Source organism: Enterobacter cloacae complex sp. P16RS2, from assembly GCF_014982155.1.
GTDB lineage: Bacteria > Pseudomonadota > Gammaproteobacteria > Enterobacterales > Enterobacteriaceae > Enterobacter > Enterobacter cloacae_M.
This window is the reverse complement of the sequence record NZ_JADCKW010000046.1, coordinates 1-43,000: the sequence shown is the minus strand read 5'-3', so window position 1 is coordinate 43,000 and position 43,000 is coordinate 1. Positions and strand designations below refer to the sequence as shown.

Annotated in this window: 44 protein-coding genes and 1 pseudogene; 4 read left to right on the top strand and 41 right to left on the bottom strand. The window is 54.5% G+C overall.

The window, feature by feature from the left end; all coding sequences use genetic code 11:
• The first annotated feature begins 286 nt into the window (after positions 1-286).
• Together INF68_RS21785 and INF68_RS21780 are read left to right on the top strand one after the other, a co-directional pair.
• The gene (locus tag INF68_RS21785) at positions 287-562 is read left to right on the top strand and encodes a hypothetical protein (protein ID WP_131678090.1); all 276 of its coding nucleotides are present in this window, start codon (positions 287-289) and stop codon (positions 560-562) included.
• A 305-nt stretch (positions 563-867) separates the two neighbouring features.
• The gene (locus tag INF68_RS21780; protein WP_045261201.1) at positions 868-1,635 is read left to right on the top strand and encodes a TraX family protein; all 768 of its coding nucleotides are present in this window, start codon (positions 868-870) and stop codon (positions 1,633-1,635) included.
• A gap of 20 nt (positions 1,636-1,655) precedes the next feature.
• Here the strand turns inward: INF68_RS21780 and INF68_RS23540 are convergent, their stop codons facing one another.
• From INF68_RS23540 to INF68_RS21590, 38 genes and pseudogenes are all read right to left on the bottom strand, one after another.
• On the bottom strand, positions 1,656-2,045 hold the full coding sequence (locus INF68_RS23540) for a DUF2767 family protein (RefSeq protein ID WP_230354443.1): 390 nt from the start codon (positions 2,043-2,045) through the stop codon (positions 1,656-1,658).
• 671 nt (positions 2,046-2,716) lie between these two features.
• On the bottom strand, positions 2,717-3,730 hold the full coding sequence (repA, locus tag INF68_RS21770) for a plasmid replication initiator RepA (RefSeq protein ID WP_045261202.1): 1,014 nt from the start codon (positions 3,728-3,730) through the stop codon (positions 2,717-2,719).
• A 580-nt stretch (positions 3,731-4,310) separates the two neighbouring features.
• Entirely contained in the window at positions 4,311-5,099 is a 789-nt protein-coding gene (locus INF68_RS21765; RefSeq protein WP_045261203.1) for a DsbA family protein, read from the bottom strand.
• A gap of 28 nt (positions 5,100-5,127) precedes the next feature.
• Complete coding sequence (traI, locus tag INF68_RS21760) at positions 5,128-10,629, bottom strand: conjugative transfer relaxase/helicase TraI (protein WP_063854594.1); 5,502 nt, start codon at positions 10,627-10,629, stop codon at positions 5,128-5,130.
• A complete protein-coding gene (gene traD / locus INF68_RS21755; RefSeq protein WP_045261205.1) occupies positions 10,626-13,226 on the bottom strand; it encodes a type IV conjugative transfer system coupling protein TraD in 2,601 nt (866 codons plus the stop codon). The genes traI and traD overlap by 4 nt, the downstream gene beginning before the upstream one ends.
• Positions 13,227-13,341: 115 nt before the next feature.
• Entirely contained in the window at positions 13,342-13,653 is a 312-nt protein-coding gene (locus INF68_RS21750) for a hypothetical protein (RefSeq protein ID WP_045261206.1), read from the bottom strand.
• A 248-nt stretch (positions 13,654-13,901) separates the two neighbouring features.
• On the bottom strand, positions 13,902-14,234 hold the full coding sequence (locus tag INF68_RS21745; protein WP_045325096.1) for a hypothetical protein: 333 nt from the start codon (positions 14,232-14,234) through the stop codon (positions 13,902-13,904).
• A gap of 48 nt (positions 14,235-14,282) precedes the next feature.
• Entirely contained in the window at positions 14,283-15,014 is a 732-nt protein-coding gene (gene traT, locus INF68_RS21740; protein WP_032641144.1) for a conjugal transfer complement resistance protein TraT, read from the bottom strand.
• Between the two features lie 147 nt (positions 15,015-15,161).
• The gene (locus INF68_RS21735) at positions 15,162-15,851 is read right to left on the bottom strand and encodes a hypothetical protein (RefSeq protein ID WP_052683022.1); all 690 of its coding nucleotides are present in this window, start codon (positions 15,849-15,851) and stop codon (positions 15,162-15,164) included.
• A 1-nt stretch (position 15,852) separates the two neighbouring features.
• Positions 15,853-19,143: a conjugal transfer mating-pair stabilization protein TraG gene (gene traG, locus INF68_RS21730; protein WP_045261207.1), complete on the bottom strand. Its 3,291-nt coding sequence runs from the start codon at positions 19,141-19,143 to the stop codon at positions 15,853-15,855.
• Positions 19,143-20,507: a conjugal transfer pilus assembly protein TraH gene (gene traH / locus INF68_RS21725; protein ID WP_047650730.1), complete on the bottom strand. Its 1,365-nt coding sequence runs from the start codon at positions 20,505-20,507 to the stop codon at positions 19,143-19,145. The genes traG and traH overlap by 1 nt, the downstream gene beginning before the upstream one ends.
• On the bottom strand, positions 20,500-20,904 hold the full coding sequence (locus INF68_RS21720; protein ID WP_193525446.1) for a hypothetical protein: 405 nt from the start codon (positions 20,902-20,904) through the stop codon (positions 20,500-20,502). Before INF68_RS21720 ends, traH begins: the two co-directional genes overlap by 8 nt.
• Positions 20,901-21,164, bottom strand: coding sequence for a hypothetical protein (locus INF68_RS21715; RefSeq protein WP_029403816.1), 264 nt, complete (start codon positions 21,162-21,164; stop codon positions 20,901-20,903). Before INF68_RS21715 ends, INF68_RS21720 begins: the two co-directional genes overlap by 4 nt.
• A 17-nt stretch (positions 21,165-21,181) precedes the next feature.
• The gene (gene trbB, locus INF68_RS21710; protein WP_063854596.1) at positions 21,182-21,793 is read right to left on the bottom strand and encodes an F-type conjugal transfer protein TrbB; all 612 of its coding nucleotides are present in this window, start codon (positions 21,791-21,793) and stop codon (positions 21,182-21,184) included.
• Entirely contained in the window at positions 21,783-22,001 is a 219-nt protein-coding gene (locus INF68_RS21705; RefSeq protein WP_063154486.1) for a hypothetical protein, read from the bottom strand. Before INF68_RS21705 ends, trbB begins: the two co-directional genes overlap by 11 nt.
• On the bottom strand, positions 21,998-22,465 hold the full coding sequence (locus INF68_RS21700; RefSeq protein WP_063154488.1) for a hypothetical protein: 468 nt from the start codon (positions 22,463-22,465) through the stop codon (positions 21,998-22,000). Before INF68_RS21700 ends, INF68_RS21705 begins: the two co-directional genes overlap by 4 nt.
• Before the next feature lie 9 nt (positions 22,466-22,474).
• A complete protein-coding gene (traF, locus tag INF68_RS21695) occupies positions 22,475-23,257 on the bottom strand; it encodes a type-F conjugative transfer system pilin assembly protein TraF (RefSeq protein WP_029403812.1) in 783 nt (260 codons plus the stop codon).
• Positions 23,254-25,113: a type-F conjugative transfer system mating-pair stabilization protein TraN gene (gene traN / locus INF68_RS21690; RefSeq protein WP_193525445.1), complete on the bottom strand. Its 1,860-nt coding sequence runs from the start codon at positions 25,111-25,113 to the stop codon at positions 23,254-23,256. Before traN ends, traF begins: the two co-directional genes overlap by 4 nt.
• Complete coding sequence (trbC, locus tag INF68_RS21685) at positions 25,110-25,733, bottom strand: type-F conjugative transfer system pilin assembly protein TrbC (RefSeq protein ID WP_063854598.1); 624 nt, start codon at positions 25,731-25,733, stop codon at positions 25,110-25,112. Before trbC ends, traN begins: the two co-directional genes overlap by 4 nt.
• Before the next feature lie 10 nt (positions 25,734-25,743).
• Positions 25,744-26,742 (bottom strand): conjugal transfer pilus assembly protein TraU, encoded by a 999-nt coding sequence (gene traU, locus INF68_RS21680; RefSeq protein WP_032656090.1) that lies wholly within the window; start codon positions 26,740-26,742, stop codon positions 25,744-25,746.
• Positions 26,739-27,062 (bottom strand): hypothetical protein, encoded by a 324-nt coding sequence (locus INF68_RS21675; RefSeq protein ID WP_063854599.1) that lies wholly within the window; start codon positions 27,060-27,062, stop codon positions 26,739-26,741. The genes traU and INF68_RS21675 overlap by 4 nt, the downstream gene beginning before the upstream one ends.
• 55 nt (positions 27,063-27,117) lie before the next feature.
• The gene (locus INF68_RS21670) at positions 27,118-27,333 is read right to left on the bottom strand and encodes a hypothetical protein (protein WP_039265180.1); all 216 of its coding nucleotides are present in this window, start codon (positions 27,331-27,333) and stop codon (positions 27,118-27,120) included.
• Positions 27,334-27,436: 103 nt separating this feature from the next.
• Positions 27,437-28,447, bottom strand: a complete 1,011-nt coding sequence (locus tag INF68_RS21665; protein WP_063854600.1) for a hypothetical protein — start codon at positions 28,445-28,447, stop codon at positions 27,437-27,439.
• Complete coding sequence (locus tag INF68_RS21660) at positions 28,438-28,716, bottom strand: hypothetical protein (protein ID WP_063854601.1); 279 nt, start codon at positions 28,714-28,716, stop codon at positions 28,438-28,440. The genes INF68_RS21665 and INF68_RS21660 overlap by 10 nt, the downstream gene beginning before the upstream one ends.
• Positions 28,707-29,099: a hypothetical protein gene (locus tag INF68_RS21655; RefSeq protein WP_063854602.1), complete on the bottom strand. Its 393-nt coding sequence runs from the start codon at positions 29,097-29,099 to the stop codon at positions 28,707-28,709. The genes INF68_RS21660 and INF68_RS21655 overlap by 10 nt, the downstream gene beginning before the upstream one ends.
• Positions 29,096-29,731, bottom strand: coding sequence for a type-F conjugative transfer system protein TraW (gene traW / locus INF68_RS21650; RefSeq protein ID WP_063854603.1), 636 nt, complete (start codon positions 29,729-29,731; stop codon positions 29,096-29,098). The genes INF68_RS21655 and traW overlap by 4 nt, the downstream gene beginning before the upstream one ends.
• Positions 29,728-30,141: a type-F conjugative transfer system protein TrbI gene (gene trbI, locus INF68_RS21645; protein ID WP_063854604.1), complete on the bottom strand. Its 414-nt coding sequence runs from the start codon at positions 30,139-30,141 to the stop codon at positions 29,728-29,730. The genes traW and trbI overlap by 4 nt, the downstream gene beginning before the upstream one ends.
• A complete protein-coding gene (gene traC, locus INF68_RS21640) occupies positions 30,138-32,747 on the bottom strand; it encodes a type IV secretion system protein TraC (protein WP_063854605.1) in 2,610 nt (869 codons plus the stop codon). The genes trbI and traC overlap by 4 nt, the downstream gene beginning before the upstream one ends.
• Positions 32,744-32,998: a hypothetical protein gene (locus INF68_RS21635; RefSeq protein WP_045895664.1), complete on the bottom strand. Its 255-nt coding sequence runs from the start codon at positions 32,996-32,998 to the stop codon at positions 32,744-32,746. Before INF68_RS21635 ends, traC begins: the two co-directional genes overlap by 4 nt.
• The gene (traV, locus tag INF68_RS21630) at positions 32,995-33,549 is read right to left on the bottom strand and encodes a type IV conjugative transfer system lipoprotein TraV (protein WP_063854606.1); all 555 of its coding nucleotides are present in this window, start codon (positions 33,547-33,549) and stop codon (positions 32,995-32,997) included. Before traV ends, INF68_RS21635 begins: the two co-directional genes overlap by 4 nt.
• Positions 33,550-33,607: 58 nt before the next feature.
• The gene (locus INF68_RS21625; RefSeq protein WP_063854607.1) at positions 33,608-34,003 is read right to left on the bottom strand and encodes a hypothetical protein; all 396 of its coding nucleotides are present in this window, start codon (positions 34,001-34,003) and stop codon (positions 33,608-33,610) included.
• 61 nt (positions 34,004-34,064) lie between these two features.
• Positions 34,065-34,869: pseudogene (locus INF68_RS21620) on the bottom strand (prohibitin family protein).
• A gap of 130 nt (positions 34,870-34,999) precedes the next feature.
• Positions 35,000-35,464 (bottom strand): hypothetical protein, encoded by a 465-nt coding sequence (locus INF68_RS21615; protein WP_063854608.1) that lies wholly within the window; start codon positions 35,462-35,464, stop codon positions 35,000-35,002.
• Positions 35,465-35,559: 95 nt separating this feature from the next.
• A complete protein-coding gene (traB, locus tag INF68_RS21610; protein ID WP_063854613.1) occupies positions 35,560-36,963 on the bottom strand; it encodes an F-type conjugal transfer pilus assembly protein TraB in 1,404 nt (467 codons plus the stop codon).
• A 2-nt stretch (positions 36,964-36,965) separates the two neighbouring features.
• Entirely contained in the window at positions 36,966-37,706 is a 741-nt protein-coding gene (gene traK, locus INF68_RS21605) for a type-F conjugative transfer system secretin TraK (RefSeq protein ID WP_063854609.1), read from the bottom strand.
• Positions 37,707-37,717: 11 nt separating this feature from the next.
• Positions 37,718-38,299: a TraE/TraK family type IV conjugative transfer system protein gene (locus tag INF68_RS21600; protein WP_045895669.1), complete on the bottom strand. Its 582-nt coding sequence runs from the start codon at positions 38,297-38,299 to the stop codon at positions 37,718-37,720.
• A gap of 6 nt (positions 38,300-38,305) precedes the next feature.
• Positions 38,306-38,608, bottom strand: a complete 303-nt coding sequence (gene traL / locus INF68_RS21595; protein WP_023338040.1) for a type IV conjugative transfer system protein TraL — start codon at positions 38,606-38,608, stop codon at positions 38,306-38,308.
• Positions 38,609-38,611: 3 nt separating this feature from the next.
• Positions 38,612-38,965 (bottom strand): type IV conjugative transfer system pilin TraA, encoded by a 354-nt coding sequence (locus INF68_RS21590; protein WP_032645467.1) that lies wholly within the window; start codon positions 38,963-38,965, stop codon positions 38,612-38,614.
• Positions 38,966-39,161: 196 nt separating this feature from the next.
• Between INF68_RS21590 and INF68_RS21585 the strand changes: the two genes are divergently transcribed.
• Positions 39,162-39,803, top strand: coding sequence for an Arc family DNA-binding protein (locus tag INF68_RS21585; RefSeq protein WP_063854610.1), 642 nt, complete (start codon positions 39,162-39,164; stop codon positions 39,801-39,803).
• A gap of 38 nt (positions 39,804-39,841) precedes the next feature.
• On the opposite strand, the gene INF68_RS21580 is transcribed toward INF68_RS21585, so the two are convergent.
• On the bottom strand, positions 39,842-40,228 hold the full coding sequence (locus INF68_RS21580; RefSeq protein ID WP_032663732.1) for a relaxosome protein TraM: 387 nt from the start codon (positions 40,226-40,228) through the stop codon (positions 39,842-39,844).
• A gap of 644 nt (positions 40,229-40,872) precedes the next feature.
• Between INF68_RS21580 and INF68_RS21575 the strand changes: the two genes are divergently transcribed.
• Positions 40,873-41,412, top strand: a complete 540-nt coding sequence (locus INF68_RS21575; RefSeq protein WP_063922946.1) for a lytic transglycosylase domain-containing protein — start codon at positions 40,873-40,875, stop codon at positions 41,410-41,412.
• A gap of 27 nt (positions 41,413-41,439) precedes the next feature.
• On the opposite strand, the gene INF68_RS21570 is transcribed toward INF68_RS21575, so the two are convergent.
• Together INF68_RS21570 and INF68_RS21565 are read right to left on the bottom strand one after the other, a co-directional pair.
• A complete protein-coding gene (locus tag INF68_RS21570) occupies positions 41,440-42,261 on the bottom strand; it encodes a DUF932 domain-containing protein (RefSeq protein WP_063922948.1) in 822 nt (273 codons plus the stop codon).
• Positions 42,262-42,277: 16 nt separating this feature from the next.
• Positions 42,278-42,571, bottom strand: coding sequence for a hypothetical protein (locus INF68_RS21565; protein ID WP_032663725.1), 294 nt, complete (start codon positions 42,569-42,571; stop codon positions 42,278-42,280).
• Positions 42,572-43,000 lie beyond the last annotated feature (429 nt).

Here is a 43,000-nt window from a genome sequence, read left to right as displayed (position 1 = left end):
CCGTTTTCTGAGACGACCCCATATAGCGTTGCATATCATTAAGTCGGTTAATTACACCCGGCCGCGTAAGCACACCTTTTTATATCCTTCGGTAATATCTATTTTTGGAAGTTCACTGAGATAAAAACGCATGGCAGACTTAAATGTCATTATGAAAATTCAATCAGGTGATATTAATTTAATCAGCGTGGTGTTTATTTTGATATACTGCTGGTATGTTTTTATGGTTAATCAATAACTCATACACTTTCCATAACTAATGTCATTTTTGAACGAGATGATAAATATGAAAAACACCTCACACAAAATCAAAATCGCCTATGGCGATCTGATGAATATCACAGCAATGAGTATAGAAACCATCACGGGTATTCAGGGCAGGGTTCTGCTCAGCGAAAGTGAACTGGGCATACTCAGGGGCATGATCCTCCACTGGAGAGCGATGGCGTCCCAGTTCGGTTTATCAGATGAAGTCATGGACAGGGATATGGACTGGTTGTGTGAACTGGCGGGAATACCGGTTAACTGGCCGGCAGGGAGGTCATGGTCAGATAACATATAATGATTTATGTTATGACATAAAATTTAACAAAGAACAGCGCGGCCTGGTCTGAATATATTACACCTTCTGCCGATAATAATATTATTGTGATGAGGGTGGCATGAACGATTTTTATATTTTAAGTCTTTGTATTCAGAATAAGGATGTGGCAGGTGCCATGCGCGTGCTGCGTGATAAATCAGAATTTGCCACGCGCAAAATTCTGGAAAAATTAAAGGTTCGCGTAACGTCACAGACGGGCAGGGCATTCTGGCATCATGTCCAGGGCTGGCTGTTGACGGCGTGCCGTCAGGAGAGTACACGTAATGAATCAAGTAGTTTCCGACCTTCTTCACCCCCTTCAGACACCAGGGAAAATCAGTCCTGCCGCACTGGATATGGTCAAAGTGCTGGCGCTGGGTGCCATGCTCATCGACCACGTCAATACCCTGCTGCTGACGACACCGGAACCCCTGATGTATGCGCTTGGCCGGATGGCCTTCCCCCTGTTCACGCTTATCTGGGCGATGAACGTGCAGTGCACACCAGAACGGCTTCAGAAGAGGGCAAACCGGCTGTGGATATGGGCAGCGTTCACCCAGCCGGTCTTCAGCCTGGCTTTTGCCGGACATCAGCCCTGGTGGGCACTGAACATCCTGTTCGTGTTCGCGGGCGTCACGCAGCTGCTTGCCCTTCAGTACCGGTACGGGAAAAAAGGACTGATGGCAGGTATTCTGCTACTGGGCATCCTGGTCTGGCCGCTGAGTCCGGCCAGCTACGGGCTGTCAGGCCTGATGCTGGCCGGCGGTCTGGTGATGGTTACAGGCGGGAAGACACCTGGCGTGCAGCACACGGGAGTGATCGTGTCCGGGCTGTCGCTGTGCAGCCTGAACGGGTTGTCACATCTGCTGAGTCTGCCGGCAGAAACGCTGTTATTCGCCATGCTTCCCACACTGGTTCTCCCCCTGATGGCCGTTTCACTGAGTATTCAGCTGTGTCCGGATGGCTGTCCACGTTTTATGCCCCGGCATTTTTTCTACATCGCTTATGCCGGTCACCTGCTGATACTGCTCATCCTGATGCATGTCTGGTGAGAGGTGCACAGCCCCGGGGGTTATCGTTTCCCCGGGATGATGCGTCCCTGCTCAAGCAAGTCAATGGCCAGCTGGAGATACAGGACCTGGTCTGGCTCCCATTTACCGCTTTCAGCCAGCCCGTTGCGCAGTACGGTGATGATGTTTTCGCTTGTGGAGTCATGTCCGGCTTCAACCAGTGAAAAAACGATACTGCCCACCACCTGACACATCTCCTCATGCTGGCGCATAAAGGTGTCTGAATAGTCCATACGTTCCCCTCCGCAGTGTGTATTTTCGACATTATAGCTCCGGGCATTATGCCGCTTAGCGGCATGGAGACGCCAGCAGGTGCTGAACTGATTGCTGCCGGTAAGGGGCGTCGTGACCGGCGTCAGCCGTTTCGGATTGATAGTTTCTGCCTTGCCCACCCCCTTTCCTGCTAAGCCATAACCGCTTACAGCTGCACATGACTTGATTTGCGCGGTCGGAGTGAGGCCGCTTGCGGCCTGTATCTCCGCGTTAGCGCCGTCAGGCGCTTACGAGCGTGTACGCAGTTCTCACCGTCACTTTTCCCGCAGCCACGCTGAATTCTAGTTACAACATCCCTCTTAAAGCGAGGGGGTTCCGGCCTTTCGGGCCGGGGCGGCGTCGTTTTAGCAGGGGTCGGCCAGGAGACGGTGTCAGGTTCTGGCCAGAACGGTGCCCGTCGCCCGCGACGGGAGGTACTTTTGATTTTCATCTGAGCGCGCGGCCGTGAGGCCGCTGCATGCGAAGGCCTTTTTAATTATCCACAGAGTGGCGGAAGACAAAGATCTACTCTGGAATGAAATGAACAGAGCGATAAAAAAAGGGGGTTAGATTAAATTGCGGGTTCTGTTTTTTTCCTTTCCGGAAAAGGTGACTTATTCGTTTGCGGATTTCTGTGGAAAAAAGAATTCATCGGTATTCCAGGCCATCAGGGTAATGCGTCTGCGTCAGAAAATGCCGCCCGACCGGGTGGCGGGAACAAAAAACGCTCAATTTTTCCGGGAAAAACCAGCACCAGAAGCCCCGGCGAGGGGCATGTGAACAGAGGGAGATGATGTGCCGTATGTCGCGGCTAGTCCGGCGGTGACAGCGCCAGGTCCAGCTGGTAAAGATGCTGAATCGCCAGCTGTGTCAGTCGTTCCGGCGTACACCAGTACGCCTCATCATGAGGAAGGGTTTTGAAAACCCATTTTTCCATGGCATGAAGACGTTCATCCACCGGCAGCTTTATCAGGTTATTAGCACGTTTACGCTCAGCGCCTTTTTTACGACGGTAAATCAGTGCTTCACGGCGCTTACGGGCAGACCAGCATTTACGCGCGGAGTGGGGCTGAACATCATCATGTTCGTTAATCACCCCGTCCCGGATCAGCTGCTCGCGCTCGGCGCTCTGACGGAGCTTCTTATCCTGCTCCTTAAACAGCTTGTCCATATTGACGCCCAGCATCTGGAATCCCAGGTGGGTGATATAGACATAGGTCGGCAGCCAGGAGCGGGATTCACGATCCCAGGTGCGCTCTTCCGCCAGCCCAAGCACACCAAAGCGTACCTGCTCTTCAATCAGGCGGGATAAGCGTGACACTGTCACCTCCGTTTCCGGGATGACATTTCCTTTACCGTCCTTCGGGCTTAACTCTCTGGCCAGCCTGGAGATACACATGCCGACGGTATGCTTGCCGCCATCACAGGAACTGATGAGCAGGGGCCAGAGGGAGTCGATCAGGCTCCGGCGTTCCGGCCGGAAACCATATTTGCGTCCTGCCTTACGGCGACCCGTGACAAAAAGGGGGTGACGGGAAACGTGAACACGCAGTCTGGGGCGGCCGGTCCGCTTGTCGAACATCACGAGACGGTTGTAGGCATGCCCCAGTTCCCCGGAGAGCTTTTTATAATGCTCAGGACGGAACCAGGACGGGTTTTCACATTTGGCTTTTGTGGAGTGTTCACCGCGCTTACGGCGGGTCCGCTTTTTGACCGGCTCAGTAAGAAAATTATCCTGTGTGCCGGCATCGACGTCCTGCCAGAAACGGATTAACTCTTCGGCCGGAAGCTCAGACCAGTGAACAGAAATCTGCTTGTCATTCACGGCGGCCTGTTCTTATGGCGGCCGGGTGTTGTTTTCTATGGTGCATGCGTTATAATCCTTCACAGGCAACGCGCCTGCTTTTGGACCCCCTGATATCTGACGTTCCGCCAAGTTCGTAGCAGATATCGGGGGGTTTGTGCATTCAGGCTCCGGGAAATCCCGTCACCTGCTCCTGAACGTTTTACTGGACACGTCCTGTCCCTGTTTGTTTCCGGAAGTCCGCATTTCTTCCGTAAAACCATCTTCTGCCACCCACCTGCCTCACCACAAAGCAGTCAAACCGTCAGTTTGAGTTAGGTCACAAAAGTAATCTGAATCAACAATCTGTCCCACCACAAGACGATCGCTGACGATCCGAATACTACCTTCTCGCTGGCAATATTTCCAGATGTCAGGCCAGATTAGCGTTCATTGTTTGCGTGCTAATTGTCCTGAAGGGACGTTTAACCGGCAGCGCTCGCCGCAGTATCAGGCCGGCAGGCCTGATCGAGGAAGCGCAGGAGAACGGAACGGGAAGATGGCATTTACGCGCGGAATCTGAAGATCAGCCTCTGGCGGGAGACGATCTACAGGACCGGGGTCACTGTGCGCGTGAGGCTTTCCGGATTGCTGCCTGGAGTCTTTCAGCGGTAACGGCTTCCGGGAAAACCGTGATGGTGTCAGGAGTCGCTCCGCTAACGGGCATGACGATAATCCCCGGCGTTCCGGTGAGTCCCATCGCCTCAGCCAAGTTACTGTTTTTCTCAAGGGATGCGGTATGGTCGCCAGGAGCTGGGGTGGTCAGTCCCGCCTTTGACGCTGCTCCGTGAATATCCTCCGCCGTCAGCTTGCCTTCATTATGGCCGGTGGCGTAGATGGCATTGTGATAGGTGACATAGGCCTGCGGCCCTTTCTTTTGCCAGACCGTCAGCCCCTGCTGCGCTGCCTGCAGTGAAGCTTCCCAGCGACCACCAAATATTGGCCACTCCTTAAAGAGGTAGCGGACGTCCGGCTGCGCTTTCATAACCTTCTCCAGCTCCGGCGCGAAGCGACTGCAGAACACGCACTGGTAATCAAAGAATTCAATCACCGCGACCTTTGCGTTATCAGGCCCGTAAGCCGGTGTGTCCGGATCATGCAGAAGGTTCGCCTGATTCTCCATTACGCTGAGTGCAAACATCTTCTGCTTACGTGCCTCCTGCTGTTCCTGCAGTTTATGACTGACCGTCACCAGAATCTCCGGGTGAGAAACCAGATAGTCGGCAGCGATTTCGCCGATACGTGCCTCCTGCTCCGGGCTGAATAATGGCTGAGGGGCTGAAGCGTGTGCCGTTGAAATAAAGCCAATGTATGTTGTAACTATAAATGCTGCTAATTTGTTTGCTTTCATTGTCTGATTCTCGTGGTTAAAAGTGAGATTAACGTTCTTTCTGAATGGTTCGGGTGAGTGTCTGTTCTTCGCGCTCCGGCATCCTTCCACGCTCACTACTGTCTGGCTGACGGACGATATCGCTCTCACTGTTGACCAGCTGTCTGCCCATACGTGACGCCATATGTTGCTCACGGTCAGAAAGGGATTTGTCCGCTACATTATCGCGACCGTCCACTCTTCCCACGTCCTTCGCCATGCTACTGTCCCTGTCCGCTATCTGTTTCACCTTCCAGTGTTCGGGTTTATGTGGTTCTGTGCTCTGATTGTCAGCGATCATGTCAGGCCTGATGCGCACCGTATCCTCAACCGGAATCGAGTATTTTTCCTGCTCATCTTTGGGCGCATTCTCCTGTATCAATGCCTTACTGATACCTGGTTCATCTTGCTGTCGTCTTTCTTCTTCCTGTGCCAGCGCTGCCTTAAGATCAGCAGTTTCCGCCAGGGCTTCGTGCAGCACGGTTTTTGCCGGAAGTACAATTTCGCTTTCTTTGCCGATAACGTGCTGAGCGAGTCCCTCTTCCTCTGCCCTGATAATTCCGCCACTGACTTTTAACAGATGTGTCGAGAGTGACTCATTTCCCGTCTGCCAGACCACGCCGTCCTTTGGATTATTTCGTACTGCATCGAGTGCAGCCGTCAGGTCGCTGGTCACAATCGTGTTTCCGGACTGACTCCGCTGCAGCACGGCGCCACGGGCACGTTCTGTCATGACCATCCGGGTCTCCCCCTGCGTCATCCGTCCTTCCGGGCTGGCAACCAGGGAAACCAGGGCCAGGCCCGCACTCCTGCCATTGTTGTCATACACCGGCAGCGCCAGCGCCGGTTCAGGAAAACGCCGGGTGGCCGGGATGATTTTTGCCGTCAGTGACGCATCCTGCATGCCCTGATGGCGCACCCAGACGCGACCGATGGCCGTTTTCTTCACCGGCTGCCCCATTGCCCAGATGGCTTTCGCCTGTTTACGCTGCGTTTCAGGCGCCAGCGCATCGTGCGCCGTTTTGATATCACGCTCCGGCGTTTTTATCGCCTTAACCCAGTCCGCTTTATTGTCGGTGTAAATCTGGACGTGCTCCTTGACGCGGGAAGTTGAGATGTAGAAGGCCCGACGGGAAGCCAGCGCCTTACGCCCGTCTTTCGTGCCCTCAAGCGCAATGACATAATCGCTACTTGCCCCCTGTGCGCCGTAGCCGGTAACGGCCCATCCGTAGTCGAGATGCTGCTGCGCCCGGACCTTCTCCGGATTGATGGTGACGCGACCGTTCTCCCCCTTCAGACGGATATTCCCCTCCTCGCTGACCGACTCCACCGTATAGCGCTGGTTGGCCATCTGCCCCTGTTCGCGATCGGTCGCAGTGAACTTAAGCAGATCGCCGGAACGGACTTCCATCTCGCTGCGGCGAAACAGCTGCACGTCACCGGTGATCAGCTCCTTCGGTGAAACCAGACCAATCTTCCCTTCCTCATCACGTACCGTCACCGTGCTGCCGTTACGGTCAACGGCCAGCACATCCTGGTAGCGATCGCCGCGTTTAACCACCATCCCGGCTTCCCAGGCCTCTGTTTTGTTGAACTCATGGCGGGTATGGGTGATTTTATCGAGCACGGGCACCTTAATGGCCTTCTCTCCAAGTTCCCCCCGCGCAGCAAGCACGGCATGAATGCCGGCATTTATCGCCTTACGGTCGGCGTTCAGCTGCGCAATGATGAGCGTGCGGGACCGGGCCTCCGGCGTCCGGTCCGTCCAGTCCTCCACGATATCGTTAACGGGCGCCTCCGTTTCCTGAATGGCACTCTCCGGGAGCGCGGCTGAAGCGCTACGCGCAACGCGGTCAGCCGTCTGGGTTTCAATACGCTGCAGGGCCGCATCGATCCGGTTATCAATGATGTCGTGAACGGCACCGCGCAGCTGCAAGTCTTTCTGACGGACGATTTGCTTCATGATGGCCACATCCATCGGGCTTCGCTCCTGCATCAGCTTAAACGGCGCGCCCACGTCGACCGCTTCAAACTGGTCGATATCCCCCATCGAGACTGCGCGACCGCCGCCGCTGGCAATGGCCTGGAACAGTGCCGCCGTATCCTGGTTGCCTGCCATTGAGGACTCATCGATAAGAAACACCTGGCCTTTATAGTCAGGCTTCCCGCCTGCGGCCGTCGCCTGGTCATGCTCAACGACAAAGGATTTGATTGTCTGCGCCCGTACACCGACGTCGCTCATCTCTTTCACTGCCTGGTGCGTAGGAGCAAGCCCCGTCATCACCGGGCGAACGTCCGCCGGTAAGGTCTCCAGTGCAGATATCACCGCCTTCAGCTGCGTGGTTTTCCCCACGCCGGCATAGCCCTGAATCCCGATAAACTGGTCCGTGGTACCCAGCACCAGGGTGGTCGCCTTTTTCTGGCCATCCGTCAGGCCGTTCAGCACGGCCTCCGGTACCTGTTCCAGCAACGGCTGCTGCGTGCCCTTTCCTTCCTCCACCACGCGCAGAATGGCTTTCTCCATCTCCCAGGTGGACCGGGAAACCAGTACCGGCTCTCCCCCTGCAGATACGGATAACAGCTCGCCGTTTTTGATCATCGCGCCAATTTCATTCCCGATGGCCTCAAGGTCGGGATGATATTTCTGCGCTTCCGTCGCGAGCTTCAGCTCGCTGATAACCACGGTGCGCTGGTCGTTAATGGCACGCCAGACGGCAAGTCCCGCGTCCGTCCGGACGCTGTCATGCAGTGAATCCACCGCCTGACTGACGTCCTGGTGTCCGCTCAGGTTTCTGACCAGCTGCACGGGAGAGGCATTTGTCTTCATGCGCTGCAACCGGGCTTCAGCCCGATCCTGCACTTCGGCGGTGAACACTTCCGCCCGGTGGCCACTCTGTGCCAGCGAGTTCATGGTCTGGGTCGATATGTCGCGGCTGTTCAGCGCGGCCAGCACCACGCCGGTGTCGTTATCCCGTCCGCCCGGCGCGGTCACGTAAGCATGTGACAGATAGAGCGGCTGGTCTTTTGGCAGCGTCAGGGTGTCTTCCCCCCGTTTAACCTCAATCCCCTTTTCACTTATCCCGGTCACCTCAAGACGATCTTTGGCCTTCAGGCTGTGCTCGCGGTCGCCCGCCACGGACAGCAGTTTTTCGCCGGTGGCCACGCTGAGGGTTTCACGGCTGAAAAGACGCCAGTCAGCGCTGATATCACCGATTTTCATCCGGGTCAGCACGCCGTCCCCGTCGATGAGCGAGAGGACTCGCGTATCCTCATGCACCCGATCAATCACATAGGACTTACGCTCTTTTGCGTCCGTGCGATCTTCAAGCACCATGCCGGGACGGTATGAACCGGGCATGCGGCGCGTTTTGCTGTCGAGCCAGACCGGCTGCCGGGCCTCTATCTCCACGCCATCGCGGCCCAGCTGCCCTGCGTTCTGCAGCGCCTCACGTACCAGGCCCGTCAGCTGTGCCTGTTCACGCCGGCCGATCACGACGGCGGTGACGTTTTCAGTTCCTCCGCTCAGCTCTGCAAACCGGTTGGCCAGCGCCTCGTAACGGTCGCGTTTGTTCGGAATACTGACCACTTCGGCCTCCAGCCCGGGTGCCGGCTCAGTGCGGCGGGAGCGGACAACCCCCGCGGACTCCAGTACGGACATGGCATTACCGTTCGCCTGCCGCCCTGCACTGTCGAGAAAGACCAGCTGTGCGTCCTGCGCGCGCGCTTCGCCCAGCAGAACCAGCGTCTCCTTTAATCCCAGACGCTCTGCTCCTTCGATAATCAGCGTGCTCTGGGGTTTCAGGTGAAAATCACCGCTCAGAACATGCTGACGGCTGATGATCCGTTCCCGCAAATCGTCGGATTTCGCCAGTGAAATGGCGCGCTCGGCAGAGCTGGCCAGCACCTGCACATCTCGACCGTTCGCGCCGGCAATACCGGCCAGCTGCGCGGTCAGGTCACGGATGCCCGCCACGCCTGACGGGGCATTCATCAGAACCAGGGCGTCCTTCTCTACCACTTCCAGCGCAGCCGGCGCGTACTGCGCCGGGCGGGTAAAACTGACGACTTTTGTGGATTTGAGATGCTCCTGACTCAGCGCCTGGATCGAGAGTTCATCGAGCAGGTGAATACGGGAGGTGAAAACCCCTTTCTCACTGTCCAGCGGCACAATCATGCCGTCCTTCAGCGCCGCATCGATGGCCACACGAATATCCTTAATCTCCGGCAGCCGTTCACTCAGCTCAGCGGTAGTCATCATCAGCTCACCAAATGTGAAGCGCGTTTTACTGTCGCTGAGCTGCGAGATGGCCAGCCGGACAGCCTCAGCCAGTTCCGGGCGGGGGATTTCAGTGTCCAGCTGCGCTGCAGGAAAGCTCCTGGTCGCCGGCGTCTTTTCGGGAACGGTCTGTGCCGGCTGACTCAGCGTGTCAGTCTGTTGTGGTACTGGCTGACGGGACAGGCTCTCCCGTTCTGTGGGTTGAGCAGGTGTGTCGACGCTCTTTTCTGCCCTGGGCGACGTCTGCGGAGAAGCCTGTTCAGGCCCGGCAGGAACAGGCTTAGCCTGGTGTTCTCGCGAAGGCTGAGGCTCGGTCTCACGAAGACCTGCATCACGCGGCACCACGCTTTCCTGATACGCCTTCAGGTCAAATCCCTTCTCCTTCATTTGTCCCAGCCAGCGCTCCATCAGGCGCATCCGCGAAGGGTCAACTTTCGCTCTGCGGGTGTCTTTGGCCGCCACATCCCGGCTGCGCAGCGTGGCTTCAGCCCCCACGGCCCCCTGTATTTCCCGGCCCCGTGAGGAATATTCGTCCCGGACTTCTTCCGGAACGCCCTTGATTTCCCACATGCCATGCTTGCCTACTTCTTCCACTTCATGGCCGAGCGCTTCAACCCGCTCACGCAGCGCGCTGCGATAAATTTTCCCGAGCGTGACCTGATGCTTCATGACGGTTTCGATAAAGCCTGCGTTATGGATATAGTCCGTGGCCAGGGCTTTCCATTTACCCGCATACTCCGTCATATTGGCAATCAGCAGATGGGTGTGCAGCTGCGGGTCGAGATTGCGCGAGGTATCATGCGTATAGGCGGCCGCCACCATCTTGCCGGTGTGTACGATGGACGTAACGCCGTCTTTCGTGTCGCGGGCCGAGATGAGCTTCTCCACATAGCCGGCCGCCACGCGGACGGCGTGGTTATGCGCCTCGACCATTTCTTTATCGTTGCCGATGAGCGCCAGAATGGACACGCTCTTGGGTGCGGAAAAGGTCAGGTCATGACCGGGGCGGTGGACGTGCTGTCCGTTAACCTCCTTGCCAAGCCGTGAGCCGTCCGGAAGACGCCCCTCGAGCACGGCCGTCAGGTCATCGCCACGAACGTTGCCCTCAAGGCCCAGCTCTTTTGCCCCCTCCCCCATCCAGAGGCTCTGCAGGCTGCCCAGAAAATAGTAGTTATCGGAATTGCTGTAGTAGCCTGCAGCCTCGCCGGCTGACGCTACTGGGGCGACTGACATCATGGTTCAGGCTCTCTCTCGTAATAGTGATGGTCGTTTTCGTCGTAACCCGGGTCGTCCGCGTGACGGTGAAGTAAAATGTTCTCTTCTTCCTGCGCCAGCTGCCGGTGGGTGCTGTGGGCTTCATCCGGGGATTGCGGTGTCACTGACTTCCCTGCCGTCGTCAGACTTAGGCCGCCGTCAGGCAGTGCCGTCACCTTCATATCCAGGTTCATCGATTCGCCACCGCTTTCTTCGGTCTGCTGATCGCCTTCTGAAGTGGCAGGACGCTGACGCGCCCTGTGCAGCATGCTCAGGGGTGATGCGACGGGCGGTTCAGATATGTGCTGACGATTTCGCAGGGCTTTGAGAGCATCCGGCATCGGTTGTACGGAGCCAGCAGGAGATTTGCTGCCAGATACATCGGCTACGACCGGTGCTTTGCCCGGTGCTTCAGCGGTACGTTTAGCCAGCCCGACAATACGAAGAGAAACAACGTTGTCTTTTTTGTCTTCGGTGACAGGGTCTGTCACCGTGCTGTGTTTTTCAGTCACTACTTCCGGGACCACTGGCGCTGTTCGGGATGTCACGGACTCCCTGGCTGGTACCGGCTTCCGTTCAGGTGCAGCGCTGCGTGATGGATTCGGCTCCTCCATTCGGGCACGAGCCACTTTTTCGACGGGCGATGCCGCCGGCGAGCCGGATGCGCCTGCTGATGAAACCGGTGCAGGATCGTCAGCAGCAGATGATGTCTCGCTTCCCTTCTCCAGCACTTCGTCTCCGGTCGGGAATGTCAGACCTGCAGCCGCCGCTGCGCGCTCGTTCTCCTGAATAACCCTCTCAAGCTCCGGACTGAGCGCATCACGGATGTTGCGCTCGATCAGGCCTGCCTGCTGTTTCTTCGGGGCGCGATATTTCAGCTTCAGACGGACGACCGGATACTCACCCGGGAGGCGCACGTAGAAGTTGAGGTTTGGCAGACGCATGATCTGCTCGTAGTCGACAATGGGGTTATTGACCTCGTCCTTACCGAGGGACACACCGTCACGCACCTGGTCCAGACCGTAGCTGTTCTGCTCGCGGATTTTGCGCTTACGCTGGTTGCCCAGCTCCTCTTCCACCACTTTGGCCATCTCGGCACTCGGCGAACGTCCGTACATACGGGTGTTCATCAGGTCAAAGATGCTTTTGGCCAGCTCGCGGCCATAGACGTGAACCAGCTGGGCCATGTTCTGCATCCCCAGCACGAAACAGCCGCCGAACTTACGCGCCTCAGCAAGCGTCTCGGCAAGCTCGGGGATGCGCTGCAGGCTGGGGGCTTCATCGATAATGAACCATACGCGGCGGTCGCTGTTCTCCCCCATGCTCTGCAGCATCAGCGTGGCCAGAGATACCCACAGTGAGATCAGCGGGCGTACACTCTTGCGGTGACGAGCCTGGGTTGAAATAAACAGCCAGCTGCTGTCATAGCGTTCCTGCGTCATCCACTCTCTGATGGTGAACGGTGGCTTTGTTCCGTCATCCAGCCCCTGCAGGTAGCGAAGGGCTTTGGCGTAGTTGGTTACCACTGAGCGAATGGAAATGGCCGTTTTCTCGATCTTCTCCTCAACCAGGTTGGCTGAGGGCGTGTTGGCCAGATAGTCACGCAGATTTTTCATGCTGAGAGACAGCAGGGTTTTGAGGAACTTCTCAATACTGCGTTCCGGGTCCGTAGACATACGAATGGCCAGGTCGGCATAGATGGTTCGCGAGCTGGATACCCAGAACGGATCTGAGTCGCCTTCCACCGGAATAAGGCTGGCGGCCAGGTTGTCATAATCAACGGCGTCGACACACTCGCCCCACATCTGCCAGTTGGCACAGCGTTCGTCGTGAGCATTAAGTATGAAATCGGTGGACGGGTTGTAATGGGTTTCTGTGAAGGTACAGCCGGAGTCGTAGATGATGGCCCGATCACCACGTTTGCGGATGTAGTCGAGTAACCAGCGTATTAGCGTCGACTTCCCCACCCCGATAGTGCCATGCATCAGGAAATTGAGTACCTCCGCCATCCTGACCATATGCAGATCACCCACGCGCAAGTCAGAGAACTCACCGTTTTTACGCAGCAGCTTATTAACTTCAGCAGGCTTGTCAGTCAGCTGCATCCCGGAAATGTATTCGTCTTCACTTTCCTTACGACCGATATTGGCGATAAACCATGTCACGGCGATAAACACCACCATACTGAACAGCCCGCTGGCACCGGCCGCCCACTGCAGCTCAGTCAGGCACTGGTCACCCATAGCCTGCATGTACGGGTCCACATAGATCTGCGGCAGAGTCATTTTGAGCACCATCATCGTCGCCGTTGGCGCATACCAGTAGTGGACGTCGTAAATTTTTGGCGTCCCCGTTGCCGGCATCAGTTCGATAAAACTGCTGTTGATGCTGGCGAACCACCACAGGGAGCCGTTATCAAGGGCTTCCTGTGGAATTCGCCAGAGAAAAATGGCGGTAGTCAGCACGGCGAACAGGATGAAGATCCAGAATCCTATCCAGTTGTTCACCTGAATGAACATGCGCCAGCGGTAGGCGGTCATCTGCCCGCCCTGGGTGAGGTTTTTTCCTGCGAAGCTCATAGAGTGTTGTCCGGCCGTTATCGCATCACCTGCGCGGTGATGTGTGTTATCAGAGAAGAAACGTTGAAAAGGGTGATGAAATACGTGGTACCGCGAGTGGAAAAACGTCAGGTTATTACATCAGACTCAGTTCATATCTGGCCTGCTGACATCCGTCCTCCCAGTCCTGTGCATTAATGTATGCAGCCATAGAACGGACTGAGGAGGCCACATCCTTATAAACCGGTGAATGCCACTCCTGGGGTTCCAGACCATATAGAGTGAATTCATAGCCAGCCCAGCCAGCAATGATGGTCATTCCGTGCCCCTCAGGAAGTGAACCAAAGACATTCAGATAAGCCCTCGCTACCATCAGCTCACTTTCCAGATGGATAAGCGACCAGAATTCAGCTGAGTAATCTGCACGTTCATTTATCTGATGCATCATGATGGACGAACTCCTTTGAAATTAAGGACGCAACGCTCGCCGCAGACAGGGCTGCGCCTGGCGCAGTCATGCGAGGAAGCGTAATTACTGGTAACTGACAGAAAGCACTGACGCACCCTGCTTGAAGTGAACTCGGTCTGGTGTCAGTTGGAAAGGAGAGGTAATAATTACCGCACTGAGATGTGGGATATCTTTTCAGTGCGGTTTTAATGATAACGAGCTATTAGCTCACTATTGTTGCAGGCGGCTCAACCACCAACAGTAAACCCTTTCGCCTGCATGCAGTTGCGCCACGTTGAACCCGGCTTACCGTTATCAAGAGACGTGGACTCAACGTAAGGGAATCCCTTGATAAGATGGGTTTCCTGAGAAGAATCACCAACCCGAACAATGGTGGCTTCATCTTTCATGATTGACGTTAACTTCGTTGTACCCGCTTTATTTTTTGAAGCGGTGAGCACCTGATCAGAGCACTGGCGTGCAGCTGTCATTTCTGGTTCTTCCGGGGTAGATTTTGGGGAGGAACATCCTGTGAGTACAGCCACGACCAGTGATAAACACACAATTCCTGCTTTTTTCATGCTAATTCCTTATTTTGGTAAATGGGCGGTCTTTGACCGCCAATGCTGTTACATAATGCCGGCGATGGATTTGGCCAGCTGTGCTTCGAGAACAGGTTTTGCCTCTTCAAACTTGAGGTTCACCTTGTTGGCGTTGGATACCACGCGGGTCTGATATTTAGCACGGTTGCCCTGCTCCGTGCTGGTCTGCAGCTTAATGCCGGACGTTCCCTGCTTCAGGGCGGCAATATTGTCGGTCGTGACGGCCGCTTTGCTGCGCTCGGAGATTTGCAGATCGGTCACCATCGTGTAGTTGACGTCTTCAACCATTGCATCTGCAGCCATACCGATCAGCCCGGTGGCCAGACCGACACCCAGCGTTGCGCCAGCAGACGATGAGTTATACGCCGTAATACCCGCGCCCAGTGCCGCACCCATTGCCGCACCTTCATAGCCGGTCTTGAGGAAGCCCTGGGCATCGCGCAGATCCATTTTTTCAGCTTTCAGTACGTTTGCCTGAATCCAGTAATAGGCCGTGTCCGGAGAGCTGGAGACGCGGTAGCCTTTCGCGGCCAGTTCATTTGTAATTTGTGCCTGCAGACCAGACATGTCCTTGTCAGAAGTATTACGGATCTGCAAATAAACAGTCTTCTCTGATGATGGTTCCAGCCAGATGGTTTCACTCATCTGGGTTTTGACATCGAGATTACGTTTCTTCACCGCTGTGGACATGGCACCACAACCAGACAGAGCGAGAGTAGATGCGATCAGACCTACAACGGCTAATTGTTTTAATTTCATGAATTCATCCTGTGCATAGAAAAACGTCCCCGTTAGCGAGATATAGCTAACAGAGACGTTATCGGCTGATTTGAAAGGGAATTTAGGTTAAATAGATGATTGACTTAGATTACTACAAAAATTAAGGGGGCCATTGCCCCCTTACTCTCAGTATCCCCGGTTAGGGTCATACGTATTTGAAGGTTCGTTGAAGTTTGTTCCCCAACTGTTTCCGTGTATATCCAGGCCAGAGATGCCACCAACCATTGGCATTCCTGACGCAGGGTTCACAGTTATTCCGTTACTGAACGAATCGTTGAAGGAAGTATTCAGAGGAATATTGGTTATTCCACCATCCTGGAAACTCATATGACTGCCTGAAAAGCTGATAATTTTGTTGTCACTAGTGCTGAGGAGTTGAGCCTCATTATCTGGCAACATATGAGCTATCCCATTTCGGATAACATATATCCGGCCATTATCTTCATCCTTAAGAAGGGTATTATCCTTGAAAGTAATAGGCCGCAATACTGTTCCCACAAAGATGAAAGCTATCAGCGAGTGAACGGCTATGCCTGCTATGAGAGCACTTTCGGTATCATTGCCAACAAATGCCACCAAGAAAGTTAGCAAGACTGCAAGCATCGTGTTACACAGGAGCGTCGCTTTTAAGCTCATCCCTCTTTTGCTGTTTCGTAACTTCCAAATGCAGAACATATATATGGCGCTGGGTATGACTGATAAGAGCATGCTCTTAGCCATAAATGGCACGTCAAAAAGTAATTGCAGGCTTACAGAATAAGCTGCATAAATGCCGATTGGAATTAAACAACAATAAGCACTTACCTTTTTGGTCATTTTACCCTCCAGTTTTCTTCCTTAATTCTGCCACTCTCTGTTGCAGCTCATCTGGTTGGAGATCATTAAACGGATTGAGCTTACTTGATTGATCCAGTTCAGCTTCGGCACGACCAAGCTTGAATCGCCCTTGACCGATTAAGTTTTCTCCTTTCAGGATATCACTGGATGCCTGAACAGTGGATTGTTTTTTATTAATTTCTCCAGCAGATTCGTTGATTTTATGCTCATTTTCAGATCTTTGTTCCGCCACTCGGCGCTGTAACTCATTCTGGGGACCAAACCCCTGCGTGGAATGTTCATGCAGCTTAGCCTGATTTTCTTTGTATGACTCCTGCATGGCATCACCACGTACTTTTTCGCCGCCAGCATTAATGCCTGAACGGCTATGAGCAACTTCACTCCCCTGGCCATGCGTGGTTCCTTGCTCCCTGACGGTACCTGAATGTTGGAACTCAGGATGCGATTCTGCAGTGTGGCCGGTCCTTTCATCTGCAGTGGTGCGTCCACCGGCATCAACGATCCCTGCCGACGAGGTGATATTACCCGAGCTACTTCTCTGTCCGGCAGCCTGTCCTTGATGGACTGTTGGATGCTCAATACCCGGTGAAACAGAATCGTCTGTTCTGGAAGAATAATTCCCACCCTGTTGGCCTCCATATTCAGCGCCCTGAGTCGTTCCGTTAGTCTGGGCATTGCCAATACCTCCCGAGCTATGAGCACCGCCATCCTGAGAGCTGTAGCTGACTCCAGCATCATGGCCAGATGAACCTGATACCTGTTGACTGCCTCGCGCTGGTTGTACGATATGCTCCCCACTGAATGCTGCATGCTCCTGGCCGCTGGTAAGATCTGAACGGCCCTGCTGATAATCCCCCATGATTTCAGGTTTGAGACGTTCATTTACGAATTCCATCGCTGCTTCTCGCGCCGACGGCGCACTTGTCAGCATGGACTGAGCCTTATCACCGTATTTATTAGCCGCCCAGTCCACAAACTCCTGCGTATAGTTCGTATCGAGGCTTGCGCTCTGGTTCTGCGCAACGGTGGCCATACGGCTGAACTCGTTACTCTGCGTCGAACTCGTGGTGTACTGATGGTACTGGCTTTCAGCATCATTGAGCGTTGCGGCCAGCTGCTGAACATTGCTGCTTGCAGCATTCTCAGAATGATTTGCACCATCGGTGATACGGCTACTTTTAACCATATCCATACCCTGGCGGAAGTCATTAACTGCCTGGCCATTCTGATCATGTCGCATATCCTGCGAATGGGAATCAGAATCCTGAATTCCTCTGGAGCTGCCCGTAGAATGCCGCAAATCGCCTGAAATACTTCCTTCGGCACCAAACTTAACAACGCCCAGATTAAGTCCCCCTCCGGCCGTCCCTTTAATGCCTGCCGACACAGACCCCTGATTACTGATATCCATCAGTTTGTTATAGGCTTCCTGCGTCGAGATATTGTTTGCTTTCGCATAACTTTCAGCGGCAGACAACATCATGCCAGCACCGCGTGTTGCATTAGTGGCCTGGCTGTTTTCACTGCCTTTGATCAGGCTGTCGCTGGTACCGGTCTGGTTAGAAAGCTGAGAGAGCTGTGACCAGCCGCTGGTAACGCTGTGGTTGTAGCCATCGAGAGCTGTCTGCGCCTGAACCTGCGACTGACGGGCAGACTCCTGGAATCCACTGCTGGCCAGCTGGCTGAGCTTCATGTTCACCGGCAGATTCGACATTGCACCCGAGCCGTCGATAACCGTATGGCCGCCGGCTGTCTGAGTCTGCGTGGAGCCGTTATCCGCCTGCCACGTCTGCTGACCCTGACGCTGCATCAGGTTGGTGTCCATCTTGTTCTGGCTGACATTGTCCATCGACATGTTGTTAAACGACCAGTTTCCGTCCGCTGTGGTTGCTGCCACACCTGCTGACGTGAAGGCACCCGAGCTGAGTACACTCCCTGCCACCTGAGAGCCCATCGCCGCCGCACCTTTGGTCAGATAGAACGACAGCACCGGAATGGAAAGGGACAGATAACCTGCCAGATTCGCCACGTCCGAATGCTGCAGTGCCACCACATCCTTGTTGGCAAGCACCAGAGGCGTGCCCCCGGACTGACTTTGCAGCCAGTAGTTGGCGGCATAGTTTAGAATGGCGAACATAACCGGCCACATCTGGAAGTAGATAAACCCGGAAACGTATATTTTCAGTGTGTTCAGACCAAAAAGCGTGTGGTTTGACGCAGCCAGCGCAATCATCAGCGGGAACAGGCACACCAGGATAAGCATCAGCAGGGACTGTGCAAACGGCAGCGTGCGGGTCGCCAGTTCGTTACCTGCAGCCCAGGCGAGACGCTGTTTGGTGGCAGCGTTCTCGGTGGCCAGATTAAGCAGGTTAGCCGTGTCGGAAGAGCGAGCGGCAAAACCCTTGATCCCCTGCCGTACTGCACTGTTCGTGATGTTATTCTTCATGATCTGCGCAGCAGTCATACCACCGGCATAGAAGTACCCGTAACTTTCCCCCATAGCGTTGGCCAGAAGCATCGCGCCATTCAGCTTGTTGCCGAAGACCTTTCTCGTCAGCCAGGTAAACGTCGCACTGCCCGGGTTGACGTCGGTATTGGCCAGCTTCTGTATCTCCGTTGCGGCCTGCTGACAGGTCAGGAACTGGCGTGAAGTGGAGGTCATCTTAAAGATGCCCCGCAGCGGGCTTGGGTTACTGGTTATCAGCGTCAGCGGGTCAGTGGAATTGAGCAACTGATTGATGGTGTATTTTCCATTCAGAAGAATGTCGCCGATCACACAGTTTTCCACATAATCCGGCAGCATCTGAGCCAGCTCCGGATTTTGCGTAGCGAAATCGCTTGTTTCCGCCACAATCTGCGAGCCAAACAGCATCCCGGTTTTGCTGTAGGTCACCGAGTCGGGTCTGGCCATCAGCATGTCGTAAACCGACGCCATCTTGTACCCTATACTGGTCGTCAGCGACGCGATAGCCGCCAGGCCAACCGGTACGTTATCGGTGACCCAGACCGCCCCCGGATCAGAGAGGTCGATGACCTGCACTGAGCGTTTCGGTACCAGCAGGATGGATGTCAGGATCATGAAGACCGCCAGCCACTGGACGAAAACCATCGGGTTACGTTGTTTGATGAAAGTGAGCAGTACGGCCAGCACCCCGAAGGTGCCGGCAATACGCATTAATGTGTGGAAAGTATTCTGACCGACAAGGGTTACTACGGCGTCCAGCGCCGTTTTCCACATTCCCCCGCCATAAATGGTGTATATCTCAAGCATCAGCGATCACCCCAGTGATAGTTGCTTTGATAGGAGCCTGAAACAATGGTGGATACCTGCTGCTGCAGGTACTGCATGTTGCGGTCGATACCGTCCAGCGCGTTCTGATCAGCTGCAGACTGCAGCTTCATGTCTGCGAGGAGTCCCTGCGCATGAATAATGTTGTCACGTAGTTTGGCGGCAGCTTCTTCAGGGAAGTTCTTGCCAGCCAGAGACAGGCTTGCCTGTTTCACCAGCTCCTGGAGGTACTGAATCATCAGGTCCTGGGCAATGAAGTCGGAAACCTGCAGAAGGTACGTGGCGCTCATCCCCATACTCTGGGCGTTAGTCAGATACTTCAGCACCGGTACAGAGGTGGTGTTCACAAAGCCTTTTTCCTGATCGGTCAGCGCAGTATCGTCGACCAGCTTGTTCTGCATTGAGAGCATCAGGTTTTTAACCAGAGTGACCAGAGCGTTGGATTCAGAAATCGTCAGGTTGGTGACGACAGGTCCCAGGCAGAGGTCGGATTCGTCACATCCGTAGACCTTCGCCGTTCCCCCGCGCATCAGGACCTTAATCAGGTCGCGGTTATCAACCAGTGGCGTCAGAATTGTCACATCGCCATTCTTGTTGAAAATGATGGAGCCGACGGTACTCATGACCAGCTCCTTCAGCGCGCGGTCATTGCCGAGAAGTCCATTCTTACTGAGGGTGTCCCAGATAAGGTTTTTGTTCTTCAGCACCTGATCCTTCTCAGCATCACCGGCTTTAGCCGTGACTTTGTCGCCCTGTCCTCCGACGGTACAGCCCTGACGGGAAGCCGCCCAGTCGGAGAACATGTTGGTTTCGCCGGCAATGTCCTGGCAGATTTTCTGCTGGGAGACCTGCGTCACTGGCCACAACCCGCCGATGATGCCCTGAGCAGCCTGGCATGAACTCATGTTCATGGAGTTAACATCACTGGCCAGTTTCTGCAGGAAGTCTTTAGCCTGCTTCAGCTCCGGTACCATCGTCTGCAGGGCCAGGTCGAAAGCATAGCCTGCGGCGTTGCTCATGATTTGCTTCACGAATCGCTGGATTTCCTCGCCGCTGATCATACTGAACGACCCGAGATAGGCGTCGATACCGCCGCAGCCGGCGTTAAGGGAAGGCAGCTGCATCGAGATCAGCTGGACGTTTTTTACAGGGTTCCGGAGGTATACCGAGCCGCCGGAGAAGTACCCTGCCGCCTGCCCCTGCCAGGCCTGCGCCTGAGTCACGTTGCCGCTGTAGCCCAGATTATTGAAGAAACCGTTCAGATCGCCGTTGACGTCCGCCTGAGCAGGCAGAGCTGCCAGCCCTGAGAAGAACACGACTCCAGCCGTAATAAGCGCCTTAATCATGTGGCACCTCCACAGCTTGCATATTCTTGCCTGCCAGGCTGTCAGCACGGTTAATTTTGCGGCAAAGATATCTGGCCAGACAGAGCCAGCTGCAGACGAGTAAATTCAACGCAATGAGCGCGATAATCGCGGCCAAAACGCCCCACAACAGGTACTGCGGATAGTGGATGAGAAGCGAGAGCGTAAACTGTTCGGCGCGGTCAACGGACAGCTCACTGAGCGTTGTGATGGCGCACGTCACGTATACCCTTTCGACTACGGCGGTAAAAATTAAGGCATAAAACAGTTTCAGGGTTAACAAATCCGTCCATTTTCGGGTTTCAGTATCCGCACTACAGTCTTTCACTATCGCGAAAGCCTGGTTCCGGATAAGCGTCTTCAGTCTGATAAGCCTCATGCAATCTCCTCCCGGGGTTTCCTGGCCAGGGTCTGCCGGCAGACGTACAGCCCGGTGACGGTGAAAAAAAATCCGATGCTCAACGAGATGAGCAGAAGCACCGGTAAGTCCTGCAGACAGGTTGTCAGTTCAGGGCGATCCATGACGCTGACCACCCGGTGGGCCAGCACTCCATAGAACGCTGCGGACACAAGCAGCGTCACGCTGAATAACAGCCACACGCGCTCGGTACGCGATAACGCATACGTATTTGTCGTCATTTTGTAGTCCGTTTGTATTACTGAGGGGTGACCTGCGCGCTTGCCGGCATAGGCGGCAGCATTTTTGGATCGACGTTATCCATGTCAGCCTGAATCAGGCTGGCCATACGGCTCTCAAGTGCCGGGATGTCCATCACGCCCTGGGTGAGTGGATAAGCTTTCAGGGTGTTGACGTTGACCATAAAGGCCGTCGGTGTCGCTATTGGTAACCCGTTTCCGAAGAAGGTGACAATCTCGTCTGCGATGGGAGATTTAAGGTCCGTCTTACGTGGGATCATCGGGGTCGGGTAAGAGACGTCCCCGCCGCCGTCAAGGGTGTACGGATACACCCTGATATCATGCTCATCGGCCCAGCCCTTCAGCAGCGGGTCAAACTTAGCGCTGTACTGGCAGTGCGCCTGCATAAAGAGCACCACAGCATAATCTTTCATGTTAGCCCGACGTCCGTCCGGCAGCGCCATCAGGCTGGCTTGCGCGGGTACAGGAATGGTGGAAGCGGTGATGGCTGCAGCGTCTGCAGATGAGGCCGTTTTTGTTGCTTCAAGCGCCATTAACTCCTCTCGCGCACCGGCATTCGCCAGCAGGGGCAGGGATAACAGTAGCGCAGTGAGTCCGGTTTTAATGTTCATGATCGGCTTCCTTATGCGCCTGCCCTCTTTCGTAACGGAACCAGCGATATACGGCATAAACCACCATGCCAGCCGCACCAGCCCACATTCCATTGCACAGCCATAAGAGCCCCTGCTGTGTATGCTCCACGGACCAGGTCATCAGCTCGCTCAGTACGCGCGCCATCGTGCCCCAGAAAATCAGTCCTGCGAGAATAGCGGGTTTCATTCGTGTGTCTCCTTTTGCCATACCCCCGGCATCTGCCGTGAGGTGGTGGAACGATGAATATAAAGATGAGCCAGAAAAGCCACAGCCGCGCCGAACAGCGCGCCCATCAGCCAGAGGTTGAGGAGCGTTGCATTCATCGGCTTTATCCACAGCTCGCTGTTAACCGGTTCACGATGGCAAAACTGTACCGGCGGGAACTCATAAGGAGGGGGACTTGCGTCCTCGCCGGGCTCAGGTAGCCGGGGTTGTGGTGCCGCTTCATGATGCGTAACGCACTGCATCACCTTTCCGGCGGGCGCGCCTTCGGTTAGCGTTTGCGCCTCTTTCACAAACTGTCCCGCCAGCGAGCCTTCCAGCGAGATGGCTATCACAATACCGTACAGCAACAGCGCGGGGCCGAAGACAAAGGTGTACAGGGCGAAACGCCCTGCATCACGGATGAGGGGTAAAAGCATCTTTGTCATAAGAGACTCTCAGGAATTGGGTTTAAAGCCGGTGGCCACGTTCAGGAAGCGCTTAGACAGGTCATCCTGCGTCATGAAGCCGTATGACAGCGCGCGGTAATTCTTGCTCCGGGGGTCAACAAGGTAGAGCGCCGGGAAGTGCGTAATATTCATCGACCGGGACTGGCCCGTATCCGGACGGCTCTGCGGCAGGGAGGCTGCCACCTGGCCATCAACCGATACCGGGATAAGCGAAATACCGTTGGTTTTCGCAAAGTCCGCCACCACGCCCGCCATCTGCACGTCAATCGGGTCACTGCCCCGGTAGAAGTAGAACAAACCGTACTGCTGCGCCAGCTGCTCCACGGCGCTCTGCCGCGTCTGCTGGTCGCGGGTCTGCATAAACGGCGCCATGCTGTTGTAGTGCGGATACTCCAGGTTGTAGTCGAGGTCCGGGTGGCTCAGCTGCGCCGCCGCAAAGGACTGACTGAACATCGATGCCCGATCTGTCCAGAACTTCTGCCAGCGCAGGAACGTCGCCGTGTTTTCCCTCGACGGGAACAGAATCGCGCGGTTAAGCGCCTCCTGGGTGTATCCTTTCAGTACCCGGGCCTGCTCCATCGGGGACATTTTGCTGAGATCCGGAATGGCCTGCGGTGCAGGCTGTTGTGGCTTTCTGGACTGCTCCGGCGGCTTTTTCGGCTCGTTGTACCAGGACCAGCCGGTGAACGGCTCTGCCGGCGTCACAATCTCCTCGGCCAGCACCGTATGGCTCGCCAGCACCATGAGCAGGCCACAGAGGACACGGTTCATTTGCCACCTCCCTGCTGATTCACCTGCGCGGCGATGCGCTCCTTAATCTGCTGGACCTGCGTGCTGGTATCGGGGATTTTCTGGTTCTTCATCAAATCCTCGTAGAAGTCAGAGAAGTTGATTTTGTCGAAGTCGATACGCTGCAGCTCCGGGACCGTGATCCCCCGGCAGTTTGGACTATCACCGCTGCCGAACTTCACGCCCAGCTGGTCGCGACGTCCCTGCTCCTGAATGATGCGGGCAAGCTTGCCGTCAAAGACGCAGTAAACCTGACTTTTCTGGATGCAGGCACCCAGCACCTGGCGATCGCACCGCTCGCCCACGCTGACGGTGATTTTTTTGGCTTTAGCCTTGCCGATTGCTTTTTCTTCGTCATCACATGCGGCCAGTCCAGCGCTTTGTCCCCAGCCAGAGTCTTTGCAGCAGTTAGAGAAACCAGCAAAGGCTTTACGGCAGCGCATGGCTTTCCCCGTGAAGGCTTTGACCTCAATGGTACTGCTGGCGTCTTTTGCGTCTTCAGCCGCCGAGGCAAGTCCTGCCAGTTTGGCCACGGCCGTATCAAAACCGCTGCTTCCGGCACCATTGGTGTCGTCACACTCGCCTGACTTACAGATGTAGTCGCCGCCGCAGACCAGGCCGTCCGACTGATGCGTGGTCTGACACTGGTAGGTGTAGCTCATATGGGTACACTGCCCGTCGGTCGATTCAGTGCAGGTGTTGCCTGCCGCCGTACAGGAGGGGTTCGTCATCAGCGTTCCGCAGGTTCCGGTGGAGTCTGACGGCACGACATAGTTATCGGTGTACTGCCAGCAGTCGCTGTAAACGTTATAGCTCTGACCGTTGTTAACAATGGTTTTATTTCCTCCCGGAGAGGTGCAGGTTGACGTGTTTTTTTTCGCCTTCGACATATCCAGGCCACAGGATGAGGACCAGTTCACTTCCGGGACAAAAGTAGTCTCGACTGCATTCATAACGAGCACGAGCGTGAAGCCTGACGCGCCTGACTGAAAGTCAGCTATCTGCTCCCGGATATGTTTTCTACAAACATCCTGCTTTCCGCTAACACATCCGGTGCTTTGATAGGAACCGGCAGGTAACGAGCCTCCCTGCGACAACGGTGTCCCCGGAGCGCCCGGCATTTCCCAGTTAAAGGCTTTTCCGACAATCGTCTGACTGACGCCCCACCAGGAGATTTTCCCGGCATTGACATCGCGATCCGCCCAGTAAAAATGCGCGCTGATCACCGGTCCTGATGCCGGCGCTTTAAAACTAAAACTTAAGGAAGTACCGTTATTCGTAAAAACAACATCGCCATTGGCCGCCGTCAGTGTGAAAGTTTTCTGCACTGTCGTGGTGGAAGTATGTCCGCCAGGTGTTGCCGTTCTTGAACAGGCTTCCACTGAGGCCACATCCTTATCGCAGGTGTAATTTTCAAAGGTGGTTTTCGATACCGTCACCTCCTTACACTGGTTCGCGGTCCCGTTTAGCACACCGTCAGCGCCAGCTTCCGCATTTTTACCGATAGTGATGAAAGGTGCGTTCGGGTCTATGACGGGCGTCGGGTTCGTTTTTCCGGCGTTGATAACCGACTGCGCTGCGTCATTGCCCTGCAGAGCGGCCTGCCCTTTGTTGGCGAGCCCACCGTCACCACCATCCACGCCGCCGTAATACCCTTTCTCCGGTGGGTTAGCGGTATAGCCTGGTATTGCCCCCGTGACGGTATCCGGATTTTTCAGGGCTCCCGTCCCGGCGGAAGCATTGCCCTTGCCAAAGCTCGCTCCCGCCTCAAAGGCAGGATCAGCTGCGCCAGCCAGAAGCGGAAACAACATCAGCACCGTTGAAAGTAGTTTTTTCATTTTCCGGCCTCCAGAAGATGGCGTGCCGTTGCCGCACAATCACCACTTTCAGCTACTTTTTCGAGAGCCTGCTGCAGGGGCAGACTTCCCCTGATTACGTCATAGCGGCCTGGGCAGGTCACCACCAGGGCGGGTACCGTGGTGATGTTGTACTGAGTGAACAACGTTGGATCGATTTGCACGCCGGCGTCCTTGTCCTCCTTACTCAGCTCAAACATTGCCGCCGCGGTCTGTCGCATGTCGTTATTAACCAGGCCGCGCAGCGTTGGCGGAATGTTGTAACGGCGGGCATCCTTCAGCATGGGCAGCAGACCTTCACGTGGAATACCGAGGCTCACAAAGTAAATAGCCGGGAACGTGTCTTTTTCCCCCATCTTGTTGGTCTGGGCTGCGATATCGCCCTGCAGGCGGTTAATCAGGTCCAGTTGCTGCTGCGGTAAGACGGGTGCGGCCGCCGGATGCCCCTGCAGGTCTTCCTTCATCGCTGCCAGCGCATCCTGCTGACCTTTGATCCAGTTATGGTCGGAGACGGAGATATCCGTCTGGGCGCTCGCCAGGGCCAGCGGCGCGAAAGCAATCATGACGCTGATCGTCAGCGCCCGGAGATAAGCGTTTTTCATTGTCATGTCCTTAAAGGAATACGCAGTTACGTTTGCGCCAGAAGAGGTAGCCGAAGTTCTTTTTGGAGGATGGAGAGTTATGCGTTGTGCCCCAGAGCTGCGTGCTGGCCCCGAAGGGATGGCAGTTGCCCGGTTCGGGGTACATGTTCACCATCTGGTATCGCCATCGCTCTTTCGGGATGATCGGGGATGGATACTGGTTACATACGGCGACGTCCGCGCCCACAGAGTTCCATACCAGCCCCTCACGATGCATCTTGAAGGCCATTCGCTCTCCGACCAGCAGAGAGGCCTCGAGCGGAGAAAACTCACCGCTGGTAAAGCCTGTTAGCGGGTAGATAGAACCCTGACTACCTGCGCACCAGAACAGCGGCGACAGAGGAAGGCCAGCTGATGATGCAGCTGCGTCAGCAGCACAGGCCCCCTGAGCGATCAGGTTGCCGAACAGCGCTGCCTCGGGGTTAATTAGCATCGATAGGGTGCTGTCATTCCAGAGAGGATCAACTTCGGAGAGATAGGCAATATCCATGTCGCCGGTCTGCAGACACCCCAGGCTGGTGATGATGTTCAGCCAGAAAATCAGTGGGTATTTGTACCAGTGAACATGGTAGAACGTGCCAGCAGCGGGCCGGTCACTCTGCCCTGCGGTTCCCGTTCCCGTTCGTCCGAGATCGATTTTAAAGCCGCCCATGTTGACCATGACCCCAGGCTCACGGGTTACGTCCACCATCGCCATTGGCTCCCAGAACCCGATGGCCAGACCGATACGATAAAACACACCATATGGACAAATCTGGATCGGCGAAGCCGGGTTGTTGGTATCCTTTTGTGGACCGGCTGCCAGCTGAATATTGCCGAGCGTCATCGGAAACAGACACTTCCAGCAGACATCGCTTATCGGGTTAACCCAGCGGCCATCACCCGCGTTGCTGGCTGCGGCCGTTGCCTGAGCTGGCATCCAGGACAGCAGGACCAGCATCACGCCGGCAAGCCATGAGAAACGCTTCATTTCACCTCCCGCAGCCATACACAGATCGGGCCGTCCTCAGTGTCATGAATGGAGCCAATGAACCAGCCCTCCCCCTCTGGCGCGGAAGGAAGCCAGTCACTGATGTTTTGTTTTCCCTTTTCCCAGTCAGCGATCACCTGGGGAGGCGCGTCGTTTTCCATCCAGCGGGTGGCACAGATCAGATTGTGCTGGCGCATCCAGTCGCCGAATTCAGTCTGTGTGGCCTCATCACTGGCAGGTACAAAATAATGAGGGTGCGTCCAGAAGCCATTGCGGTCACGGGTAACCGTCACCGGCCTGACAGATTCAGGGTGAGTCATGGGGTATCTCCGGGAGTGCCGCAGCCACCGGACGGCGGGAGGGCTTAAAACAGGATTAATGGTTTTTGGTTTTGTCGGCCGCCTTCATGATGAATGCCAGCCGCTGGTCTTTGGACATATCCTCAAGAGCCAGTAAGCCAGCTCTTAACACTATTGAGGGATAATAAAGGGGATTTTCTGCAAGAATGGCCTTAAGCCGTAAAGCCGATTTTTCATCATGACGAACGGCTGTAACATTCTGGCCCTTTTCAGTATCAGGGTCTTTTTTCATGGCGTTACCTGGTCGGGGTTAATCGGAAACCGGGATGACATTCAGGCTGAGGCGGAGCGCAACGCAGTGAGCACCGAACATCCTGAAGGGCAGCGCGGTTGTATCAGGGCGTGTTTTTTGCAGGCGTCACGGCGAAAGCGTAGCCGCTGTCATCTTTGTAGCTTGCTCCGCTGGATTCCCCCTGTTCTATCCTGCGACCAGCTTCATCAATATAGAAGGCAAGTGCAGCCGGGGTATAAAACCTTCCTGCCTGCGCCCGGACAATGAAATGCCGGTATTCTGACATCCCCGCCGGAGGGAATTGGCCTTCAGCGATATCGTCAGGAACATCATTTCCAGACGGTGAACTAAACCAGCCTGGCGCCACCTTTACCTGTCTCTGATCGGCCCCATAACACAGTTCACTGTTAATTACCTTTCCTGCAATACGTTCCGGTGTTTCAGGAAATGAACGCTGTTTTTTCACTTTTTCAGCCACATCGTTGATGATTCTGACGACATCCCGCGTAAGGACAGACTGTTTTGCACTGACAGTTATGGTGACCTGTTTTAACGGAAAGTTCGTCGGGACAAATTCAGGCACCGGTTTTGTGATGTACCACCCTGCACTTTCACTTCCGCGAATCAACACACTAAGCCACATGCCGGCATAGCCATCGTTCACCGCCGCGTCTTCACTGTCTTTTACCTGCTGCTCAGTCACTCTCGGCGTCATCTCCAGCAGACGCGCCCGGAAAACCCGGCGGCTGAGCTTATGCCGGTCTGCCTCTGGCAATATCCAGCGCTGTGATTTATCACGCGTCAGTAGGTAACCGGCTTCAGTCAGACCTTTCTCCAGCTCAGCCAGCATCACCTGATAGCATTCCCGGTTAGCAAAGGCGTGAACCGCTTCGGCATGTCGGGCACCGCCAAATTGCGCCAGAGGGACGGGTATTCCCGGTCTGCTCTCCCGCGCACGGCGTTCTCGGCGTGCATCTGCAAGATGCTGAACAACAATCCAGCCAGCGAGTAGCGCAACGACGACCAGAATACCGGTCATGCCCTCAGTATCACGCAAACAGGTGAGCATCCCCTGCAGCCCCTGAGGGCTGGTGAAGCAGCTGATTAACGCCATGCGTTCATCTCCTCCATTCGGTTCCGGATTAGCCTGACGAGGTACAGTGGAAACGCCTCATCACGTTCGTCCGGCGCTATCGGCTGAAGCTGGTTCTCAGCGCACCACTTGTGCCAGGCACCGGCGATCAGCGCCGGTTGCCATGAAGCGATTTCAGGGTACAGCTGACAGAGTTGATTCACGGTTTCGTCGCAGCCCCTGGTATCAGCATTGTGGCCTGTCATGTGCTGAGACGCAGGTGACACAGAGTTATTGTGTATCAGTGACATTCGGCGTTCTCCTGCCCTTCGCCTGCAAACAACCTGTCGAGACGCTCGGAAAGTGACAGCGTCGGGCCTTTTTTACGTTTCGCGCTGTCCTCGGCCCGCATGTTCTCCAGTAAGAGGTGAATGATGTAGTCGGGAAAACGTTCATCACGTTTCGATGGCTCCCTGCTGTCCTGCTGGTTCTGCTCACACCAGTGGAGCCAGGCTTTGGTCACCAGGACCGGATGCCAGGAGTCAATTTCGGGGTACAGCGTCTTCAGCCGTTCTGCTGTTCCCTGGCGCGGAGCTGTCTCAGCGGGTTTACGCGGTTTTCTGGCGTAACGCCGATGGGACGGGACCGCCTGACGCATTTCGGGAAACAGGTCCCCTAACGTTGTTGCACTCATTTTTTCGCTCCTGATACCGGAATTTCTTCCACTTTCATCACGTGGCCGTCGCGCGATATCCGCGCGGGGATGTGTTCAAAACCGAATTTACGGGTCAGTACGCCAGACTGGTCGAAGTAGATACGTTCATTCAGCGCATCACTGGTTTCTTTGATGTTGCCGTTCACCAGGATGACCTTCACGCTGGTCTGGCCGGCGAGCTGCTGTCGGATCCAGTTCACCTGCTCCTTATCATCGCCGTCGATAAAAAAGAGCACCTGGCTGAAAGGCACCTTATCCAGAGGATTGACCGTATCGCCCTTGCGGGCGATCACGTTGCCCTGCATGTCAGTGATCGTTTCCTTCACGGTAAATGTCGGGTCCCAGGCAAAGCTGCGGTATTCCTTCGCTTTCGTGAGCCCTTCCACCGGCGTCGGACGTACCGCATGCTCCTTCACTCTTTCCGTTGCCTCTTTGCGAAGGCGGTCCAGCTCGCCCGTCTGCTCCATTCCCTTCAGTCGATTCTGGATAAACGCCAGCATGTCCTGCTCTGCAGGCGCGAAGACGTTGCCCCATGTACCGAGATCCTTCGCCCCGCTGCCGGCGGAGAGCATCAGCAGCATCATGACCGTCAGCTGCAGTCGTTTTTTCACTGGCCCCCCTGGATGCGTCGGGCAATATCAGCACGAATTTCATTCGTGATATCGCGCTGCGGGCTCATCACCGCCGGCTTCACCAGAACGATGGCGTTGTGTGAGGACTGCCATGCATCCAGGCTGCCGGTCAGCGCCGCGTTGAACTGCTGGGTCATCGCTTTAGCCCGGTTTTCATCGAGCTGCAGCTGAGCGGACTGCTGCATGAAGAGGTCCACCGTCCCCTTCATGTCGAAGACCACCACCTCAGGAGTGACGACTTTCGCCGTCACGTATGCCACGCCTGTCATAACCAGAAGTCCCGCCAGCCCCAGCATGCCGGCCTTAACCCAGCGGGATGTTTTGCTGGCGATCGTTACACCATCGCGGACGGTGTCGCCGTTATACGGCTTGTTTTGTTGTTCACTCATGCTGCTTTCACCCACTCTTCAAGTTCACGAAGTTCACTGCCGTATTTTTTCTCCGCCAGCATATACGCCGCTTCTTCCGCAGTTGCCCCCGCTTCTTTCTGCGCTTTCTGCATGAAAGCAAAGTCCTCGCCGCGCGAGCTGAACATGGCACGCGTCACGGGATCGACGAACAGGCGATGGAAGGAGCTGTATTCACCGGCATTTATCAGCAGGGAGCTGTAGCCGGTCTGCAGGGCAGGCTGGAAGCCACGGATAACTTCTTTTTCCATGTCCGAGAACTGATCCGGGTTATCGGCAAGGTACTGTTTAAACGCCTTCGCATCCTGCAAGAGGGTGATTTTGGTGGAGCTGTTGTTCCAGGCGGCTTCCGCTTCCTTACTGGCGCTGAAGTCCTTAATGCCCTGGGTGATGGTGATAAACGCGCCACGGTGACGACGCACGGTACGGTAGCCGGTTTCGATGAACCTTGCCGCATGTGGGTTGGAGCCACCCAGCAGGCGCCAGGCCTCGTCGATGATGCAGACTTTTTTGAGGTCGCGCGGGCTGTGGTACATCTTTTCCTGTATCGCCAGAATGAGCGAGAACAGGATGGACGAGAGCAGCTTCGGCTTGTCTTCCAGGCTCAGCAGTTCCAGCACCGCGAAGCGGGTTTCACCATCGAGCGTCGGGGCATCGGCGTTGAAGTATTCGCCGTCAGGCCCCCAGGTGCAGTAGGTATCGAGCAGCATGGCCAGCTCAGCAAGGCGCGCGATGATGGTCGGCTTGTCTGAAAACGCCTGGTTCACATCCTCATTGGTCAGGTAATTATGAACGTCGTCGATACGGGCTTTATTTGCCTTCTTCTCCCACGCATCCATTACCGCTTTCTGCAGGATCGCTTCACAGACGCCATCCAGCGGCTGCGTCGGACTGGCGAGCACCGTCAGCAGGCGCACAATCCCTTCCGCTGAATGATTAATGTCCTTAACGTTGGCGAACGGGTTAAAGCGCAGTTTAGAGCCATCGAGATAAACCCCGCCGGCCTGGTGACAGTAGTTCTTGTAGCTGTCCCCCATGTCGATAACCCAGGCGTACCCCCCGGCATTCAGTACATCGCGAAGGATGCCCTGCGTCAGGAAGGATTTACCTGCCCCGGACGTGCCGGTGACGGCGATATTAAAGTTGGTACTGCCGTTCTCCTCACCAAACATGTCGTAGAACGCAACCTGGTTCCGGTAGGTGGGCAATGGCATACCCACGTTGGACAGCTGGCGCTCGGCGACGACCGGCATCAGGCTCACCGCGTTCCATGACTTGGAGCGCAGCGTTGCCCCCGTCATCTTCAGGTCTTCCCACATCCCTTCCTGCATGACGAACGGGAAGCTGGCCAGCCAGTTACGCATCTGCTGGTACTGTATCGTCACCATTTCCAGCTCGTTCTTACGGAACACGTTGACGGCGGCCAGTTCACACTTCTGTGCCTCGGTATTGTTATCCGGGGCGAACAGGGTCAGGTTGAAGTAGGTATTGCAGAGCGCGATTTCATTGCTGTGCAGCTGCTCCCGGGTGCGCCGCCATTCCTCTGCAGCCTTTTTGGTGTTGGGGAACAGTGCAGCGTAGGCTGAGTTGGCTTTTTTCGAGAGGTCCTGGTCTTTACGGAAAGCCTCGCTCTGGCTTTTGGTCTGTTCTTCCAGCGCCGTCGTCCAGGTCAACATAAAGGGACAGGGTATCCCGAGATCGGGAAAGCGCAGGTTTTGCAGATTGTCAGCCCCCTGCCAGAGTGCGAATCGACGCGGGTTTTTAGCAAGCTGCATGTTGATGATGCGGCATGACGATGCCGGAAGACGTGTCCCGCGCGCGTCAATGGTTTCCGGCAGCTCCATCCGGATATGCGATGGATGCACCTTCAGGTCAATCCCGGGATCAACCACCTGGCGGTTAAGCTTCTCATCCTCGTTGTAGTCCCCGGAGGACGTCAGCACCTGTTCCTGACGGTAGTTCATCTGCTCGCGTACCGCAGACAGGAAAGCGTGCACATCGGTATTCATGCTGTCGATGCGCGCGGCTCCCAGTGAGACGCGGATGGTATTACGTATCTGAATCAGGTCATCCATCACCCGCTGAACCTGGGAAGCGCGCTTAATGGGCTGACCGTAGACAATAAAGATACGGTAGTTACGCAGGTAGAGCGGGTATTCCCGTTCGTTGGCCAGGCCGTGCAGCGCGGAACGCTGCCAGAACGCGCGGGTAATTTTATTGAGGTGATCGGCCATCCCCCCTTTCCACATGTCGTTACTCACGCCGCGATCGATACGTTCCCCGACACACTTGCTGGCCAGCATAATGACGGTCACAGGGGTCTGGCGGGGCAGCTTCTTACGCAGCATGTCATCGAGCGCGGCCATCACCTGTTCGTTCGCGCCGGGAAGCGGCGCGGCTTCCATAATGAAGCCCGCAGAGCCGGCATTGACGAAAATTTCATTTTTGTCGTCGTAATACCGGTAAGGCAGCGCAGCAACCAGGGACGGATAGTCCCAGGTCTGGGAAAGGTTGTTGCGGGCCGTTGCTGCGCCGTCTTCCTCTTTCCCGTTTTTCAGCATATCCATCAGGCTGTCGACAAAACTCATTTTCGGCCCTCCGCAGCGGCCCGGATTAACTCCAGGCGACGCAGCTTCTCTTCGTTCATCTGGCCGGAGTGCGAGGCATCACCGGCCGTTTTAATCTGCCAGTCACAGCTCACGCTCAGAACGGCCAGCGTTTCGTCGTCGGTGTCGACTGACTGTGTGGCGGTGATTTGCGTCGTTCCTTTCCGTGAATGGACTAACGATTTCGCCAGATGATCGACGCCGTTCATGCCGGAAATGTAGTGGCTGCTCATTCCCCTCCCTCCCCGATGACGCGGTAGCTCTCATCCCAGTGGGATTTGTTTTTCACGAACTCGACCACAGCCGGCTGATGAAAGTTGTCGTCCGTGTCCACCCAGGGTGCAATCCACAGGCGCTGCGTGGCGTCAGGAATACGCTGAACCGGAACGCGGCCCGCAGTGTTAACCGGCACAGGGGTCGCATGACTGGACGTGGTCAGCGGCGTGACCAGCGAGCCAGACGATTTCGCCGGCGCAGTGGTCAGAGGGCGCGGTGCAACAGGCTTAGCGGCAGTGGTTCCGGTTGCTGCGGCGGAGACAGGACGGAAGGGATTCACGACCGGTGCTGAATTGCGCAGTGCCGGCAGGGTTTCACCCGCAGGCTTTTTTGCGGTTTTCTCTGCCGTCAGGTCATCCAGACTTTTACCCTGAGCGGCCAGTTTGTTGGCCTCGGCGGTAGTCAGGCACTGGTCGGTCGCAGTCTTGTTGCAGTCGAAATCAGAATTGAGACCGGCGCAGCCGGTCAGTGCGCTGCACAGCAGTGCAGCACCCAGTAGATTTTTCATGGGGTAACTCCGGTTTTAATTTAAGGGGTATTCAGGGAGGGGTAATACTCAATTTCGATTATTTGCAGCTGCACTGAATCACAGTGAAAAGCAACTGCACAGCAAGGCTACAAAACACGCCGGCATAAAACATGTCCAGCGTCAGGAAGTTCAGGTTCATCTGGATGAAGCCATAAACAATGGTCCCTATCAGCATTCCTCCCCACGGAACGACTGAACCATATATAAAGTACCAGTCATCGCGTTTGTTAAAGGCAGAGCCGCTAAAGCATACGAGGAACACGCTTAATAGCAGGGACACTCGCCAGGAGACCCAGCCCATATCACCCACGCCTTTAAGATTGAGCACTGCCCACAGTGTCAGTTCGATAGTGAATACCAGTGCTGGAATGAGGAAATAGCGATAGTTGTGCAGGGTTTTTAGTAATGAAGAACGTGCCCTAATTGCAGACATAGACACTCCAGTGAAATGAATTACAGGGTTGTGATGGTGAACAATTAGAGGCTGTCAGAGGTTACTTCACCGAAAGGAAAGGTACGGTACCTCCGGGGATCATTGATGCCGGAAGCTTTCCATCCCAGCGTTCAGCCGTCGTCAGACTGACCAGGCCGGGATTATCCCGAAGTGCATAGCCGCGCTGGCGTATGGATTCAGCTTCTGCGGCTCCGCGAAGGCGTATTGATTCAGCTTCTGCCTTTGCTGCCGCCAGTTTACTGTCAGCCTGGGCCTGAGCCTGAGTGACCGCTATCTGAGCCTGAATTTTCTCTGTCTGGAGGTTCTGCGTCCGTGTGGCAATGGCCACCTCTGCTTTCATTCTGTCTTCAATGGATTTCTCATACGCCGGCGAGAAGTCGATGTTTTCAATCTGTACGGTATCAATCACCACCGGTCCATCAACACTTTTCCGCAGCGCGGCCTGCATATCCTGTACCAGCTTCGCTCTGTCCTGAACCGCGCTTATTGCGGTATATCGTCCAAAAACGTTTTCCAGCTGTGTAGGTATCTGCCGGGCAATCAGCCGCGTTTTCATGTTCTCAACCGTCTGATAACCACTGTAGACGCGTTCCACTTCGGTCGGCAGAACATGGAAGTTCACGGATACGGTCATTTTTGCGGGTTGCTGATCGAAGCTGTAGGCGCTCATACCTTACGGTTATTTTCTCCACGCTTTCGATGATCGGCCATTTCAGTCCCAGGCCGGGCTGAGCGACTTTAACAATACGCCCGTTTCGCAGCAGCACTCCCCTTTCACCTTCGTTAATACTGTAAAATGAGAGCCAGGCAATAAGCAGGCTGGCGATGACGATAGCTCCCCCCATGATGAGGAAAAGCCCGCGAGGGTTAAGACCTATTTCTGAATCGGTTGTGTATCTCATATAGCCACCATTGATATTGATTTCAGTTTTGATGCGGGAGGTGGGGTGATTAGGGGGATTGCCGTATTACGTTTCACTCCTCTCCCGTTTTCCCGCGACGGTCAGTAGTTTTATGGAGAAACTTCAGGTCTGGTTTCTTTTCTGGCCAGACGGACCTCGCTTCCTCCTGATACCAGTTGCTGACAATGCTGACCGTCAGCCCCTCCGTTTCGGCCTGGTGCTTAAGGTGTTCCCAGGCGGGCAAATTCAAGGGTTCATAATCAGAAAGCTTCCTGTCGAATACCTCCGCCCAGCTTTCGTTGTAGCGGGGGACAATTCGCCTGCATATCCATTGACTCGGAAAGAACCAGATAACCAGAAAACCCAGCGCCAAAAGTGGCTGGCAGTACGCGAGAGCCGGCCACGCGGTCCCAAGGTACATGACAAGCCAGATAAACATGAACCGGCTTCCTTCCGGAGTGGCGCGTCCCGCCTCCCATTCAGCAATATGTATCCGCATGCTCCTGAGCAGGCTGTTATTACGCTCTTCGCCACGCATTACGTTTATCCTTTTTGCTGCCGCTTTGGATGTCAGGTCCGTTGTAACCGCCTCCCTGTGCTGTTGTTTTACGAGCAGACATCTGCATTTCCTCATCAATTGATGGTGTCACCAAGGCGCAGCTGACTGGCCTGACGGAGAACGTCATCCGGGTTGATGTTGCCGACTGAGGTGGTACTGGATGCAGTGGTCTGGCTCGCCGGTTGAGGAGTCACGGCGTTCTGCGCGGCGTTGCCGGCTTTCTGTAGTTCCTCTTTCGCTTTAGCGTCCTCGGCGTCCTCGATGGTTTCAAGGCGGAAACCCTTCTGGAACACGACTGTGACCTGGTTGCCGGCACCGATATCAATTACCGGATGGTACTGCTCGGCGCGCTTAATCCAGTACTGGCTCAGCGTGTCGGCCGCCTTGCTGGCCCCGCCTCCTATACCCTGCTTAAACACGTCACCGGCACCGACCTCCGCTGTTGCACCGAGGCCGACGGATGGCGTGGCGGCAGATTTGATGCCTTCGCCAAAGCCTGACAGCAGGCCTGCTGCGCCGGCGTAACCGACAATCATGCCGTTTCGCATAACGGGCTTGCCGCGAATGCCGCCTTTACCCTGGAAGCTGACATGCCCCTGAAACTCCATGTCCACGTGCTTGCCATTTTTCAGGATGCAGCTGATGGACTGGGTGCGGACGTTTCCGCGCTCGCTGGAGATATCGCCCCACATCTCACCCACAATAAAGCAGCCGTCAGCGTTGAACTCCTTGTTGTTGGGCATCTGAATGTTGCCCTGCAGGCGGATGGTTACAGGGCTGGTATTCTGCTGACCGGTGACGCTGGCGTTCGCGTCGGCCCCTTCAATCAGGACGGCATCAGAGAATGAGCCAGAAGGAATCCAGGGCAATTTAGTTGGCTTTTTCTTCAGGCTGTCGTAGCTGAACTTTGTTGTCGACAGACCGCCTGTCATGCGCTGGCCGGAGCCGCCCGGGTAGAACGCTGCGCCCTGCCCCATATTCACACCAGTGGCGGCCGGTGCACCTGCGGGGGTCACATTGTATTCGGGTGGTCGGGCCTGACCGGCAGCAACGGGACCGGGGAGTGGTGTTCCGTTCGGACCTGCAGGTGGTGTCTGCTGGCCAGTGGTCACGTTGCTGCCGGGGGCTTTCGTAAGCTGGTCGTTCAGGCGCTGAATTTCAGCGTCCTTTTCGGCCAGCTTTTGCTCGGTGGTGAGCTTGTTCTGCGCGAACTGCTGGGCAAGCGTGGCAAGGTTTTGCTCAAGAGCGGAGGTCTTTGCCTGCTGCTGCGTCAGTGCGGCATCGTTGACCTGCTCGTTAAACGTCGCGGTCACCACGCCGGTCAGGTTTGGTGTTGCAGCTGGTGCGGGTTGCTTTTGTTTTTGCTGGTATTGCCCGTACCACATTACGCCGCCTGCTGCAGCTGCGCCGCCAATGATGACGGCGGCCAGGATGGCCAGCTGCTTGCGGCGGGTTTTCAGGTTTTCATTCAGGCTGATGGTCATGGGCGGGTGCCTCCGTCATCTGAAAACACAATCCAGGCATACCCCTCACCGCCAGCGTAGAGCTGATTCTGTGACAGCATTACGGCCCGGACGCCCTTGCGCCAGAAATCGCGCTCGCGGAGGCTGCGGGTGATGCTGCCCGGGTTGCTCATCCGGAAGCGAACCACGCGAAGGTGGTTGCCTACGAACTGGCGTTCAGGCGTCAGGCGTACATCACTGGCGGGTGAGTAAGCCGGCATGCGGCTGACCGGGTATTCCCGGTAGTCGTCCGGCACCTGACCATTGACTACGGCGCGGGATAGCGCAACCAGCGTTTTTTCATAGGTCTGCCCTTCTTCCCATGCCTTCGCATCGTCGCTCTTGCGAAGTGGTGGTGACATCGGGGTGAAGCGCAGTGTTTTGCCGTTACCCGGCTGCGGTCTGACGTTCAGGCTCAGCGATGAACCGTGGTCAGTCTGGATAAACAGGGTGAAGTTCTGGCCGACGAGCGGAGACAGAATGAGCGCTCCGTCCTCGGTCTGGCTCTGGTCATACGCACCGGTTGGTCCGCTGATGCTGGTAATGAGTTCTCCGTCTACAACAACCTTGCTCGGGTTGGTGTTGCTGAGGGTGACGTTAAAGGCGGCGTCGTTCTCAAACGGAATGGCTGCGGGTGCGGAAGCGGCCCGAAGGCCGCTTGTAAATAATCCCGCTGCCAGAAACACAGCAGCAGCTGCCGGTGAAATGCGAAATTTCATGGGCAGTCCTGTCAGTTAGTGGGAGATACCGGCTTGAGTTCTTCAAAGCTGTGGAGGTTAATCACACCGTTGTCATAGCTCAGTTTCAGTCGGTAGGTTTTTTCCTGGTCTTTCAGTGGCGTGATGATTGCGCCGTTTGTGGTGGAGGATTTCAGTACCCCGCTGTACTGCACGGAGCCATCATTCATGACGCGAATTTCTTTCGTGTCGAACTGAGTGGTGATGCCCGCTTTCTGAATGCGCTCAGTTTCTATGTCCAGGGCTTTCTTGAGTACGTCCCGTTCGGCGGAGGGGACAAATCCAAGAATCATTTTCTGGTTATGTTCGATGTTTTCCGGAGTAACGTTCAGTCGCCAGTAAATAAAGGAAGCGGCGAACTGTGTCAGGCCGGTGGCATCAACACTTTTAGAATCTGATGCAAATGGGCGGTTAAACGTTAATGGCGTGGTGATGGTTTTCTGGGTTGTGGCGAAATACCATGCGAGTGACCCTGTCAGAACATTCCCAACGCCCATGACTAAAGTTAAAGCTGAAAGACCAATAAACGCATAGCGGAGTTGTTTATCGCGCTCTCCTTTAATATTCAGTTTCATGAAAAACTATGCCCTCCAGTGCCGGAAACTTGAATCAGGTATCTGGCGAAAGGTTACTTTGAATAAAAGTGATGGCAGGTGCCAGTAACAGAAATTAAGTAACCAGTATGACCCCTGCCCTTTTTTCAGATATCTGACGATAAACCAGAGGATTCCCGCGATTACACCAAGTTCAAGTGACAGATTGTTAAGCACCCCCAAAACTAAAAGGGGTGCGGTAACAATTAATTCGTCAATCGGTAAGCCTAAATAGCGGTCCTGCTGGTTCATTGTTTCCGGGAAGTTATATTTATCTCCTTCCCCATTCATCATTTAGCTCGCGATGCCGAAGGCGACACGGGTAAAGATGATTGCCATAACGATACCGACGAACACCAGTGGTGAGCGGGCCTTAATGTAAATAAACAGGCCCATGATGATTTCGGCGATGTAGAACCATTTAACCAGTGAGGAGCCGGAACCGAAGGTGGAATTAACCGTGGTGTTCTGTGAGGAAAGAAGGTCAGTACCAGATGCGAATGCCGGGTGAGTGACCATGAGTGCAATTAAAAAAGCGCCTGCTGACTTTAAGTAAAATTTAGCTTTGCGATTTTCGCGTGCTTTGCGGAATAAAGACGCTACCGCCCATCCCTTACCGACGTTAAGGGCACTGCCTTTGGTTAACATGTTTGTTTTCTCCGAAGTAAACAAAAGTGATTCGCGTAAGTGCTTGTTTACGCGGGCGCAATTGTCCCATGACCCTAAAAAAAAAAAACTGTGACGCATGTCACATTTTTTGGAATCATTCAGATTTATCTGAATATGTAAGTGAGTAGGCTTTGTTGACCAGAATGTTCGGAAATGGCCTCCGGGATCTATAGCTATGAAAGTAAAAGAGAAAATGTGGGATGGTCGCGGCCGTCCTCGCAAGTTCCAGCCAGGTGAAGCGGTGGAGTGGCGATTGCGTGCTCCGGATAATCTGCTTATGGAGCTGAGAATATGTGCCAGGGCTGGCAACAGAAGTGTGAATGAGGAAATTATTGCCAGGCTTTTGTTGTCGCTGAATTATCAGCCTGGGAAACCTGTCATTAAAACTGCGGAGGGTGAGCGGCTTATTGCACTGGCGGTGAGATTTGAAGAATGGCTAGGGCAATTACTTGATAGTGAATCCGTTGATGCCGTGAGTGAAGTAAAAACTCCGCCAAAACAGGAGCAATTATGGATGTGGCGTGAGGGTGAAAGGGTTTTGCTTCCAGGAAAAACAATCGGATATAGCATGCGTATTCCTGAGAATCTTGCGGATGAAATCAGAGCAATGGCGAAGGTGCATAACCGTAGTCTGAATGATGAAATGCTTACCCGTCTGATGAATACTCTGGGTTATTTTACGGAAAGGTTGCTTGAACAGAGCGAGGATGCGCAGGCGCTTAAAATTCTCTGTATGGAATTCGAGGTGTTTCTGAAGGAAAAAATAAGGGAGGTGGAAAAAAGTGACCTCCCGTGGGATGAAAAGCCGTCTCAGTGATCGATTCTGGCCGGAGCTTTCCGGCCAGTTGTGCTGATTTACTCTGTGAGGAAATGGTCCTTTTCAGCTTTATCTTCTGCATCATTAATTGCACTAATGTTCGTGTTTATAAGTTCTTCAAGTTTCAGTCCGGAGTCTGGTCCTTTGAGCATTACGAAGATATCGGAAATCAGGGCGGTTAGAATCATAATGCCTTCACGTGACCCTGATACTTTTTTAATGAGGTCCCGCCTGAAACCTTCAAGGTCGAAAGAGTTGCCTTCTTCTTTCGATTTATACACCATGAGTCCCAGTCTGACTAGTTCGTTCACAATGGACGAATAATTCATATCTGAGGTTGTGGCGCCCTTCTGAAGTTCTATTTCCAGAATATCCTGTATCTCACGGTCGATTTTGTCTTTGAAGTAGATGTTTTTTCTTGGCATGGTATTTTCTCGTGAATTTCATGCAGTGCCTAATGCGGCACTGCAATTGAGTTCTGTGGTGACCATATGTGTTTAGTTCCTGTGGCAAGCTATTGAATTTCAGTATGAATACCTTGCCTGGGTGTGTGCTAATCCAGCACCGTGGAGTGTGCTAATCCGGCACTATTATGTGTGTTAATCCGGCACCATCAAGTGTGCTGATTAGGCACTGCTTCGTTTTAAGTTACTCTATTTATTATGTACACACAATCCCCACACTGAGCAGTGCTTGATTAACACACACAGCAGTGCCTAAATAAGCACTGCTGTGTGTGGGGTAAAGGCACTGTAATGTGTGTTAATCAACACACATTAAGAGCATACACTTTAACATCTCGAAAAGTCGGCACATTCAATCAATTGAAATTAAAGGAAATATCTGCAAGACGAAGTCTTGCGTGGGGTGTGATGTTTTAAAGGGTTAGTAAAGAGCGGCATGTTAATACCGCCTACTGCTCTGACATGTTTATTTCGGACAGATGTAAAATCCCATCAGGAAAGCGTTCACGCGCGTTTGTAGTGAATTTACTTGATTACGACGATCCGCCGGGGTATTTTTTAAAGCGCCTCTCCAGGGCCCGTTTATTTCGCTAAAAGGCCAAACCATGAAAATATCGTTACTGCCTGCTGCTTTGCTGACTCTTTCGCTATCTGCTGTCGCAACTCCGCAGATGTGCTTTGATCAGGCCGGGAAAGATTATCAAATTGATCCACTACTGCTTATGTCAATTTCGATTAAAGAGAGCCATCTGGTACCGGATGCTATAAATGGATCAAACAGGAATGGAACGGAAGATGTCTGTGGTATGCAGGTGAACAGTTCCCATTACGGTAAACTTAAAAACTTCAATATTACCCGTGAGCGCCTGTTGAATGATCCATGTATCTGCGTCTATACGGGTGCATGGGTACTGGCGCACAACTTCAGGTCATACGGAAAAAACTGGGACAGCGTGGGGATTTATAATACGGGGCCGAGCAAAAAGCTCATTGCGCAGCGCAAGGCCTATGCACAGGATATCAAAAATATATATCGCGTATTACTGGCCAGAAAAAAATTACTTTCTGAACGTCTCACGCCAGCTGTGGGAAAGGAGCATCAGATAAAAACTACAGAAACAGCATCGCTTAACAGCGGACAGTAAAAGCCGCTCTGTTGAGCGGCTTAATTTTCAGGCCTTCAGCTTTGCAAACTCCTCAGCCATTTTCCAGAGAACCTGATTTAATTTTATGTCACCATCTATTCCGGTGACTTCCCGCGTTCTGGTCATCTTCCCTTTTTCCGTTCTGCCACGAATCCCCCCACGGATCACATTTTCCTGCACCACGTTAAACGTGGTCCATAAATCCTGGCCTCTGTCGAGAACACGGCGAGGGTTAATAATTTGCTCCGGTGTAATCGGAGCTGGTTTTCCATCGTACTTAAGTTCCAGAGCAGTCGCACCAAAAAGGCGTTGCTCAGGCAAAGTGAGCTGAATACTTTTCATGAGATCAATATTCTCATCAACCGCGTCAAATGTTTTCATCACCGTGTAAGCGCCTTCGATAACCTGCCCGACAATATCTCCTTTGTGGGGTACGCGGATTTCACCAAAATCCTTCCATGCAACCAGACCATTACTGCAAACCTGACGGAACATACCGGGGATCATTTTATAGCTGCTTGAACCATCATGGCTATTCAGCAGAATAATTTCCGGTACTTCTTTTCCGTTAATCTGGTCATGACGACGCAGGCGAAGCATATGCTTTGTAAAGTCGCGTTTATCCTGGTCACGTGTACGTGACTGCGTTGCATAATACGGCTGAAAACCTTCATCACGTAAACGATCAAGTATGTTTATGGTCGGGATATATGTATAGCGTTCAGAGCGTGAATCGTGTTTATCCGATGAAAACGCGCTCGGAACGATGAGCTGTAATTCCTCATTCGTCAACGGACGGTCTTTGCGGATCGAGGTAGGCATACGATAGCGGCTTGCTAAACTGACCATTTTTATTTACTCCTGATTATTTAGTAAGTGATGAAGGAATAACGCGGTGAAAATTATCCAGCGGCATTGCAGCTGCCACCGGGCGACCATCTGCAACCCAGACAGAGATATAATCCGGGCATTCGTCATTAATTAACGTCAGCTCAGTGGCATTCTCTGGCGGCGTAAAAATTGCCGGTTGTGGCTCCCCTTCCGATGCTGCCAGGACCCAGCAAAACAGATCCATGAACTGGGACATGGTGAGGTTTGAATCACATCTTCCGGTAGATTCTTGAGCGGCGGTTTTGACGTTGACGTTTCGTGTGTGCATCCTGGTTTTCTCCTGTGGTGATGGTTGTCCATCTCCCTGGTGAGTTCTCTCGCGGCAAAGGGCAAAGGAGCAACGGCAGGGCGGCAGGAGAAGGGCGGAGACGAAAGTTTTTGCGGCACGCAAAAAGTTTTGGCGGAGTGCATTTCACCCTTCGGATGACGAACTGACGGTGCTACGACAAGCCCTCCGCGTGAGGACGCACGGGGGATGGCTTCACCGGGGGAACAGGATGCACACACCCGACACGGCGGAACGGCGTGGCGCCATTAAAGCGACGGCATCAGCCGGCGCGGTGAAGGCGTTCCGGACGGCACGGCCGGAGAAGCCGCAGCCTTTGACCTTCGCCATCAGACCCTAGCGTCAGCCCGAAACCCGAAGGGGTTCGGCGGAGCCCGGCGGGTGCGCAGCAGCCGCCCTGGCGGAGTGGGG

Bases quoted from the DNA above. Each gene is read 5' to 3' on its own strand.
- INF68_RS21785 (WP_131678090.1), top strand. From the start codon at position 287: ATGAAAAACACCTCACACAAAATCAAAATCGCCTATGGCGATCTGATG.
- INF68_RS21780 (WP_045261201.1), top strand. From the start codon at position 868: ATGAATCAAGTAGTTTCCGACCTTCTTCACCCCCTTCAGACACCAGGG.
- INF68_RS21765 (WP_045261203.1), bottom strand. From the start codon at position 5,099: ATGAAAGCAAACAAATTAGCAGCATTTATAGTTACAACATACATTGGC.
- traI (WP_063854594.1), bottom strand. From the start codon at position 10,629: ATGATGTCAGTCGCCCCAGTAGCGTCAGCCGGCGAGGCTGCAGGCTAC.
- traD (WP_045261205.1), bottom strand. From the start codon at position 13,226: ATGAGCTTCGCAGGAAAAAACCTCACCCAGGGCGGGCAGATGACCGCC.
- INF68_RS21750 (WP_045261206.1), bottom strand. From the start codon at position 13,653: ATGATGCATCAGATAAATGAACGTGCAGATTACTCAGCTGAATTCTGG.
- INF68_RS21745 (WP_045325096.1), bottom strand. From the start codon at position 14,234: ATGAAAAAAGCAGGAATTGTGTGTTTATCACTGGTCGTGGCTGTACTC.
- traT (WP_032641144.1), bottom strand. From the start codon at position 15,014: ATGAAATTAAAACAATTAGCCGTTGTAGGTCTGATCGCATCTACTCTC.
- INF68_RS21735 (WP_052683022.1), bottom strand. From the start codon at position 15,851: ATGACCAAAAAGGTAAGTGCTTATTGTTGTTTAATTCCAATCGGCATT.
- traG (WP_045261207.1), bottom strand. From the start codon at position 19,143: ATGCTTGAGATATACACCATTTATGGCGGGGGAATGTGGAAAACGGCG.
- traH (WP_047650730.1), bottom strand. From the start codon at position 20,507: ATGATTAAGGCGCTTATTACGGCTGGAGTCGTGTTCTTCTCAGGGCTG.
- INF68_RS21720 (WP_193525446.1), bottom strand. From the start codon at position 20,904: ATGAGGCTTATCAGACTGAAGACGCTTATCCGGAACCAGGCTTTCGCG.
- INF68_RS21715 (WP_029403816.1), bottom strand. From the start codon at position 21,164: ATGACGACAAATACGTATGCGTTATCGCGTACCGAGCGCGTGTGGCTG.
- trbB (WP_063854596.1), bottom strand. From the start codon at position 21,793: ATGAACATTAAAACCGGACTCACTGCGCTACTGTTATCCCTGCCCCTG.
- INF68_RS21705 (WP_063154486.1), bottom strand. From the start codon at position 22,001: ATGAAACCCGCTATTCTCGCAGGACTGATTTTCTGGGGCACGATGGCG.
- INF68_RS21700 (WP_063154488.1), bottom strand. From the start codon at position 22,465: ATGACAAAGATGCTTTTACCCCTCATCCGTGATGCAGGGCGTTTCGCC.
- traF (WP_029403812.1), bottom strand. From the start codon at position 23,257: ATGAACCGTGTCCTCTGTGGCCTGCTCATGGTGCTGGCGAGCCATACG.
- traN (WP_193525445.1), bottom strand. From the start codon at position 25,113: ATGAAAAAACTACTTTCAACGGTGCTGATGTTGTTTCCGCTTCTGGCT.
- trbC (WP_063854598.1), bottom strand. From the start codon at position 25,733: ATGAAAAACGCTTATCTCCGGGCGCTGACGATCAGCGTCATGATTGCT.
- traU (WP_032656090.1), bottom strand. From the start codon at position 26,742: ATGAAGCGTTTCTCATGGCTTGCCGGCGTGATGCTGGTCCTGCTGTCC.
- INF68_RS21675 (WP_063854599.1), bottom strand. From the start codon at position 27,062: ATGACTCACCCTGAATCTGTCAGGCCGGTGACGGTTACCCGTGACCGC.
- INF68_RS21670 (WP_039265180.1), bottom strand. From the start codon at position 27,333: ATGAAAAAAGACCCTGATACTGAAAAGGGCCAGAATGTTACAGCCGTT.
- INF68_RS21665 (WP_063854600.1), bottom strand. From the start codon at position 28,447: ATGGCGTTAATCAGCTGCTTCACCAGCCCTCAGGGGCTGCAGGGGATG.
- INF68_RS21660 (WP_063854601.1), bottom strand. From the start codon at position 28,716: ATGTCACTGATACACAATAACTCTGTGTCACCTGCGTCTCAGCACATG.
- INF68_RS21655 (WP_063854602.1), bottom strand. From the start codon at position 29,099: ATGAGTGCAACAACGTTAGGGGACCTGTTTCCCGAAATGCGTCAGGCG.
- trbI (WP_063854604.1), bottom strand. From the start codon at position 30,141: ATGAGTGAACAACAAAACAAGCCGTATAACGGCGACACCGTCCGCGAT.
- traC (WP_063854605.1), bottom strand. From the start codon at position 32,747: ATGAGTTTTGTCGACAGCCTGATGGATATGCTGAAAAACGGGAAAGAG.
- INF68_RS21635 (WP_045895664.1), bottom strand. From the start codon at position 32,998: ATGAGCAGCCACTACATTTCCGGCATGAACGGCGTCGATCATCTGGCG.
- traV (WP_063854606.1), bottom strand. From the start codon at position 33,549: ATGAAAAATCTACTGGGTGCTGCACTGCTGTGCAGCGCACTGACCGGC.
- INF68_RS21625 (WP_063854607.1), bottom strand. From the start codon at position 34,003: ATGTCTGCAATTAGGGCACGTTCTTCATTACTAAAAACCCTGCACAAC.
- INF68_RS21615 (WP_063854608.1), bottom strand. From the start codon at position 35,464: ATGCGTGGCGAAGAGCGTAATAACAGCCTGCTCAGGAGCATGCGGATA.
- traK (WP_063854609.1), bottom strand. From the start codon at position 37,706: ATGAAATTTCGCATTTCACCGGCAGCTGCTGCTGTGTTTCTGGCAGCG.
- INF68_RS21600 (WP_045895669.1), bottom strand. From the start codon at position 38,299: ATGAAACTGAATATTAAAGGAGAGCGCGATAAACAACTCCGCTATGCG.
- traL (WP_023338040.1), bottom strand. From the start codon at position 38,608: ATGAATGGGGAAGGAGATAAATATAACTTCCCGGAAACAATGAACCAG.
- INF68_RS21590 (WP_032645467.1), bottom strand. From the start codon at position 38,965: ATGTTAACCAAAGGCAGTGCCCTTAACGTCGGTAAGGGATGGGCGGTA.
- INF68_RS21585 (WP_063854610.1), top strand. From the start codon at position 39,162: ATGAAAGTAAAAGAGAAAATGTGGGATGGTCGCGGCCGTCCTCGCAAG.
- INF68_RS21580 (WP_032663732.1), bottom strand. From the start codon at position 40,228: ATGCCAAGAAAAAACATCTACTTCAAAGACAAAATCGACCGTGAGATA.
- INF68_RS21575 (WP_063922946.1), top strand. From the start codon at position 40,873: ATGAAAATATCGTTACTGCCTGCTGCTTTGCTGACTCTTTCGCTATCT.
- INF68_RS21570 (WP_063922948.1), bottom strand. From the start codon at position 42,261: ATGGTCAGTTTAGCAAGCCGCTATCGTATGCCTACCTCGATCCGCAAA.
- INF68_RS21565 (WP_032663725.1), bottom strand. From the start codon at position 42,571: ATGCACACACGAAACGTCAACGTCAAAACCGCCGCTCAAGAATCTACC.